General features: G+C 62.5%; 54 protein-coding genes and 1 tRNA gene (1 of these 55 cut by a window edge). 30 read left to right on the forward strand and 25 right to left on the reverse strand.

Going from position 1 to position 56,233, the window contains the following annotated elements:
* Positions 1-314: 314 nt before the first annotated feature.
* Together katG and AACO21_RS08630 are read right to left on the reverse strand one after the other, a co-directional pair.
* Positions 315-2,495, reverse strand: coding sequence for a catalase/peroxidase HPI (gene katG, locus AACO21_RS08625; protein WP_346192114.1), 2,181 nt, complete (start codon positions 2,493-2,495; stop codon positions 315-317).
* Positions 2,496-2,675: 180 nt separating this feature from the next.
* The gene (locus tag AACO21_RS08630; RefSeq protein WP_346192115.1) at positions 2,676-3,323 is read right to left on the reverse strand and encodes a L,D-transpeptidase family protein; all 648 of its coding nucleotides are present in this window, start codon (positions 3,321-3,323) and stop codon (positions 2,676-2,678) included.
* A gap of 160 nt (positions 3,324-3,483) precedes the next feature.
* On the opposite strand from AACO21_RS08630, the gene AACO21_RS08635 reads away from it, so the two are divergent.
* Positions 3,484-3,921 (forward strand): YeeE/YedE family protein, encoded by a 438-nt coding sequence (locus AACO21_RS08635; protein ID WP_346192116.1) that lies wholly within the window; start codon positions 3,484-3,486, stop codon positions 3,919-3,921.
* A gap of 1 nt (position 3,922) precedes the next feature.
* A complete protein-coding gene (locus tag AACO21_RS08640) occupies positions 3,923-4,330 on the forward strand; it encodes a DUF6691 family protein (protein WP_346192117.1) in 408 nt (135 codons plus the stop codon).
* Positions 4,331-4,409: 79 nt separating this feature from the next.
* Here the strand turns inward: AACO21_RS08640 and AACO21_RS08645 are convergent, their stop codons facing one another.
* The 3 genes from AACO21_RS08645 to nirJ all read right to left on the reverse strand — a co-directional run bounded on the left by AACO21_RS08645 (position 4,410) and on the right by nirJ (position 7,694).
* Positions 4,410-4,856 carry a four-helix bundle copper-binding protein gene (locus tag AACO21_RS08645; protein WP_346192118.1) on the reverse strand — a complete coding sequence of 149 codons (447 nt, stop codon included), beginning with the start codon at positions 4,854-4,856 and terminating at the stop codon, positions 4,410-4,412.
* Between the two features lie 112 nt (positions 4,857-4,968).
* Positions 4,969-6,507, reverse strand: coding sequence for a cytochrome D1 domain-containing protein (locus AACO21_RS08650; protein WP_346192295.1), 1,539 nt, complete (start codon positions 6,505-6,507; stop codon positions 4,969-4,971).
* Positions 6,508-6,554: 47 nt separating this feature from the next.
* A complete protein-coding gene (gene nirJ, locus AACO21_RS08655) occupies positions 6,555-7,694 on the reverse strand; it encodes a heme d1 biosynthesis radical SAM protein NirJ (protein ID WP_346192119.1) in 1,140 nt (379 codons plus the stop codon).
* 155 nt (positions 7,695-7,849) lie between these two features.
* Here nirJ and AACO21_RS08660 point away from each other — a divergent pair, with 155 nt between their 5' ends.
* The 6 genes from AACO21_RS08660 to AACO21_RS08685 all read left to right on the forward strand — a co-directional run bounded on the left by AACO21_RS08660 (position 7,850) and on the right by AACO21_RS08685 (position 18,786).
* Complete coding sequence (locus tag AACO21_RS08660) at positions 7,850-8,959, forward strand: response regulator (protein WP_346192120.1); 1,110 nt, start codon at positions 7,850-7,852, stop codon at positions 8,957-8,959.
* Between the two features lie 93 nt (positions 8,960-9,052).
* A complete protein-coding gene (locus tag AACO21_RS08665; RefSeq protein WP_346192121.1) occupies positions 9,053-11,344 on the forward strand; it encodes an ABC transporter ATP-binding protein in 2,292 nt (763 codons plus the stop codon).
* 20 nt (positions 11,345-11,364) lie between these two features.
* The gene (locus AACO21_RS08670) at positions 11,365-11,835 is read left to right on the forward strand and encodes a DUF1854 domain-containing protein (protein ID WP_346192122.1); all 471 of its coding nucleotides are present in this window, start codon (positions 11,365-11,367) and stop codon (positions 11,833-11,835) included.
* A 124-nt stretch (positions 11,836-11,959) separates the two neighbouring features.
* Positions 11,960-14,170, forward strand: a complete 2,211-nt coding sequence (cphA, locus tag AACO21_RS08675) for a cyanophycin synthetase (RefSeq protein WP_346192123.1) — start codon at positions 11,960-11,962, stop codon at positions 14,168-14,170.
* Between the two features lie 16 nt (positions 14,171-14,186).
* Positions 14,187-16,772, forward strand: a complete 2,586-nt coding sequence (gene cphA / locus AACO21_RS08680) for a cyanophycin synthetase (protein ID WP_346192124.1) — start codon at positions 14,187-14,189, stop codon at positions 16,770-16,772.
* A 133-nt stretch (positions 16,773-16,905) separates the two neighbouring features.
* On the forward strand, positions 16,906-18,786 hold the full coding sequence (locus AACO21_RS08685) for a methyl-accepting chemotaxis protein (RefSeq protein ID WP_346192125.1): 1,881 nt from the start codon (positions 16,906-16,908) through the stop codon (positions 18,784-18,786).
* A 58-nt stretch (positions 18,787-18,844) separates the two neighbouring features.
* Here AACO21_RS08685 and AACO21_RS08690 read toward each other — a convergent pair whose 3' ends face one another.
* The 8 genes from AACO21_RS08690 to AACO21_RS08725 all read right to left on the reverse strand — a co-directional run bounded on the left by AACO21_RS08690 (position 18,845) and on the right by AACO21_RS08725 (position 25,255).
* Positions 18,845-19,357: an Lrp/AsnC family transcriptional regulator gene (locus AACO21_RS08690; protein ID WP_346192126.1), complete on the reverse strand. Its 513-nt coding sequence runs from the start codon at positions 19,355-19,357 to the stop codon at positions 18,845-18,847.
* Positions 19,354-19,833 (reverse strand): AsnC family transcriptional regulator, encoded by a 480-nt coding sequence (locus AACO21_RS08695; protein ID WP_346192127.1) that lies wholly within the window; start codon positions 19,831-19,833, stop codon positions 19,354-19,356. Before AACO21_RS08695 ends, AACO21_RS08690 begins: the two co-directional genes overlap by 4 nt.
* Positions 19,826-20,794: an Lrp/AsnC family transcriptional regulator gene (locus tag AACO21_RS08700; protein ID WP_346192128.1), complete on the reverse strand. Its 969-nt coding sequence runs from the start codon at positions 20,792-20,794 to the stop codon at positions 19,826-19,828. Before AACO21_RS08700 ends, AACO21_RS08695 begins: the two co-directional genes overlap by 8 nt.
* 4 nt (positions 20,795-20,798) lie before the next feature.
* Positions 20,799-21,971 carry a cytochrome D1 domain-containing protein gene (locus AACO21_RS08705; RefSeq protein ID WP_346192129.1) on the reverse strand — a complete coding sequence of 391 codons (1,173 nt, stop codon included), beginning with the start codon at positions 21,969-21,971 and terminating at the stop codon, positions 20,799-20,801.
* Positions 21,968-22,270, reverse strand: coding sequence for a cytochrome c (locus tag AACO21_RS08710; protein ID WP_346192296.1), 303 nt, complete (start codon positions 22,268-22,270; stop codon positions 21,968-21,970). Before AACO21_RS08710 ends, AACO21_RS08705 begins: the two co-directional genes overlap by 4 nt.
* A gap of 1 nt (position 22,271) precedes the next feature.
* Positions 22,272-22,565: a plastocyanin/azurin family copper-binding protein gene (locus tag AACO21_RS08715; RefSeq protein ID WP_346192130.1), complete on the reverse strand. Its 294-nt coding sequence runs from the start codon at positions 22,563-22,565 to the stop codon at positions 22,272-22,274.
* Positions 22,566-22,619: 54 nt separating this feature from the next.
* A complete protein-coding gene (locus tag AACO21_RS08720) occupies positions 22,620-23,453 on the reverse strand; it encodes an ethylbenzene dehydrogenase-related protein (RefSeq protein ID WP_346192131.1) in 834 nt (277 codons plus the stop codon).
* A gap of 116 nt (positions 23,454-23,569) precedes the next feature.
* Complete coding sequence (locus AACO21_RS08725) at positions 23,570-25,255, reverse strand: cytochrome D1 domain-containing protein (RefSeq protein WP_346192132.1); 1,686 nt, start codon at positions 25,253-25,255, stop codon at positions 23,570-23,572.
* 255 nt (positions 25,256-25,510) lie between these two features.
* Here AACO21_RS08725 and cobA point away from each other — a divergent pair, with 255 nt between their 5' ends.
* From cobA to secF, 8 genes are all read left to right on the forward strand, one after another.
* Entirely contained in the window at positions 25,511-26,278 is a 768-nt protein-coding gene (gene cobA, locus AACO21_RS08730; protein ID WP_346192133.1) for a uroporphyrinogen-III C-methyltransferase, read from the forward strand.
* Positions 26,275-26,679: a Rap1a/Tai family immunity protein gene (locus AACO21_RS08735; RefSeq protein ID WP_346192134.1), complete on the forward strand. Its 405-nt coding sequence runs from the start codon at positions 26,275-26,277 to the stop codon at positions 26,677-26,679. Before cobA ends, AACO21_RS08735 begins: the two co-directional genes overlap by 4 nt.
* A 25-nt stretch (positions 26,680-26,704) precedes the next feature.
* Positions 26,705-26,789 (forward strand) — tRNA-Leu (locus AACO21_RS08740).
* 75 nt (positions 26,790-26,864) lie between these two features.
* Positions 26,865-27,911 carry a tRNA preQ1(34) S-adenosylmethionine ribosyltransferase-isomerase QueA gene (gene queA / locus AACO21_RS08745; protein ID WP_346192135.1) on the forward strand — a complete coding sequence of 349 codons (1,047 nt, stop codon included), beginning with the start codon at positions 26,865-26,867 and terminating at the stop codon, positions 27,909-27,911.
* Positions 27,912-27,918: 7 nt separating this feature from the next.
* Positions 27,919-29,034: a tRNA guanosine(34) transglycosylase Tgt gene (gene tgt, locus AACO21_RS08750; RefSeq protein ID WP_346192297.1), complete on the forward strand. Its 1,116-nt coding sequence runs from the start codon at positions 27,919-27,921 to the stop codon at positions 29,032-29,034.
* A gap of 42 nt (positions 29,035-29,076) precedes the next feature.
* On the forward strand, positions 29,077-29,403 hold the full coding sequence (gene yajC / locus AACO21_RS08755) for a preprotein translocase subunit YajC (protein ID WP_346192136.1): 327 nt from the start codon (positions 29,077-29,079) through the stop codon (positions 29,401-29,403).
* Between the two features lie 49 nt (positions 29,404-29,452).
* Complete coding sequence (gene secD, locus AACO21_RS08760) at positions 29,453-31,336, forward strand: protein translocase subunit SecD (protein ID WP_346192137.1); 1,884 nt, start codon at positions 29,453-29,455, stop codon at positions 31,334-31,336.
* 12 nt (positions 31,337-31,348) lie between these two features.
* Positions 31,349-32,296, forward strand: a complete 948-nt coding sequence (gene secF / locus AACO21_RS08765) for a protein translocase subunit SecF (RefSeq protein ID WP_346192138.1) — start codon at positions 31,349-31,351, stop codon at positions 32,294-32,296.
* Between the two features lie 100 nt (positions 32,297-32,396).
* Here the strand turns inward: secF and AACO21_RS08770 are convergent, their stop codons facing one another.
* The 5 genes from AACO21_RS08770 to purB all read right to left on the reverse strand — a co-directional run bounded on the left by AACO21_RS08770 (position 32,397) and on the right by purB (position 35,897).
* Positions 32,397-33,083: a cytochrome b/b6 domain-containing protein gene (locus AACO21_RS08770; protein WP_346192139.1), complete on the reverse strand. Its 687-nt coding sequence runs from the start codon at positions 33,081-33,083 to the stop codon at positions 32,397-32,399.
* A 77-nt stretch (positions 33,084-33,160) separates the two neighbouring features.
* A complete protein-coding gene (locus tag AACO21_RS08775) occupies positions 33,161-33,628 on the reverse strand; it encodes a cytochrome c (RefSeq protein ID WP_346192140.1) in 468 nt (155 codons plus the stop codon).
* Positions 33,629-33,783: 155 nt separating this feature from the next.
* The gene (locus AACO21_RS08780; RefSeq protein WP_346192141.1) at positions 33,784-34,101 is read right to left on the reverse strand and encodes a DUF2322 family protein; all 318 of its coding nucleotides are present in this window, start codon (positions 34,099-34,101) and stop codon (positions 33,784-33,786) included.
* A 140-nt stretch (positions 34,102-34,241) separates the two neighbouring features.
* The gene (locus AACO21_RS08785; RefSeq protein WP_346192142.1) at positions 34,242-34,517 is read right to left on the reverse strand and encodes a hypothetical protein; all 276 of its coding nucleotides are present in this window, start codon (positions 34,515-34,517) and stop codon (positions 34,242-34,244) included.
* 3 nt (positions 34,518-34,520) lie between these two features.
* Positions 34,521-35,897 (reverse strand): adenylosuccinate lyase, encoded by a 1,377-nt coding sequence (purB, locus tag AACO21_RS08790; RefSeq protein ID WP_346192143.1) that lies wholly within the window; start codon positions 35,895-35,897, stop codon positions 34,521-34,523.
* 88 nt (positions 35,898-35,985) lie between these two features.
* Here purB and AACO21_RS08795 point away from each other — a divergent pair, with 88 nt between their 5' ends.
* A complete protein-coding gene (locus AACO21_RS08795) occupies positions 35,986-36,594 on the forward strand; it encodes a glutathione S-transferase (protein WP_346192298.1) in 609 nt (202 codons plus the stop codon).
* Between the two features lie 79 nt (positions 36,595-36,673).
* Here AACO21_RS08795 and AACO21_RS08800 read toward each other — a convergent pair whose 3' ends face one another.
* From AACO21_RS08800 to AACO21_RS08815, 4 genes are all read right to left on the reverse strand, one after another.
* Positions 36,674-37,048, reverse strand: a complete 375-nt coding sequence (locus AACO21_RS08800; RefSeq protein ID WP_346192144.1) for a flagellar basal body-associated FliL family protein — start codon at positions 37,046-37,048, stop codon at positions 36,674-36,676.
* Positions 37,049-37,141: 93 nt separating this feature from the next.
* A complete protein-coding gene (gene mnmA, locus AACO21_RS08805; RefSeq protein WP_346192145.1) occupies positions 37,142-38,239 on the reverse strand; it encodes a tRNA 2-thiouridine(34) synthase MnmA in 1,098 nt (365 codons plus the stop codon).
* Positions 38,232-38,780, reverse strand: a complete 549-nt coding sequence (locus AACO21_RS08810) for a hypothetical protein (RefSeq protein ID WP_346192146.1) — start codon at positions 38,778-38,780, stop codon at positions 38,232-38,234. The genes mnmA and AACO21_RS08810 overlap by 8 nt, the downstream gene beginning before the upstream one ends.
* Positions 38,777-39,226 (reverse strand): NUDIX hydrolase, encoded by a 450-nt coding sequence (locus tag AACO21_RS08815; RefSeq protein WP_346192147.1) that lies wholly within the window; start codon positions 39,224-39,226, stop codon positions 38,777-38,779. Before AACO21_RS08815 ends, AACO21_RS08810 begins: the two co-directional genes overlap by 4 nt.
* A gap of 91 nt (positions 39,227-39,317) precedes the next feature.
* Between AACO21_RS08815 and AACO21_RS08820 the strand changes: the two genes are divergently transcribed.
* The 7 genes from AACO21_RS08820 (at position 39,318) to AACO21_RS08850 (ending at position 44,723) form a co-directional block, all read left to right on the forward strand.
* Positions 39,318-40,238, forward strand: a complete 921-nt coding sequence (locus tag AACO21_RS08820) for a branched-chain amino acid transaminase (protein ID WP_346192148.1) — start codon at positions 39,318-39,320, stop codon at positions 40,236-40,238.
* Between the two features lie 15 nt (positions 40,239-40,253).
* Positions 40,254-40,442, forward strand: coding sequence for a zinc-finger domain-containing protein (locus AACO21_RS08825; protein WP_346192149.1), 189 nt, complete (start codon positions 40,254-40,256; stop codon positions 40,440-40,442).
* 45 nt (positions 40,443-40,487) lie between these two features.
* Complete coding sequence (waaF, locus tag AACO21_RS08830; RefSeq protein WP_346192150.1) at positions 40,488-41,507, forward strand: lipopolysaccharide heptosyltransferase II; 1,020 nt, start codon at positions 40,488-40,490, stop codon at positions 41,505-41,507.
* A complete protein-coding gene (locus tag AACO21_RS08835) occupies positions 41,498-41,935 on the forward strand; it encodes a nuclear transport factor 2 family protein (RefSeq protein ID WP_346192151.1) in 438 nt (145 codons plus the stop codon). The genes waaF and AACO21_RS08835 overlap by 10 nt, the downstream gene beginning before the upstream one ends.
* Complete coding sequence (locus AACO21_RS08840) at positions 41,935-42,900, forward strand: alpha/beta fold hydrolase (RefSeq protein ID WP_346192152.1); 966 nt, start codon at positions 41,935-41,937, stop codon at positions 42,898-42,900. Before AACO21_RS08835 ends, AACO21_RS08840 begins: the two co-directional genes overlap by 1 nt.
* A 9-nt stretch (positions 42,901-42,909) precedes the next feature.
* On the forward strand, positions 42,910-44,286 hold the full coding sequence (locus AACO21_RS08845) for a phosphomannomutase/phosphoglucomutase (RefSeq protein ID WP_346192153.1): 1,377 nt from the start codon (positions 42,910-42,912) through the stop codon (positions 44,284-44,286).
* 107 nt (positions 44,287-44,393) lie between these two features.
* On the forward strand, positions 44,394-44,723 hold the full coding sequence (locus AACO21_RS08850) for a hypothetical protein (protein WP_346192154.1): 330 nt from the start codon (positions 44,394-44,396) through the stop codon (positions 44,721-44,723).
* 81 nt (positions 44,724-44,804) lie between these two features.
* On the opposite strand, the gene AACO21_RS08855 is transcribed toward AACO21_RS08850, so the two are convergent.
* Positions 44,805-46,604, reverse strand: a complete 1,800-nt coding sequence (locus AACO21_RS08855) for a methyl-accepting chemotaxis protein (RefSeq protein ID WP_346192155.1) — start codon at positions 46,602-46,604, stop codon at positions 44,805-44,807.
* A gap of 316 nt (positions 46,605-46,920) precedes the next feature.
* On the opposite strand from AACO21_RS08855, the gene aceA reads away from it, so the two are divergent.
* From aceA to AACO21_RS08870, 3 genes are all read left to right on the forward strand, one after another.
* On the forward strand, positions 46,921-48,231 hold the full coding sequence (gene aceA, locus AACO21_RS08860) for an isocitrate lyase (protein ID WP_346192156.1): 1,311 nt from the start codon (positions 46,921-46,923) through the stop codon (positions 48,229-48,231).
* Positions 48,232-48,404: 173 nt separating this feature from the next.
* Positions 48,405-48,635 (forward strand): YdcH family protein, encoded by a 231-nt coding sequence (locus AACO21_RS08865; RefSeq protein WP_346192157.1) that lies wholly within the window; start codon positions 48,405-48,407, stop codon positions 48,633-48,635.
* Positions 48,636-48,781: 146 nt separating this feature from the next.
* A complete protein-coding gene (locus AACO21_RS08870) occupies positions 48,782-50,008 on the forward strand; it encodes a GGDEF domain-containing protein (protein WP_346192158.1) in 1,227 nt (408 codons plus the stop codon).
* On the opposite strand, the gene AACO21_RS08875 is transcribed toward AACO21_RS08870, so the two are convergent.
* Together AACO21_RS08875 and AACO21_RS08880 are read right to left on the reverse strand one after the other, a co-directional pair.
* Entirely contained in the window at positions 49,945-50,298 is a 354-nt protein-coding gene (locus tag AACO21_RS08875; RefSeq protein ID WP_346192159.1) for a YbaN family protein, read from the reverse strand. The genes AACO21_RS08870 and AACO21_RS08875 overlap by 64 nt on opposite strands.
* Positions 50,298-51,200, reverse strand: a complete 903-nt coding sequence (locus tag AACO21_RS08880) for a LysR family transcriptional regulator (protein WP_346192160.1) — start codon at positions 51,198-51,200, stop codon at positions 50,298-50,300. The genes AACO21_RS08875 and AACO21_RS08880 overlap by 1 nt, the downstream gene beginning before the upstream one ends.
* A gap of 113 nt (positions 51,201-51,313) precedes the next feature.
* Here AACO21_RS08880 and aceB point away from each other — a divergent pair, with 113 nt between their 5' ends.
* The 3 genes from aceB to AACO21_RS08895 all read left to right on the forward strand — a co-directional run.
* Positions 51,314-52,912, forward strand: a complete 1,599-nt coding sequence (gene aceB / locus AACO21_RS08885) for a malate synthase A (RefSeq protein WP_346192161.1) — start codon at positions 51,314-51,316, stop codon at positions 52,910-52,912.
* A gap of 147 nt (positions 52,913-53,059) precedes the next feature.
* Complete coding sequence (locus AACO21_RS08890; protein ID WP_346192162.1) at positions 53,060-53,998, forward strand: nucleoside recognition domain-containing protein; 939 nt, start codon at positions 53,060-53,062, stop codon at positions 53,996-53,998.
* Between the two features lie 58 nt (positions 53,999-54,056).
* A protein-coding gene (locus tag AACO21_RS08895; RefSeq protein ID WP_346192163.1) for a PAS domain S-box protein crosses the window boundary here: on the forward strand, positions 54,057-56,233 show its 5' portion. The gene runs 184 nt beyond the window's last position; 2,177 of the gene's 2,361 nt are visible here — the first part of the coding sequence; it begins with the start codon at positions 54,057-54,059; its stop codon lies beyond the right edge, outside the window.

Raw genomic sequence — 56,233 nt, forward strand, 5'->3', positions numbered from 1 at the left:
TGTAGTGTGCTGAAAGGCAGCTTGCCGCCACGTTGCTGCCCGACACCGAGCAATGGACCAACGGCCGCAAAGGCCGAGAAGCGGAAGTCGGTTCAGTCGAAATTTCGGACTGAGCGCCAAAATTTCGCTAATCCACGGTGGGCGTTTTCACTTACTTTGGCAACCTACACTCCCCATTCTCTTGGCACGACAAGGAAAAACCCCGCTCAGCGGTAGGCTGGCGGGGGTTTTTACGCATCGTGCGCGGCCTGAAGAAGGCGCCTCGGCTTCATGCGGCGGCCACCCGAGGCGATACCCGGGCAGACCGTCTCAGATCAGCTCAGATCAAAGCGATCTGCCTGCATCACCTTGGTCCAGGCGGCGATGAAGTCCTGCACGAACTTCTCCTGGTTGTCGTCCTGAGCGTACAGCTCGGCATAGGCCCGCAAGACCGAATTGGAGCCGAAGACGAGGTCGGCGCGGGTCGCCGTCCACTTCGTTTCACCGCGCTGCCGATCCACGATGGCGTAGCTGTTACGCCCGGTTGGCTGCCAGGTGTAGGCCATATCCGTGAGCGTGACGAAGAAGTCATTGCTCAGGGTACCGACCCGATCCGTGAAGACACCATGCTGGCTGCCACCGTGGTTGGCACCGAGGACACGCAAGCCCCCCACGAGTACCGTCATTTCGCTGGCGGTCAGCCCGAGGAGTTGGGCACGGTCGAGCATCATTTCCTCCGGCGTGACGGCAAAGTGGGCCTTCTGCCAGTTACGGAAACCATCAGCCACCGGCTCCAGCACGGCAAAGGATTCCACATCGGTCATCGCCTGCGTGGCATCCCCACGGCCCGGCGCGAAGGGCACTTCGACCGCAAAGCCCGCGGCTTTGGCCGCCTGCTCGATGCCGACATTACCGGCGAGCACGATGATGTCAGCGACGCTGGCGCCGGTTTCGGCCGCAATTTTGTCGTAGACCGTCAGCACCTTGGCCAAACGAGCGGGTTCGTTGCCTTCCCAATCCTTCTGCGGTGCGAGGCGGATACGGGCACCGTTGGCGCCGCCCCGCATGTCCGAGCCACGGAAGGTTCGGGCGCTGTCCCAGGCGGTCGCAACCATCTCACCAACGGACAGCCCGGCGGCAGCAATCTTCGCCTTGACGGCCGCCACGTCGTAATCGCTACGCCCAGCCGGGATCGGGTCTTGCCAGAGGAGGTCTTCCTGGGGCACATCCGGGCCGACATAGCGTGCCTTCGGCCCCATGTCGCGGTGGGTCAGCTTGAACCAGGCGCGGGCAAAGGTTTCCGAGAAGTAAGCCTGATCGTCGCGGAAGCGCTCGGCAATCTTGCGGTAGGCCGGATCGAACTTGAGCGCCATGTCGGCGTCGGTCATGATCGGCTTGCAACGGATGCGCGGATCTTCGACATCGACCGGCATGTCCTCTTCCGCGATGTTGATCGGCTCCCACTGGTGCGCGCCGGCCGGTGACTTCTGCAACCACCAGTCGTACTTGAAGAGCAGCTTGAAGTAGCCGTTGTCCCATTGCGTCGGGTTGGTCGTCCAGGCGCCTTCGATGCCGCTGGTCACGGTGTCGCGGCCAATCCCGCGGCTGCTGTGGTTGTTCCAGCCCATGCCCTGCTCTTCGATATCGGCGGCTTCCGGGGCCGGGCCGAGCTTGGCGGCGCTGCCATTGCCATGCGCCTTGCCGACGGTATGACCGCCTGCCGTCAGCGCCACGGTTTCCTCGTCGTTCATGGCCATGCGGGCAAAGGTGACGCGCATGTCCTGCGCCGTCTTGAGCGGATCGGGCTTGCCGTCCACGCCTTCCGGATTGACGTAGATGAGGCCCATCATCACGGCAGCAAGCGGGTTGGCCAGCTCGCGTTCGCCGGAATAACGGCTGCCTTCGGCGCCGGTCGGCGCCAGCCACTGCTTTTCCGAACCCCAGTAGATGTCTTTTTCCGGATGCCAGATGTCTTCGCGACCAAAAGCGAAGCCGAAGGTCTTCAAGCCCATCGACTCGTAGGCCATGTTGCCGGCGAGGATCATCAAGTCGGCCCAGCTGATCTTGTTGCCGTATTTCTTCTTGATCGGCCACAACAGGCGACGTGCCTTGTCGAGGTTGGCGTTGTCCGGCCAGGAATTGAGCGGTGCAAAACGCTGGTTGCCGGTGCCGCCACCGCCCCGGCCATCGGCCACGCGGTAGCTGCCGGCCGAGTGCCAGGCCATGCGGATCATCAGGCCGCCGTAGTGGCCCCAGTCGGCCGGCCACCAGGGCTGGCTGTCGGTCATCAGGGACTTGAGATCGTTTTTGAGGGCATCGACGTCGAGCGTCTTCAAAGCCTCACGGTAATTGAAGCCAGCTCCCATCGGGTTGGTCTTGCTGTCGTGCTGGTGAAGGATGTCCAGATTCAGCGCATTCGGCCACCAGGCCACATTGGACTGGCTGGATGCGGTCGCGCCCCCATGCATGACCGGGCACTGCCCCCCTTGCTTCGACGTATTCATTTCGTTTGCCATTTCATACTCCTCGTTGTGATCGCGGAAAGTCCTGCTGAGATGCAGATTAGTCGGGATCGGAAGCAATGAAAAATTGGCAAATGCAATTCGATTGATACCTAAATGCTATCGATCAAATAATTAGCGATAGCATCACGCGATTACTGCCCCACGCCCTCGCCAGCCGCGCGAGGTGGGCGCTCAGTTGTCCGCAACCGTCTGGCAGAGCACGGGCTGGGCCGACGGGTCGAGCCAGCGCGCAAGACGCAGCATGTCGGAATAGGCCATGGCGGTGCACCCGGCCGTCGGCACGCCGGGCGCGGCCCAGACATGCAGGAAGAGGCAGGACCCTTTGCCCGGCAAAACGGGATCGGTGTTGCACGCCAGCACCGCCCCGAGGTCATAACGCGCATCGGCGCGCAGCATGTCCTCTGCCGAAGACCAGTCCGGGGTCAGCGCGGCGCTATCCACGATCTGGTTGTAGTAACGCGATGCCGGATCGTCGACCGCCTTGAGGCTGGGCCGGACGCGGTGATACGGGAGGCGAAAGCCGAGTTCAGCGGGATTGGGCGCGCGGCCAAACAGGGCCGTGATCGCAAACACGCCGACCGGCGCCCGGCCATCGCCCTCCTGCTTTTCAGCCACGCCGGACGGTGCCGGGCCGTGCACGCCCCGCCCCCAAGCGAGGCCATGACGACCGAGCATGACAGGAAAAGCCGTGCCAACCGACTGCCAGCCATCGCCGCCCCGCGCCAGGCACTGTGCCTGGCCACAGGTGGCTGACCAATCGGTAGCGACCACCTGCAGGCATTGACGGCTGGCGGGAACAAGCTGAGCGAGATCGAACATGGCGGCTCCGGAAACCGGCCGTGGACACCTTGTAAGGCAAATGCTCACGACCATCAGACCTGCATTATCGACTGCGCCTCGAGGCGACGCCAGCCAGGTTGGCTTGCACTGCCGGACCGGACAAAATATAATCATATTCTAATATTTATTTGGTCTGACCATGAGCATTGCCTGGGAACACTTCACCCCATACAGCGCCCTCGGCGGCGGCGCCCTGATCGGGCTTGCTGCCGCCCTGATGGTGCTTCTGGAAGGCCGCATCGCCGGCATCAGCGGTATTCTGGGCGGCCTCTTGCAACGCCCCCTGCCGCCGGATGCCCGCTGGCGCATGGCCTTCATCGCCGGCCTGCTGCTGGCGCCGCTGCTTTACGGCACCGTATTCCACCTGCCCGCGATCCACCTCAGCGCCTCGCCCCTTCTGATCATCGTGGCGGGCCTGCTGGTCGGTTTTGGCAGCCGGCTGGGGTCAGGCTGCACGAGCGGTCACGGCGTTTGCGGTCTTTCCCGGCTCTCGCCGCGCTCGCTCGCCGCCACGCTGGTTTTCATGGTTGGGGGCATGTTGACCGTCGGCCTCCTCCGACACGGCCTGGGGAACTGAGATGGCCTTGCTGATTCCCCTCGGGCTCGGCCTGCTCTTCGGTTTCGGCCTGCTGCTTTCCGGCATGACCGATCCGGGCAAGGTGCAGGGATTCCTCGATATCGCCGGGCATTGGGACCCTTCCCTCGCCCTGGTCATGGGCGGCGCCATCGGCGTGGCGCTGCTGCCATTCCAGCATGCCCGCGCACGTCTGAAAACCTGGCTGGGCATGCCCATGCAATTGCCCACGGCACGCCAGATCGATCGTCGCCTGATCGTCGGCAGCACCCTCTTCGGCATCGGCTGGGGACTGGCCGGCATCTGCCCCGGCCCCGGCCTGGTGTTGCTTGGCCTCGACCTGGGCCACGGCGCGCTCTTTGTCGGCGCCATGCTGGCCGGGATGGGCCTGCAGCAACGCTACGCGCGCTGAAATCCCGGCACCCCGCCCCAGACATGACAACGCCCCGACCAGCGGGGCGTTGTCATGTAAGAGTTTAGCGAGCAACGCCTCAGGCGGCCAGTTTGCGGCACTCCTTGAGACAGGCAGCGCAGGAATCCGCGCAGGCTTTGCATTCCGCATGGTGATCGGCGTGCTTGCGGCAGGCTTTTTCACAATTTTCGCAAATCTGGGCGGCCACCTTGGCCAGCGCCGGGGCGTAGCGGGAGTCCTGCCCGGCCAGTTTCATCAGCGCAGTACAGGAGGCGAGCAGTTCATTCACCGATTGCGCGCACGCCGCCATGCTCGTGTCGCCGTTCCCCAGCAGGTAGATGCAGTGCGCCAGACAGGCTTCACCGGTCTTCAGGCAATCGGCGGAGGCAGCGATCAAGGCGGCATTACGGCTCGGGCCGCTGCCATGATCATGATGATGATCGTGCTGCCCGGCTGCCATGGCACTGGCAGAGAGGGCGCCAGCCACTGCAGCGGCGGCGGTTTTCAGGAGGTCGCGACGTTCCATGGTCTTCCTTTGCAAATGAATTCGCTTCGAATTTGCGCGGGCCGGCTTCCGCCGCCCGGCTTTTCAGGGCTGTCCGACGGTCGACCGTCGGACAGCCGGCAAAACCCGCCAATCAGTGGCTGGTGCCTTCCGATTTGGTGATCTTGTTCCAGATGTTGTACTTGCCGACCGGCTTTTTCATCGGCAGGCGCTTCACTTCCTTCAGCGTCTCGGCATTGTAGATGATCAGCGCGCCGTCCATTTCCCACAGGCTGGCCAGCACATACTTGCCGTCCCGCGTGAATTCAACGTGGGCGAAGGTCTTGCCCGGCTCGGGCTTGAGCTCGGCCACCACCTCAAGCGTCTGCTTGTCGATGACCTGCATGGTGTCCTTGAACTCGCGGCTCATCATCGAGTCCGTCCAGGCGTAACGGCTGAGTTCGTGGCTGCGCATGAAAAAGCCGGGGCCACGCGTCTTGATCTGCTTGATCGTCTTCCAGGTCGCCATGTCGATGATGCTGATCAGACCCTCGTTGAGGTTCGGCGTTGCCATCACGACCCGTTCCTGCCCTGCGGCATCCCGCCATTTCCAGCTGATGCCGGAACCGAGGTGCGGCATGCCAGGCAGTTCGAGGTCGGCAATCTTCTTGCGCGCATCGAGATTGATCACCTGGCCGCTGACCACGCTCTTGGCGTCATTGCGCGAAGCGCCCATGACCTCGTCGTAGTTCTGGGTGAAATAGAAGTCGTCGAGGTAATCCTCGGTCTGGCTGCGTTGCGGGTTGAGGAAACCCGGCACGAAAGCCCCTTCGCGGTACTTGAAGTCGTGGATGATGCCAGCCGGGATTTCCGGGGCTTTCTCGTTGTAGGAGATTTCCCAGATTTCCTTCACATCCTTCAGGGCCGCGACAAAGCTCTGGCGCGGGCTGGCGTCGTAGACCGCCGAAACGCGGGACGAGACCTTGCCGTCCTTGTCCGTCACCGGAATCGATTTCACGAACTTGAGATCAGCGTCGAGGATGACCAGGCTGTGCGGCAGGTAGTTGGCCACGGCCACATACTTGCCGTCACCCGACACCGCCGCGTTGCGCGTGTTGATCCCGGCGCGCACTTCGCTGATCACCTTGAGGTTCCACAAGTCGTACTTGGTCACCCAGCCATCACGCGAAGCAAAATACACATAGCGCCCGTCCGGCGTGAATTTCGGGCCACCGTGCAGGGCATAGCGCGAGGGAAAGCGGTGAATGCGTTCCAATTTGTCGCCATCGAGAATGGAAACGTGATGATCGCCTGACTCCACGACGACAAAGAGATTGAGCGGATCGGCCTTGAACACCGGCTTGTCCGGCAACGGTTTCGACACATGCACGATGCGCGAGGCCGCGATCTCCTGCTCGCCCCAGACTGGCATCGGCTGGATCGGCGTGTAGATGAAATCGACCAGCGCCTTGGCGTCGACCGTCGAGAGCTTGTCACCGAAGGCCGGCATCTGCGTGGCCGGACGGCCTTCGCGGATGACCTTTTCCGCCTCTGCCTTGCGCAGACGCGCCAGGTTGTCCGGAATCAGGGCCGGCCCGATGCCGCCGAGACGCCCCTCGCCATGACAGGCAGCGCAGTGCTCCTTGTAAGCCTGCGGCGCATCCGCCGCCTGGGCCAGCTCGGCCATGGCCATCAGGGTGCAGGCCGCCAGTGCCGCCGGGATCACGACATTCCACTTGATCATGATGCAATCTCTTCGTCAGTCAGATAACAGCCGGGGTCTTCCGCCCACGGATTGCCGGTCAACTGCTGGGCGCGCACCCGGGTATTGCCGTTGCAGATCAGACGATGGGCACAGCCCGCGCAGCGCCCTTCGACGGCACGCGGATACTGCTTCAGGCCCGCCATCAGCCGGTCCGAAACATCCGGCCAGATCTCGGAGAAGGGCCGCTCGCGCACATTGCCCAAGGTGTGATGCCACCACATGGTGTCCGGATGCACATTGCCGAGGTTGTCGATGTTCGCCACATTGACGCCGGAGGCATTGCCGCCCCACTGGCGCAGCTTGGCATCGATGTGCGCCGCTTTTTCCGGGAAGCGCTGGCGCACCCAATGCAGGAAATACGCCCCGTCGGCATCGTTGTTGCCGGTCGTGAATTCCTTGCCGAGGCCGCGCGCACGGTACTCAAGACAGGTCTCGAACAGCAGGTCCATGGCCCAGCGCGTCAGCTTGTGCTGGGCGTCGTCCTTGCGGTTCTTGTTGCCCCGCCCGGCGTAGTTCAGGTGCGAGAAATAAAAGCGGTCAATCCCTTCGTCCTCGACCAGCTTGAGCAGGCCGGGCAGGTCGTGGGCATTGTCCTGGGTCATCGTGTAGCGCACGCCGATCTTGAGATCGAGGTCGCGGCACAGGCGAATGCCGTGCAGCGACTTCTCGAAGGCCCCATCCAGACGACGGAATTTGTCGTGCGTGGCACCGAGCCCGTCGAGCGACACCCCGACATAATCGAAATCGCACGCGGCAATCTGCCCGATGTTGCTTTCATCGATCAAGGTGCCATTGGACGACAGCGCGACGTAAAAGCCCATGGCCTTGGCACGCTTGGCGATATCGAAAATATCGGGGCGCAGGAGCGGTTCTCCGCCGGACAGGATGAGCACAGGCACGCGGAAGGCCTTCAGGTCATCCATGACGGTCGACACTTCAGGGAAGCTCAATTCCCCGGAGAACTGGGTATCCGCCGAAATCGAATAACAATGCTTGCAGGTCAGATTGCAGCGCCGGATCAGGTTCCAGATCACCACCGGACCCGGCGGATTGCGCTTGGGACCCACCGGCGTCGGGGTATCCAGTTCCTGGATGAATTGCGAAATGCGGAACATGTGAAGCCTCAAAAAACGTTCAACGCATTGCACCGCAAGCAGCCCGTCTTCGGCGTTGATTCACATCAACGCTATCCGATCCTCAAGCATTTGCTTGAAATATAAAAAATAACAAAATAAGATTATCCCATACGTCTAACGCAGGCATTGTATTCATGCAGGCATCGCCCACCATCCTGATCGTCGAAGATTCGCTTTCCATCCGCGAAACCCTGAAAGCCATCCTGCTCGATGCCGGATACCGGGTGCACACCGCCGAGAATGGCCTCGCCGGCTTTGAGGCTGCGCGCAGCTGTTCGCCCGACCTCATACTGAGCGATCTGGAAATGCCTGAGGCAAACGGCTTCCAGCTTCTCTCCCGCATCCGCGAGGATGCCGAACTGGCGATGACCCCCTTCATCATGATCACGGCCATCACGGACCGCACCAGCACCCGACGGGCCATGGAGCTGGGTGCCGATGACTACCTGACCAAGCCCTTTACCCCGGAAGAAGTGTTGTCCACGGTCAAAAGCCGCCTTGCCAAGCAGCAAAGCTGGCGAGAGGCCACGCACGCGCTGCAGCACGCCACCAACCAGCGCATCATGGGCATCCTGCCGCACGAGTTGCGCACCCCGCTCAAGGGCATCATCGGCTTTGCCGAACTGATGTCGATGATGGCGGGCAAAGGCCTGACACCCGCCCAGACAAAAGAGTTCTCCGAAATCATCCTGCGCTCGGGCAAGACCCTGCTCAGCCACACCACCCGCCTGCTCACCTTGATGGAATACCAGCACGCGGAACATCAAAATCCAGCCGATGCGTCCAGCAGCCTGTGCCCGATGTGGGTCGACCAGGAACTCCAGAGTCAGCTGGCCGAACAATTGCCAACCAGCACGGTGAATGCAGAAGCCCGCATCGAAAGCGCAGACCTGCATTGCCGCGAGGACCTCTTTCGCGCCATGTTGCGCGAACTGGTCAGCAATGCCATCAAGTTTGCTGCCCCCGGCTCGACCATCCGGATACACGGGCAGAAAACCGCAGACCGACGTTATCAGCTCGATATCGAGAACCCGGGACGCGCCTTCCCCAGTGAACGCCTGCAGCAGATCGGTGCTTTTGTTCAGTTCGATCGCGGCACCCATGAGCAGCAGGGCTTGGGGATCGGCTTGGCCATCATCGGCCACGCCTGCCGGATGAGCCGGTCCCGCCTGAACGTGTTCAACCTGCCGGAAGGCAGCGTGCGCTTCCGCCTGAGCATCCCGCTCCGCCCCCATCAGGCTTGAACGCTCGGCACCCGGTCAGCGTAAACCGGTTTCATGCGTTAGTTCCGGGACGCCAGGCAAGCGATAGGCTTGCGGTATACTCTTTCGATGACCATGAATGCCCCCCAAGCGACTGCCGGCGCCGTGCCGGCCCTCCCCGAGCGCTGGCATGACGACGTGCATGCACAGCTGCAGCAGGGTGAACCGGTTCAGGCCTGCCTCGAACTCGATCTGGATGACCGCCTGCAATTTGCCAGCGGCCTGCTTGTCGTCACTGACCGCCGCCTGCTCGGCCGGGCACCCGGTGCCAGCCAGTGGCAAAGCTGGGATCTGCGCGATGGCCTGAGCCTCACGCATCACGATCACGCCGGGGTCGGCGCGCTGGAATTGCAGGACAGCAGCGGCCGTCTGGCCATCTGGCGCTACACGCTGGCTCACAATCTGGCCGCCCTGCGCCTGATCACCGAATTTGACCTGCATCGCGACAGCCGGGTATCCGGCCGCCCCGTGGTGCGCGCGGAAGACGATGCCTGCCCCAAGTGCAAGGCACCCATTCCGCCGGGCGAGGACGAATGCCCGATCTGCAACCGCGAAGCCACGGTGGCGCCGTCCACCTGGACGCTGTTCCGCCTCTGGCGTTTTGCCCGCCCTTACCGCTGGCAGCTCTTTCTGGGATTTGTGCTCACGCTGGCGTCGACCGCCGCCCAGCTGGTGCCGCCCTACCTGACCATGCCGCTGATGGACGAGGTGCTGATTCCCTTCCAGAACGGCAAGCCGATCGATTGGGGCCTGGTCTCGATGTATCTCGGCGGACTGCTCGGCGCTGCGCTCGTGGCCTGGGGACTGGGCTGGATTCGTACGTACATCCTCTCCCTCGTGTCCGAACGCATCGGGCGCGACCTGCGCACCCAGACCTACGACCATCTGCTCGGCCTGTCGCTGGAATATTTTGGCGGCAAGCGGACCGGCGACCTGATGGCCCGCATCGGCAATGAAACCGACCGGATCAACATCTTCCTGTCGCTCGACCTGCTCAATTTCGCCACCGACGTGCTGATGATCACGATGACCGCCGTCATCCTGTTCTCGATCAACCCCTGGCTGGCGCTGGTCACGCTCCTGCCCTTGCCGATCATCGGCTGGCTGATCCACTTCGTCCGTGAAAAGCTGCGCACTGGCTTCGAGAAGATCGACCGCGTCTGGGCCGAAGTGACCAACGTGCTCGCCGACACCATCCCGGGTATCCGCGTGGTCAAGGCCTTTGCCCAAGAAAAGCGCGAGGGCGACCGCTTCCGCGCCGCCAACGAGCACAACCTGGCGATGAACGACAAGCTGAACAAAACCTGGTCCGTGTTCACCCCCACCGTCACCCTGCTCACCGAAGTCGGCCTGCTCGTCGTCTGGATTTTCGGCATCTGGCAGATCGCCCGGGGTGATTCCACGGTCGGCGTACTCACCGCCTTCCTCGCCTATATCGGCCGCTTCTACACCCGTCTCGACTCGATGAGCCGCATCGTCTCGGCCACCCAGCGCGCCGCCTCCAGCACCAAGCGCATCTTCGACATCCTCGACCATGTGTCGAGCGTGCCGGAGCCGACCAACCCGGTGCATCTGGAAAAGGTCACCGGCCAGATCGAACTCAAGAAAGCCAGCTTCCGCTACGGCACCCGCGCCGTCACCAAGGATGTCGACCTTGTCATCCAGCCGGGCGAGATGATCGGCCTGGTGGGGCACTCCGGCTCGGGCAAATCGACGCTGGTGAACCTGATCTGCCGCTTTTACGATGTCACCGAAGGCCAGGTGCTGATCGATGGCGTTGATGTCCGCTCGGTGCCGGTTTCGGAATTCCGCAGCCACATCGGCCTCGTGCTGCAGGAGCCCTTCCTGTTCTTCGGCACCATTGCCGAGAACATTGCCTACGGCAAGCCGCACGCCACGCGCCAGGAAATCATCGCGGCGGCCCGTGCCGCCCACGCCCATGAGTTCATCCTGCGTCTGCCGCACGGCTACGACTCGCTGGTTGGCGAACGCGGCCAGGGTCTCTCCGGCGGCGAACGTCAGCGCATCTCCATTGCCCGCGCCCTGCTCATTGATCCGCGCATCCTGATCCTGGACGAAGCCACCTCGGCGGTCGACACCGAAACCGAGAAGGAAATCCAGAAGGCGCTCGACAACCTGGTCAAGGGCCGCACCACCATCGCCATCGCGCACCGCCTGTCCACCCTGCGCAAGGCAGACCGCCTGGTCGTCATGGACCGCGGGCGCATTGTCGAGATCGGTAACCACGATCAGCTGATGGCCGAAGAAGGCCACTACCACAAGCTCTACATGGCCCAGGCGCGCAACGTCGATACCGAAGATCCGGCACCGGCCTCGCCCAACCTGCCCAAGACCGTGGCCGTCTGAGCCCAAGACCGAGAGATAGCATGTCGAACGTTTCTTTCCAACTTGAACGCGATCCCTACGGTCGACTCGTCCTGACGAGCGAAAACGGCGAGCGCCACGAAGGCGTCACCCCGGTGCGCGCTTTCCCGATTGCCGCGCCGGACGAAGGCATTTCGCTGGTCAGCTTCGAAGGCCATGAAGTCGGCTGGGCCGACCGCATCGCCGACCTGCCGGTGCCCATCCGTACCTTGATCGAGGACGAACTCGCGAGCCGCGAATTCGTGCCGGAAATCCGCCGCATCGCCAGCGTATCGAGCTTTGCCTGCCCGAGCACCTGGCAGGTCGACACCGACCGCGGCAGTTGCGAGCTGGTGCTCAAGGGCGAGGAGGATATCCGCCGCCTGTCGCGCACCCAGTTGCTGATTGCCGACACCCATGGCATCCAGTTTCTGGTCCGCGACCTGAACACACTCGACCGCCAGAGCAAAAAGCTGCTCGACCGTTTCCTGTAACGCGGCGTACCCGAATGTGACATTTTTTCGCCCCGGGTCATCCATGCCCGGGCGAAAGCGTTAATAATTACCAGCTGCCCATACAACTATTTCTCACAGTCGAACGGAGCCGGGCGACACTAGCATGAAGAAAAAAGACATCATCATTCGGGACCTCATCAGCCTGCGTGGCCCGAGCATCTGGACCTACCCGCCCTCGATCGAAGCCTGGATCGACATCGGCGAATTCGAAGACTACCCGTCGAACACCCTGCCCGGCTTTGTCGAGCGCCTGAAAGCCTGGCTGCCGAACATGGTCGAGCATCGCTGCAACTACGGCGAACACGGCGGCTTCTTCCGCCGCCTCGACGAAGGCACCTGGATCGGTCATGTGCTCGAACACGTGGCCCTCGAACTGATGACCCTCGGCGGCCTGCCGGACGGCTTTGGCCGCACCCGCGAAACCACCGAGCGCGGCGTCTACAAGCTTGCAATCAGCAACTTCCAGGACGACTGCACCAAGCTCGCGCTGGAACTGGGCATCGAGCTGATCCTCGCCGCCGTCAATGACACGCCGTTCGACATGGCTGCCGCTACGGAAAAAATGCGGCGCAAGGTCGATCGCAAATACCTCGGCCCCTCCACCGCCGCCATCGCCAATGCCGCCGAAGCCCGTGGCATTCCGTACATCCGCCTGCTCGACGACGGCAACCTCGTCCAGCTCGGTTACGGTGCCGCAATGCGCCGCATCTGGACGGCCGAGACCGACAGCACCAGCGCCATCGCCGAAACCATCTCGCGCGACAAGGACCTGACCAAGGAACTCATTTCCTCGGTCGGCGTGCCGGTTCCGGAAGGTCGCGAAGTCGAGGATGCCGACGATGCCGTCGAGGCCGCCGAAGACATCGGCTACCCGGTCGTCGTCAAGCCGACCGACGGCAACCACGGGCGCGGCGTCTTCATCGACCTCGTCACCCCGGAAGCCGTGCGCAAGGCCTACGACATTGCGGTCGAAGAAGGCTCCGGCGTCCTCGTCGAACGCTCCATCCCGGGCATCGAACACCGCCTGCTGGTCGTGGGCGGCAAGCTCGTCGCCGCCAACCGCAGCGACTTCATCATCGTCACCGGCGACGGCACGCAGACCGTGCAGCAGCTGATCGACACGCAGATCAACATCGATCCGCGCCGTGGCCACACCGAGCTGCATCCGCTCTCGATCATCAAGATCGACACCGCCGCCAAGATCGAACTCGAACGCCAGGGCCTGGCGGGCGACAAGGTCCCGGAAAAGGGCCGCGAGGTGCTGATCCAGCGCAACGCCAATCACGCCTTCGACTGTACCGACGAAGTGCATCCGGACACCGCCGAGGTCGTTGCTCTCGCCGCCCGCGTGGTCGGCCTGGACATCGCCGGCATCGACCTCGTCTGCCAGGACATCTCGAAGCCGCTGGCCGATCAAGGGGGCGCCATTGTTGAAGTGAATGCCGGCCCGAGCCTGCTCATGCACATCAAGCCGGGCATCGGCAAGCCGCGTCCGGTCGGCCAGGCCATCGTCAACAACCTCTTCGCCCCCGGCCTGACCGGTCGCGTGCCGCTCGTCGGCATCACCGGCACCCAGGGCAAGACGCACGTCGCCAAGCTCGTTGCCCACCTGCTCTACATCGCCGGCAAGCACACCGGTCTGGCCTGCAGCGACGGCCTCTTTCTCGGCCGCCGCCAGGTCCAGAAGACCGATGCCGCCCACTGGGACGGTGGTCGCCGCCTGCTGCTCAACCGTGCTGTCGAAGCAGCGGTCATTGAAAACGGCGCCGAAGTCATTCTCGGCCAGGGCCTGGCCTACGACCGCTGTTCGGTCGGCATCGTGACCAACGTCAAGCCGGAAGCCGAAGACCTCTCGCGCTGGGATGTCCAGCCGACCGGCGGCGAGTACTACACGACCCCGCGTTCGATCTACCGCACCCAGGTCGATGTCGTGCTGCCCAGCGGCCATGCGGTCCTGAATGCCGAAGACGAACTGGTCGCCGACTTTGCCGAGCTCTGCGATGGAAAAGTCATCTTTTTTGCGGTCGACCGCAACCATCCGGTCTTTGCCGCCCACGTCGCCAAGGGCGAACAGGGCGTCACCGTCATCGACGGGCGCATCGTTCTGGCCACCGGCACCGAGGAGATCCGCCTCTGCCGCGTCACCGATGTGCCGCTGATCGGCAAGGCCAAGCGGCCGGAAGACATCGCCAGCACCCTGGCCGCCACGGCCGCAGGCTGGGCCCTGGGTCTGTCCAAGGATGTCATCAAGACCGCCCTGAAGACGTACGGCATCGAGCTGCCTGATCCGGCCTCGCTGCTCATGAAGAAATAACAAGGACTAAGACGTCATGGACGTTTCCCGCATTCGTGCCTTGCGCGGCCCCAACCTGTGGAGCCGCCACACCGCCATTCAGGCTATCGTCACCTGCGAGGGCGCAGAAACCGCCATCGCCAAGCTGCCCGGCTTCGAAGCCCGCCTGCGCGAGCGCTTTCCGGAACTCGGCGACCTGATCCCCTCCGATCACCTCGACACGGTTTCCGTCGCCCACGCCCTGGAATTCGCCGCACTGGGCCTGCAAGCCCAGGCCGGCTGCCCGGTCACCTTCAGCCGCACCACGCAAACCGTGGAAGAAGGGGTCTATCAGGTCGTCGTCGAGTACACCGAGGAAGACGTCGGCCGCCTGGCCTTCAAGCGCGCCGAGGAACTCTGCCTGGCCGCCCTGAACGACACCGCCTTCGATCTGGACGGTACGCTGAAGGAACTGCGCGACCTGGACGAAGACATCCGCCTCGGCCCCTCGACCGGTTCCATCGTCTCGGCCGCCGTGGCGCGTGGCATCCCCTTCCGCCGCCTGACGCAGGGCAGCCTCGTCCAGTTGGGCTGGGGCTCGAAGCAAAAGCGCATTCAGGCTGCCGAAACCAGCTTCACCAGCGCGATTGCCGAATCCATCGCGCAGGACAAGGAACTGACCAAAAAACTGCTGCACGCCGCCGGCGTTGCCGTGCCGCTGGGCCGTCCGGTCGATGACGAGGACGATGCCTGGGCTGCGGCTCAGGAAATTGGCCTGCCGGTCGTCGTCAAGCCGCAGGACGGTAATCAGGGCAAGGGCATTTCGGTCAATCTGACCACCGAAGAACAGGTGCGCAAGGCCTATCAGGTTGCCGTCAGCTTCTTCGACGACATCATGGTCGAGAAGTACCTGCCGGGCCACGACTGGCGCCTGCTCGTCATCGGCGACAAGCTGATCGCCGCCGCCCGCCGCGACCCGCCGCTGGTGGTCGGTGACGGCACGCATACCGTGCGCGAACTGGTCGATATCGTGAATAGCGACCCGCGTCGCTCCGACGGTCACGCCACCTCGCTGACCAAGATCCGCTTCGACGACATCGCTGTGGCCCGCCTGGCCGAACAGGGCTACCAGCCGGATACGGTGCCGCCGCGCGGCGCCCGCGTCGTCCTGCGCAACAACGCCAACCTGTCGACCGGCGGCACCGCCACCGATGTCACCGACGACGTGCATCCGGAACTCGCCGCCGCCGCCATCACCGCCGCCCAGACGGTCGGCCTCGACATCGCCGGCATCGACGTGGTCTGCGACACCATCCTGAAACCGCTCGAAGACCAGGGCGGCGGCATTGTTGAAGTCAATGCCGCCCCCGGCCTGCGCATGCACCTTGACCCGTCTTACGGCAAGGCGCGCGCGGTGGGCGAAGCGATCATCGACATGATGTTCAAGCCGGGCCCGGACGGCAAACCAGACAATGCCCGCATTCCGGTTGTCGCGATCACCGGCACCAATGGCAAAACCACGACCAGCCGCCTGATCGGCCGCATCTTCGAAGCCAACAAGCAGCGCGTCGGCATGACCAGCACCGATGGCATCTATGTGCAGAACAAGCGCATCGATACCGGTGACTGCTCCGGCCCGCGCTCTGCCCGCAACGTCCTGGCGCACCCGGATGTCGATGCCGCCGTGCTCGAAACCGCCCGTGGCGGCGTCTTGCGCGAAGGCCTCGGTTTCGATGTCTGCGACGTGGCCGTGGTCACCAACATCGGTGTCGGCGATCACCTCGGCCTGAACTACATCACGACGGTCGACGAACTGGGCGTGGTTAAACGCGTCATCATCGAAAACGTGAAATCGGACGGCCACGCCGTCCTCAACGCCGGCGACCCGATCGTGGCCCGCATGGCGCCGCATTGTTCCAGCGAAATCATCTTCTTCGCCCGCGACAAGAAAAACGCTGTGCTCGCCACGCACAAGGCCCAGGGCAAGCGTGTCGTCTATGCCGACCGCGATGCCATGGTCTTCCAGCAAGGCGGCAAGAAGCACCGCATCCCGTTTGCCAACGTGCCGCTGACCCGCAACGGCACCGTCGGTTTCCAGGTTGAAAACGCGATGGCTGCGGCTGCGGCCGGCTGGGCGCTGGGCATCGACTGGGTGCTCATCGAGCAGGCCCTGGCCGGTTTTACCAGCGATGCCACGACGGCACCGGGCCGTTTCAATGTTTTCGATTACAAGGGGGCGACCCTGATTGCCGACTATGGCCACAACCCGGATGCCATCCAGGCCCTGGTCGATGCCATCGAAGGCATGCCGGCGGTGCGCCGCTCGGTGGTGATCAGCGCGGCCGGAGACCGTCGCGATGACGATATCCGCCAGCAAACGGAAATCCTCGGCAAGGCCTTCGACGATGTCATCCTGTATCAGGATGCCTGCCAGCGCGGCCGCGAGGATGGCGAAGTCATCGCCCTGCTGCGCGACGGCCTGACCAATGCCACGCGCACCAAGCAGATCGATGCCATCAACGGCGAGTTCGTGGCCATCGACACCGCCCTCGCCCGCCTGCAACCGGGCGATCTCTGCCTGATCCTGATCGACCAGGTGGACGAAGCGCTGGCCCATATCGCCCAGCGTATCCGCGAAGCCTGAGCCCTGCCCCGGCCCAGGCCGGGCCAGCCGGAATCCCCGGGGGACAAGATTCTTCGAATTTTGTCCCCAACGGGAAACCTTATTTGCTTAGAATCACTCTGACACACGCCCATCCCGTTTCAGGAGTGCATTCATGTTCAGCAAACTCTTCGGTGGCGCGCCCTCGGCCCCCACCGACAGTGCATCGTCGATCTCGGAAGTTCAGGCGCTACGCGGCCTGGTCGCTGCGATTCAGAAATCGCAGGCGGTCATCGAGTTTTCGCTCGATGGTACGGTCCTGACCGCCAACGACAACTTCCTCAACGCACTCGGTTATCGCCTGGATGAGATTCAGGGGAAACACCATCGTTTGTTCGTTTCACCGGCAGAGGCGCAAAGTCCCGCCTATCAGGCCTTCTGGAACAAACTGGCCAGCGGCGAGTTCGACGCCGGCCGGTATCTGCGCATTGCCAAGGGTGGCCGTGAAATCTGGATCCAGGCCAGTTACAACCCGGTTCTGGATGCCCACGGTCGACCGTACAAGGTCATCAAATTTGCCACCGAGATTACCGCCGAAGTCATGCGTGAAGCGGATTTCAGCGGCCAGATCGACGCCATCAACAAAGCTCAGGCCGTCATCCAGTTTTCTCTGGATGGGCGCATTCTGGAAGCCAACGACAACTTTTGCCAGGCACTCGGCTACACCGCAGATGAAATCCGCGGCCAGCATCACAGCCTGTTCGTCGAGCCAGACTACAAAAACTCCGTCGAATACCGCCTGTTCTGGGAAAAACTGGGTCGGGGCGAGTTCGATGCCGGCCAGTACAAGCGTATTGCCAAGGGCGGCCGTGAACTCTGGATTCAGGCGACGTACAACCCGATCATGGACGCCAGCGGTCGACCGTTCAAAGTCGTCAAATTTGCCACCGACATCACAGCCCAGGTCCGCGCCAGCCAGGCCTTGCAGCAGGCCGTGAGCGAAACGCAGATGGTGGTCGGTGCCGCTCAGGAAGGCGATCTCACCGCCCGCATCGGCGTCGGTGACAAGCAGGGAGAAATTCTCGAGCTATGCAGCGGCCTGAACAGCCTGCTCGACAGCATGGGCAGCGTGATCGCGCAAATCCGTGAAAGCGCCGATGCGGTCAACGTTGCCGCCCGCGAAATTTCGCAGGGCAATTCGGACCTCTCTGCCCGCACCGAAGAACAGGCTTCCAGCGTTGAAGAAACCGCTTCGACCATGGAAGAACTCACCGCCACGGTGAAGAAAAACAGCGAAAACGCCACCCACGCCAATGATCTGGCCGCGGATGCCCAGGTGGTCGCCGAGCGTGGCGGCCAGGTGGTCAACGATGTGGTGGCCACGATGTCCGCCATCCAGCAGTCCTCCAACCGGATTTCGGACATCATCAGCGTCATCGACGGCATTGCTTTCCAGACCAATATCCTGGCGCTCAATGCGGCTGTGGAGGCGGCACGAGCGGGTGAGCAGGGGCGCGGCTTCGCCGTGGTCGCCACCGAGGTCCGCAATCTGGCCCAGCGCAGCGCCAGCGCCGCCAAGGAAATCAAGACGCTGATTTCCGATTCGACCGACAAGGTCCGCAACGGGACCCAGCAGGTCGATCAGGCCGGACGCACCATGGCCGAAGTGGTCGACTCGATCAAACGCGTGGCGGGCATTGTCAGCGATATTTCCAGCGCCAGTCGAGAACAGGCAACCGGCATCGAGCAGGTGAATCAGGCCGTCTCCCAGATGGACCAGGTCACCCAGCAAAATGCGGCCCTGGTCGAAGAAGCCGCCGCGGCGGCTGAAAGCCTGGATGAACAGGCGCATAACCTGGTCACGCTGGTCTCGCGCTTCACCGTCTCGGGCGAACGCCCGCTCCAACCAGCCGCACGCCTGAGCGCGCCGCGCCGCCCGGCCCCGGCCCTGAGCCAGCCCGCACGCAGTCTCCCGCGGAGCAGCCCGCCCCGGGCCAAGTCCGCTCCCCGTACCCTGCCGGCAAACAGCCAGCACGAAGAATGGGAAGAGTTCTAAGCCTGCACCCATCTGGCAGGCAGCATGAAAAACGGGGGCCGAGGCCCCCGTGTTCACATCAGCTCAAGCGTAAGCCGCTTTTTTTCAGGATGCGGGTCGAATAGAGAATCTCTCCGGCCCGACAGGCCTCGCCCAGCACGGCACGGATCTCGGCCGCCTTGCTCGCACACTCCTCGCGCGAACTACCATGCACCATGGCAAAGAGGTTGTACGGCCAGGCCGGAAGGGCACGCGGGCGCCGGTAACAATGGGTCACGAAAGGCAAGGCACCGATCAGGGGCCCCAACTGATCCACCTGCTCATCCGGCACATCCCAAACCGTCATGCCGTTCGCCGTCCAGCCAATCGCATAGTGGTTGGGAACGGCACCAATCCGGCGGATGATGCCGGCTGCCTGCAACTGCGTCAGGCGTGCCATCACCTCATCGGCTGACATCGCCAGTTCGGCCGCCAGCGCGGCATAGGGTTCCGGTACCAGCGGCAGCCCCGCTTGCGTGGCCACGATCAGCGCCCGGTCGAGCGGGTCCAGCAAGACCGGCGAGGCCATATCGGCGCGGAGATCGGTGCTCATACCCGTGCCTCCAGCTTCATTTCCACAAAGTACTCCCGCTCTTTCGGGAAGGCATGAACCGGCAAGCCCGTGGCCGTTTCGATCTGGGCAATCGCCTCGGCAATGCCTGCCGGCGTCTCGGTGGCCAGGACGAACCACATATTGAGCGCGTGCTCGCGCCGATAATTGTGCGCCACGGCCGGCAAGGCATTGACCTGCGCCGCGACGGTTTCATACGCGGTCTCCGGTACGGCCAGTGCGGCCAATACAAACGCGCCGCCCATGCGTTCGATCTGATACATCGGGCCAAAACGGGTCAGCACCTTATCGTCCAGCAAGCGCTGCAGACGCGCGATCAGCTCGGCTTCGCTGATGCCCAGACCTTCGGCTGCCGCCTGATACGGTCGCGCGCAGATCGGGAAATCGCCCTGCAATTCGGCCAGTATCCGACGGTCGACCGCATCCAGGCAGACATTTTCAGCGGGCCGCTCACGCATAGCGGGCACCTGTCTGCTTGAAACGGGTGCGCGAGAACAGGACATCATGCGCGCAGTCTTCGAGGTTCAGTGTCTGGCGCAATTCGGCAATGCGCGTCGTCACCTCAGTGCGGTCCTGACCATGGATCATGCAAAAGAGGTTATAGGGCCAATGCGGCAAGACCCGCGGGCGCCGGTAACACAAGGTCACCCCTTCGGCTTCGGCCAGGGCTCGCCCCAGTTCGCCCACCCGCGCCTCGGGAATATCCTGCACGAGCATGGCATTGGCCGTATAGCCCAGTTCATGATGCCGGACCACGACCCCGAAACGCTTGATCGCGCCGGCTTCCAGCCAGGCGCCGATCTGCCGGAGCACATCGGACTCGGAGAGTCCGATACGCTCGGCAATTACCTGGAAGGGACGGATGAACAAGGGCAAGCCTTCCTGCAGCACGCCAATCAGGCGCCGGTCGCACTCCCCCAGCGGGACCGGCTCGGCTAGCGGGCGCGCCGTCGCGCGCACCGTCTTGGCATCGCCGCTCAAGGAAAAACCCAGGTCGATATGAAACTCTTCGAGCAGTGGCAAAACGAGAATGGGATAACCGGCCGCCGACTCGATGGCACCCAGGGTAGCCTGCAAGCGGGCCTCACTGCCCGCCGTGACGACAAACCACAGGTTGTAGGCATGCTCCCGCTCGTAGTTGTGATTGACCTCGGGAAAGCGGTTGACCGCTGCTGCCACGCTGGCAAGCTGCGCCGCAGGCACGGCCATGGCTGCCAGGGTCGAGGCGCCGATCCGCTTGGGCGCAAAAACGGCCCCGACGCGGGAAATCTTGCCTGCCTGACGCAGTGTCTCCAACTGACGGATCACCACCCGCTCCGCGACGCCCAGGCGGGCAGCCAATTCGGCAAAGGGGGCCGGGCAGAGCGGAAAGTCTCGCTGAAACTCGTTCAGCAGGCGAAATTCAAGCGCGGTGTCCATGATCTCAGAAGCCAATCCGCGCCGCACGCGTCGAGAAGAAGATGCCGGACGGGCTCTCTGCCGGGATTTCCCCCCGCACGGTGAAACGCTGGGTATCGATGATCACCACCTTGTTGTCATCCCGCGCCGACAGCCAGACACTTTCGCCACGCGGCGCAAACTCCATGTGCAGAATGCCGCGTCCAGGCTGCATTTCCTGCACCACCTTGCCGGCCAGGGTGTCGATCACATCGAGCTTGGCATTGTCCGGGAAAGCGAAATTTACCCAGATCTGGCGTCCATCCGGGCGTGCCATCACAAACACCGGCTGACCGCGCACGGGAATCCGCACCACTTCCTGCCAGGTCCGGGTATCGACGACCAGCACCTCATGCCGGCCGATCGCCGGCAGATAGGCTTTGCCCTGCGCCACGGACCAGCCGCGCAAATGGGGCATCTTGAAGACCGGCAGCTTTTCCTGGCCGCGGCCATAATTTTCCAGAATCTTGCGGGCGCCTTTTTCCGGCTGCCAGAGATCGAGCATCGCCACGCCATCCTCGCCGAACAAACCCGCCAGGAAATAACGGCCATCCGGTGTCACCAGGCCATCGTAAGGTTGCTTGCCGGCCGGATAGCGCTCGGTCTTGGGCTGACGCGGATCGGAAAAATCGGTCACCCAGATTTCACCGCCCTCAAACAAGGCATAGGCAAACCGGTTGCCCGCCGTATCGGCCAGCCCGACCACCTTGGAGAATTTGCCCGGCGCGTATTCCGCCGGCACTTCGGAGAGCAGTTCCAGGGTTTCGGCATCGAAGGCCTTGATGCCGCCCGGCGTGTAGTTCTGGGCAACCACAATCCGGCCGTCCTGCGAAATCGAACCGCCAATCGCATTCCCGGCCTGCATGACGCGCTTGACGATGCGCTCGGCCAGCAAATCCACCTTGGTCAGCCCACCATCCCGGCCAAAGATGTAGGCGTAGCGCCCATCCCGGGAATACACGGCCGAGGCATGGGACAGATCGCCCAGCCCCTCGATCCGGGCATAGGGTGCCTGTGTGGTGGTATTGACCAGCGTCAGCTTGCCGCTGGCCCGCTCAATGACCAGCCCGAGATCCCCCGTACCTTTCAGGGGGGGGGCGGCACAGGCAGAGAGCAATGCGGCCAGCAGGCCCAGGCAGAGGATACGAAATGGCTTCATTTTGGAAACTCGTGCATCAGCTTATCGACAATCCAGGCAGCCTCGGCCTCCGTCAGAAACTGGCGGAACGGCGGCATCGGGGTGCCCGGACGCCCGTAATAAATCGTCGCCGCCAGGCCTTCCGGCGGCTTGTCCTTCAAATCGGCCGGCAGGAGTGCCGGCCCCAGCCCGCCTTGCAGGGTCATGCCGTGACAGGACCCGCAGTCCTGCCGCACCAGATGCACCAGTTCCTTCTGGCGCGCGGGCGGCGGCTCGTTGGCCAAGGCGACGGTCGACACCGCCAGCAAGGCAAAAATCAGTTCAGTCTTCAACAACAATCTGCCCTTTCATCTCGGGATGCGGGCCGCAGTGATAGTCGTGCCGCCCCGGCTGTTCAAAACGCATGGACCACGTTTCATCCGGGAAAAAACGGTCCGACTCCAGGCCTCCCAGCCCGGGAAAGCGAACGGAATGGCTGGTCCGCTTCTCGGCATTGAGCCAGCGCACCGTGTCGCCTGTTTTGATACGTAGGCTACTCGGCTCAAAACGATACTCGACCACCTTCACCGTATGGGTGTCAGCCCAGGCCGGCACAGCGAAAAAGAGCGCCAGCATGGCTGGCGCTCCCTGTCTTGCCCAGCGGATCAGGCAATCCCGTTCAGACATCGCTTACTGCTTGGCCGCCTTCACGTCGCCGTCCGCACCCAGACCAATGGTGTGACCAAAGGAGACGTGGTGGAAACGACCGGAAGCATGGTCGGCATGGATGGCGATACCGAAAGGCACGGCCTTGCCCGGAGCCATGGCAACGCCACCGGCCAGCTTGCGGGTGAAGGTCACGGTCCAGGTGTCGCCATTCTTGGCACCCTCTGCCGTCACCCCGGCCTTGCCGCCGGTCATATTGCGCTTGTCGGTGACGACACCATCAGCGGTTTTGCCGCTGCTCGACCATTGCATCAGGTCATAGCTGCCGCTGGTCGTGTATTTGGTCTTGTCCTTGCCATTGGGCATGCCCTTGGCGTCCTGGTGACAGGTCTGCCAGCAGCCCACCTGATCGCCCATGGCAACCTTGGCATCCGGGAACATCACGGTGGCCTTGACCTCGTTGTCCTTGTCGCCATGATCAGCGCCCCCAGCCGGGGCCTTGAAAGTCAGGCGTACGTAAAGGTTGGTTGCATCGAAGGCAGCCTGCATGCTGACCGGATAGTTAGCAACCTTGGGGCCACCCTTCGGCTCCATTTCCTTGCTGACCAGACGCTTGGTGTCGAGGCTCAGCTTGCCGTCTTCAACGTGACAGCCGGCACAGGCCTCACCCTTCTTCAGGCCGCTCGCACCGCTGTGCTCGCCCTTGCCGCTCACCCACTCGATCGGAGCAACACCCGGATGGAAAACGTGAATGTCCTTCTTGGGGACTTTCGACCAGTCCGGTGCAGCCAAGGCGGACTGACTCAACAGGGCGCACAAGGCACCGGCAACTGCGAAAGAGATAGTGTGTTTTTTCATTGTGGTCGTCTCCACGAAAACAAAACCTTGCGTATGGCATCCCGTGTGGACGCCTGTAATAGTACGGGGGCTTGCGCCCCCGTTTTTATGCTTCAGATCAAGCAATCAGCAACAGATCAGTAGATGTCGTGCTGGGTGTTGTAAACGTTGAACTTGCCGGTCGGCGTGATCATCTTCGGATCGGTGATGACCTTCTTGACCTTCAGCGTTGCATCGTCATAAACCACGATGGCGGACTGATCGGTCTTGCCACCCCACAGCGAGATCCAGACTTCCTTGCCGTCAGCCGAGTATTCCGGATGCACGGCGCGCTTGACCGCCTTGGTCACCGGCAGACCGGAGTCCTTGGCCACGTTCAGCACAGCCTTCGGCTTGGAGAAGTCGCCCTTGATGTCATACACGGCCACGGAGTTGGCAATGTCGGTATCCGGGTTCATCGGCGCATCCGCCCACAGGTGGGTGGACTTCGGATGGGTCTTCACGAACAGGTTACCGGCACCGATGTGCTTGATTTCCTGAACGACCTTCCAGTTGTATTCCTTGAACTTGGCGTTCTTCTTGTCATCGGACGGCGTCGAGATCAGGGTGATCACGTCAGCGCCCAGGTGACCGGTGGTCCACACTGGACCGAACTTGCCATGCACGAAGTTGGCGCCGCGACCCGGATGCGGGATCTTGGCGGTATCGACCAGCGCAGCCAGCTTGCCGGTCTTGGTATCCACCGCAGCAATCTTGTTGGAGGCGTTGGCCGCCACCAGGAAGTAACGCTTGGTCGCATCCCAGCCGCCGTCATGCAGGAACTTGGCAGAAGCGATGGTGGTGGTCTTCAGGTTTTCGATATCGGAATAATCGACCAGCAGAATCTGACCGGTTTCCTTGATGTTCACCACCCATTCCGGCTTGATGAAGGAGGCGACGATCGAGGCCACACGCGGCTCCGGATGGTATTCGCCATCGACGGTCATGCCGCGGGTCGAGACCACCTTGCGCGGCTTCAGCGTATCGCCATCCATGATCACGTACTGGGGCGGCCAGTAGGAACCGGCAATCGCGTACTTGTCTTCGAAGCCCTTGAACTTGGAGGTATCCACCGAACGGGCATCGAAACCAACCTTCACTTCAGCAACCACTTCCGGCTTTTCCATCCACAGATCGATCAGGGACAGACGGCCATCGCGACCAATCACGTAAACGTAACGGCCGGAGGCAGACAGACGCGAAATGTGTACCGCGTAACCGGTCTTGACGATGGAGCGGATTTCCTTGGTATCGCCGTCGATCAGCGCCACTTCACCCGTATCACGCAGGGTGACGGACATGATGTTCTTCAGATTGAACTTGTTCATCTGCTTGGTCGGACGCTTGTCGACCGGAACCATCAGCTTCCAGGAGTCCATGGTGTCTTTCAGGCTGTACTCCGGCGGCACATCCGGGGTGTTCTGGATGTACTTGGAAATCAGCGTGATTTCTTCCTTGGTCAGGATGTCGTCGAAGTTGACCATGCCACCGTCGGTACCGTAGCCAATGATCTTTTCCAGACGCTGCTGACCGAGCTTGAGCATGCCGCCCTCGGTCACGTTGCCGTCCTTGTCCTTCTTCGACCAGTGCGGCTCCAGGTTCTTGCCGGTCGCGCCCTTGCGGAGCACGCCGTGACAGCCGGCACACCGTTCGAAGTAGATCTTCTTGGCAGTTTCCTTTTCAGCTGCCGTCATTTCGGGTGCCTTGGCATCCTGAGCGAAGGCAGAACCCATGGCCGCAGTCATGGCAGTCACAGCCAGCATACCCACTACAGATTTCTTCATCTTACCTCTCCTAAACACGAAAAACGCGTCAATCCCCCAAACGCGATGGGTGCAAGGTTGAACCTGAGCCCCCCCGCCATCCTTGATACCCATCAAGCTTTTCGTGCATAAGAAATCTTTAATATCAATAACTTATAGTTACTACGGACTAATTCAAACTACTACTTTGGTACTAAACCCGCATTTTGCTGATGCCCCCTATTGGCAGGCTGCCACTTCCAGCATTAGGATGGCCGCCCAAAGGCAGGACATACCATGACGACCCAAGACACACTCCCGGCCGGCAAAGTCTGGCTGGTCGGCGCCGGCCCCGGCGACCCGGAATTGCTCACTTTGAAGGCGGCGCGCCTGATCGCCCGCGCCGATGCGCTGGTCTACGACCATCTGGTCGGCGACGGCATCATGGATCTGGCGCGCCCCGATGCCCGTCGTATTTACGCCGGCAAGGAAGCCTCCAAGCACACCATGCCCCAGGGCGACATCAACCAGCTCTTGGTCGATCTGGCCCGCGAAGGCTTGTCCGTGGTTCGCCTCAAAGGCGGCGACCCCTTCATCTTCGGACGCGGCGGCGAGGAACTGGAGACGCTGGTCGGCTCCGGCATTCCCTTTGAGGTGGTGCCCGGTGTCACTGCCGCTGCCGGCTGCGGCGCCTACTCTGGCTTCCCGTTGACGCACCGCGACCATGCGCAATCGGTCACCTTCGTGACCGGCCACCTGAAAGACGGCACCGTGAATCTGGACTGGCCCGCACTGGCCCGCCCCAAGCACACGGTGGTCTTCTACATGGGCATTGGTGCTGCCGAAGAAATCTGTCGGCAGATGATCAACCACGGCCTGCCGTCAATGACGCCCGCCGCAGTCGTCCGCAACGGCACGCAAAAAGACCAGCAAACCGTACTCGGCACCCTGGGCACCCTGCCCCACCGCATTGCCGAATCCGGGATCAAGCCTCCCGCTCTGATCGTGGTCGGCAGCGTGGTCGGCCTGCACGAAAAACTGAGCTGGTTCGAAGGCAAGGCATGAACCTGCGTTCCCTGATCCTGGCGGCCGGCTTGCTGCTGGCCGGTTCGGCCCAGGCCTACACCATCCCGGAGTTGCGTACGGACTGCCAGGCCGCCGAACCCATCGTCAATGGCGAGCGCGTGACCGATCCCGGCGAATCGCTCAAAGGTGCCCGCTGCATTGCTTACCTGGCCGGCTTTGCAGACAGCTACGCCGTCAGCGACTACCTCGCCAGCAAGGTCGGCATCAGCCTCAACGCCTACTGCCTGCCCAAGGATAACGATCTGACGCGGCGCATGGTCCGTGCCGTTCTGGCACAACTGGATTATCTGCCCACCAACCCCGGTGGCACCACGGCCACCCTGGTGGCAGGCGCGCTTGCACGCACTTTTCCGTGTAATTCGCTTGAATCCGGCAAGTGATTCAGGGATAATCCCGCCTCTACCTGCCCCGGTGGCGGAATCGGTAGACGCAGCGGATTCAAAATCCGCCGCCGAAAGGCGTGCCAGTTCGAGTCTGGCCCGGGGCACCATTCGAGCAAAGCGGCTTTCCTTACGGAAGGCCGTTTTTGTTTTATCCGCCTGACCTTTCCGCCGAACTACAGCCCATGTCGCTGACCGTCGACGATTTCGACTTTCCCCTCCCGCCCGAACTGATTGCCCAGCATCCTGCGCCTGAACGGACGGGCAGCCGTCTGCTGCACGTGCAACAGGCGCAATTGACCGACCTGCGCTTTGCCCAGATCGACAGCTTGCTGAAATCGGGTGATCTGCTCGTTTTCAACGACACCAAGGTCATCAAGGCCCGCTTTTTTGGCCGCAAGGCGTCGGGTGGCCAGGTTGAAGTACTGCTCGAGCGGATTGCCGACGATCGCCATGCGATTGCCCAGATTCGTGCCAGCAAATCGCCCAAGCCGGGCATGGTCCTGCATCTGGCGGACGACGCCTTTGCCCTGACGGTCACGGGCCGCGCCGGCGCCAATGGCGAATTCTTCGCCCTGGAGAGCGTTGACCGTCGGAGCCTGTGGGAACTGGCCGAGGCCTACGGCCAACTACCGCTGCCGCCCTATATCGAACATCCGCCCGAAGGCGCCGACGAAACGCGCTACCAGACGGTGTATGCCCGCACCCCCGGCGCCGTGGCCGCACCGACCGCCGGCCTGCACTTTGACGACGCGCTGCTCGACCACCTGCGCAGCCGCGGCGTCGGCACCGCCTTCCTGACGCTGCATGTCGGCGCCGGCACCTACCAGCCGGTGCGGGTGGACAAGATCGAAGAACACAAGATGCACAGCGAGCGCTTCGAGATTCCCGCCGCCACGGCCGAGGCCATTGCGGCCACGCGGGCTGCCGGCGGCCGCGTCATTGCCGTCGGCACGACCAGCCTGCGCGCCCTTGAGTCCGCCGGGAATCCGGACGGCAGCGTACGCGTCGGCGGCGCTGAAACCGATATTTTCATCACGCCCGGCTACCGTTTCCAGGTGGTCGACCGCATGATCACCAATTTCCACCTGCCGAAATCGACGCTGATGATGCTCGTCTCGGCCTTTGCCGGCTACGACACGATCCGCGCCGCTTACGCTCACGCCATCACAGCGCGCTACCGTTTCTTCAGCTACGGCGATGCGATGCTGCTGGAAAAGAAACAGGACTAAGCCCATGTTGCAATTCGAACTCCTGAAAACCGATGGCGCGGCCCGCCGCGGCACGCTGACGCTGAACCACGGCGTCGTCCAGACGCCGGTCTTCATGCCGGTCGGCACCTACGGCACGGTCAAGGCCATGACGCCGCAGGCGCTGAACGACATCGGCGCACAAATCTGCCTCGGCAACACCTTCCACCTCTGGCTGCGCCCGGGTCTCGATGTTGTCACGGCACACAAGGGGCTGCATGACTTCATGGGCTGGCAGAAGCCGATCCTGACCGATTCCGGCGGCTTCCAGGTGTTCTCGCTCGGCGCCCTGCGCAAGATCACCGAGGAAGGCGTCAAGTTCAGCTCGCCCATCGATGGCGCCAAGCTCTTTCTGTCGCCCGAAATCTCGATGCAGATCCAGCACGTGCTGAACTCCGACATCGCGATGATTTTCGACGAATGCACGCCCTACCCGGCGACGCGCGACGAAGCGGCCAAGTCGATGCGCCTGTCGATGCGCTGGGCGCGCCGCTCGCGTGACGAATTCGACCGCCTGGAAAACCCGAACGCGCTGTTCGGCATCGTTCAGGGGGGCATGTACGAAGATCTGCGCGACGAGTCGCTGGCTGGCCTCGACGAGATCGGCTTCCACGGCATGGCGATCGGCGGCCTCTCGGTCGGCGAACCCAAGGAAGACATGCAGCGCATCCTGGCCCACACCGCCCCGCGCCTGCCGACGCACAAGCCGCGCTACCTGATGGGCGTCGGCACCCCGGAAGATCTGGTGCACTCGGTCAAAGCCGGCATCGACATGTTCGACTGCGTGATGCCGACCCGCAATGCGCGCAACGGCCATCTGTTCACCCGTTTTGGCGACATCAAGATCAAGAACGCGAAGCACAAGACCGATACCGGCCCGCTCGACGCCTCCTGCACCTGCTACACCTGCCAGAACTTCAGCCGCGCCTACCTGCACCACCTCTTCCGCGCCGGCGAGATCCTCGGCAGCATGCTGAATACCATTCACAACCTGCATTTCTACCAGACCATCATGGCGGAAATGCGCAGCGCCATCGAGACCGGCACGCTGGAAAGCTGGTCACAACAGTTCGCCCGTGACCGGGCCAGCGAAGAACGCTGCTAGAATCCAAGGTTTCGTTTCACCTAGTTCTCTGGAGTCATAACAATGATTAGTCTTGCCCACGCCCAGACCGCTGGCGCCGCTGCCGACCCGACCGGTGGCTTCATGCAGCTCCTGCCGATGATCCTGATGTTCGTCGTGCTGTGGTTCCTGATGATCCGCCCACAGATGAAGAAGGCCAAGGAACACAAGGCCCTGCTCGAAGCCCTTGCCAAAGGCGATGAAGTCGTGACCCAGGGCGGCCTGGTCGGCAAGGTCACCAAGGTTGGCGACAGCTATGTGACCGTGGAAATCGCAGCCAACACCGAAGTCGTGGTTCAGAAACCGGCCATCGGCCTGGTCCTGCCGAAAGGCACGCTGAAGTCGCTGTAATTCACTCCAGAAGGCGGCCGCTGGCCGCCTTTTTCGCTTCAAAGCCACCATGAATCGCTACCCTCTCTGGAAGTACGTCACCGTCGCCATCGCGCTGGTGCTCGGCTTCATCTACACCCTGCCGAATTTCTTCGGCGAATCGCCCGCTGTCCAGGTGTCCAGCGCCAAGGCCACACTCAAGGTCGATCAGAAGACCGAGGCCCGCGTCGAGGAAGTCCTGCAAGCCGCCGGCATCGCCCACAACGGCATTCAGCTCGACTTCAACGGCGTCAAGACCCGCTTCAAGGACACCGATACCCAGCTCAAAGCCAAGGATCTGCTGGAAAAGGCCTTCAACCCGGATGTCAGCGACCCGCAATACGTGGTCGCCCTGAACCTGTTGTCCGCCTCCCCGGCCTGGCTGACCTCCCTGCATGCATTGCCGATGTATCTGGGCCTCGACCTGCGCGGCGGCGTGCATTTCCTGCTCCAGGTCGACATGAAGGGCGCCGTCACCAAGCGTCTGGACTCCACCTCGGCCGACCTGCGTACCCAGCTGCGTGACAAGAACCTGCGCCATGCCGGCCTCTCCCGTGAGGGCGAGCGTCTGGTCATCAAGTTCCGCGACACCGAGACGCGTGACAAGGCCCGCAACCTGCTGGCCGACACCCAGCCCGACCTCTCCGTCAGCGAGCAGGGCGACGCCAGCGAACCGCGCCTGGTCGCCACGCTGAAGCCGGAAGCGCAGAAGAAGATCGGCGAGTTCGCCATCAAGCAGAACATCACCACCCTGCACAACCGGATCAACGAACTCGGCGTGGCAGAGCCGGTGATCCAGCAGCAAGGCGCCGACCGCATCGTCGTCCAGCTGCCGGGCGTTCAGGACACGGCCAAGGCCAAGGACATCCTGGGCCGTACCGCGACCCTGGAAATCCGCATGGTCGATGACAGCCCGGGCGGCCTCGAAGCCGCCCTCAACGGCAGCGCCCCGTTCGGTACCGAAATCTACAAGGAACGCGGCGGCCAGCCGCTGCTCGTCAAGAAGCAGGTCGTCCTCACCGGCGACCGCCTGACCGACGCCCAGCCGGGCTTCGACAGCCAGACGCAGGAACCGGCCGTTCACCTCACGCTGGATTCCGCCGGTGCCCGCATCTTCAAGGACGTGACCCGCGAGAGCGTGGGCAAGCGCATGGCTATCCTGCTCATCGAAAAGGGCAAGGGCGAAGTGGTGACCGCACCGGTCATCCGCACCGAAATCGGTGGCGGCCGTGTCCAGATTTCGGGCCGCATGACGACCAGCGAAGCCAATGACACCGCCCTGCTGCTGCGTGCCGGTTCGCTGGCCGCGCCGATGGACATCATCGAAGAACGCACCATCGGCCCGTCCCTCGGTGCCGAAAACATCAAGAAGGGTTTCCATTCGACGATGTGGGGCTTTGCCGCCATTGCCGTGTTCATGATCATCTACTACCAGATGTTCGGTGTGGTCTCGGTGCTGGCCCTGGCGTCCAACCTGCTCTTCCTGGTTGCCATCCTGTCGCTGCTGCAAGCCACGCTGACCCTGCCGGGGATCGCGGCCATCGCACTAACGCTCGGCATGGCGATCGACGCCAACGTGCTGATCAACGAACGCATCCGTGAAGAACTGCGCGTCGGCATGCCGCCACAGGCAGCAATCTCGGAAGGTTACGAGCGCGCCTTCGCGACCATTCTCGACTCCAACATCACCACCCTGATCGCCGGCCTGGCCCTGCTCATCTTCGGCTCCGGCCCGGTGCGCGGCTTCGCCGTCGTGCATTGCCTGGGCATCCTGACCTCGATCTTCTCGTCGGTCGTCGTCTCGCGTGCGCTGGTCAATGTGATCTACGGTCGCCGCAAGAAACTGACCTCGGTCGCCATCGGCCAGATCTGGAAGCCGGGCAACGACGCGGCGACGGTCAACGCCGGGAAATAAGGGGAAATCGACATGGAATTCTTCCGCATCAAAAAAGACATCCCCTTCATGCGCCATGCGCTGAAGTTCAACATCATTTCTCTCGTCACCTTCCTGCTGGCTGTGTTTTTCCTCGCCACCAAGGGCCTGCACCTGTCGGTCGAATTCACCGGCGGCACCCTGGTCGAGGTCAAGTACGAGCAGGCAGCCGACCTCGAGAAAATTCGCGGCGCGCTGGGCAAAACCGGCTTCTCGGATTACCAGGTACAGAACTTCGGTTCCTCGCAGGACGTGATGATCCGTCTGCCGCTGAAAGGCGACCAGAACACGGCCCAGCTCGGCGAATCCGTGATGCAGGCCCTGGCGGCCGACGCTCCGGGGGCAGCCCTGTCGCGCGTCGAGTTCGTCGGCCCGCAGGTCGGCAAGGAACTCGCCGAAAACGGTGCCATGGCCCTGCTGTTGGTCATTCTGGGCATCGTCATTTACTTGGCCTTCCGCTTCGAATGGCGTTTCTCGGTCTCGGCCGTCATCGCCAACCTGCACGACGTGATCATCATCCTGGGCTTCTTCGCCGCCTTCCAGTGGGAATTCTCGCTGTCGGTGCTGGCGGCTGTCCTCGCCGTGCTCGGTTACTCGGTGAACGAATCGGTTGTGGTCTTCGACCGCGTCCGCGAGACCTTCAAGGGCGTACGCGGCCTCAGCACCCCGCAGGTGCTGGACCACGCCATCACCAGCACGATCAGCCGGACCATCATCACCCACGGCTGCACGCAGCTCATGGTGCTCTCCATGCTGATCTTCGGCGGTGAAACGCTCTATTACTTCTCGCTGGCCCTGACCATCGGTATCTGCTTCGGCATCTACTCCTCGGTCCTGGTCGCCAGCCCGCTGGTCATGTGGCTGGGCGTGTCGCGCGAGCAGTTCATTCCGAAACAGAAGAAAGCCGTCGAAGGCGCAACGGAAGACGGCGCCTGCGTCTGATCCGGCGACGGTCGACACAAAAAAACCACCGGTTTTCGACCGGTGGTTTTTTTACGTCTGTTGCTGGCACCTTTGCACGCCAGCGCAAGGCCCGATGCGCTTACCAGGCAGGCGCCGCGCTGGCCGGCGGCGCGGGCGGCGGTGCAGGCAACCAATCGCCGCTCGCCCCCCAGACCAACAACACAGCGACGGCCACGGCCAGCAGGAAGGCAGCCAAGCCGCCGCCGCGCGCCGATTCGGCCTCGCCTTCCGCCCAGCCCGTCACCATCGGCTTGACCAGATTGTGCTTCTTCACGTGGCCATAGAAGGCAATGGCCGCCACATGCAGCCCGACCAGTACGAAAAGCAGGTTGGCCCCCAGCCGATGCAGACCGGCCAGCCGATCGCTCAAATCTTTATCGATCAGCGCGTAGAGCGGACCGGTAAAGGCGATGTCGTCATTGGCAAAGAGACCGGTCAGCAGCTGGGCGGTCAACAGGCCCAGCAGGCCCAAAACGGACAGCGCGCCGAGCGGATTGTGCCCTGCCCCCTGCCAGGCACCGCTCAAGTACGCCTTGATGCGGGCCGGACTCGGCATGAACTGGGCGAAACGGGCATAGGTCGAACCGCAGAGGCCCCAGACCAGGCGGAATCCGATCAGGCCGACAATCACGATGCCGATCCGGGCATGCCAGTCGATCAGGTTACCGCCGATCTGCCCGGTCACCACGGCCGCCACGACGCAGAGCACGAGCAGCCAATGGAAGAGCCGGGTCGGCAAATCCCAGAGTTTGTAACGTTTTTCCATCCCACATCCTTTCCCGCCCGCGACGGCGGCATGAAAAAAGGCGCCCGCAGGCGCCCCTTGAGCCGACCAGCGGCAGATTACTTGTCGTCCTTGCGGAACTTGTCGTGGCAGCCCTTGCAGGTCTCGCCCACCTTGCCGAACTGCGCCTTCAGCGCGGCAGCGTCACCGGCAGCAGCCACCTTGGCCAGTTCGTTGGCTTCCTTGTTGAAGGCTATGGCGACCTTGCCGACGCCTTCCTTGTCGGTGAAGAGTTCCGGCTTGACGCGGGTTTCCTTGTAGCCGACGCCCTTGTCGCTGCCCGGCACGTAGAGTGCGCCCATGCCGGAATTGGCGATGGCGGCGATGGCATTGGCGGCTGCGGCAGCCTGGTCCTTGTTGTAGGAAGCCGGGTTATCGACCAGCATGCCCTTCAGCTTGCCCATGTTCCAGGACATGAAGCTGTAACCGGCCTGGCGGTATTTGATGGCATCTTCGGGCTTCATCTGGGCGGAAGCGGTGCCGGCGATGGCAAAGCCCAGGGCGGCGATCAGCAGCTTGGTTTTCATGGTGTTTTCTCCGTGGCGAGGTATTGTCGTTGGGCGCAACCGGGGCACCCGCTTATTCCACGTAGATTATAGCCAGCTAATATGGTGAAAAAACTTCACATCGGTGAAGCTTTTTCACCAGCCCGTTGACCATTGATCAACGGTAGATCAAAGACTCAGACGGCAAAGACGTGCTTGACGCGCAGCGCCGGGGCGCCCGCTTCGATCTGCAGCAGGCGCGCGATATTCGGGTGCTTGCCCGGATTGGCGCGTTCGTCTTCGGTGTGCTCGGCGAAGATTTCCAGGCCTTTTTTGGCGGCTTCGACATTGATCGAGCCGTAGGTCTGGGCGAGATGATTGTAGACAGCGAGCGAACCCTGGCTCCCGGCCTTGTTTTCGATCGTCGCCGCGACGTTGCCTTCGGCATCGAGCAGGTTGATGGCGGCCAGATGAGAAATACCCGGCAGTTTCTTCAGATTGTCAGCAAAGGACATGATGGACCTCCAAGGAAAAAAAGCGGGGCGAACTCGTGTCGCCCCGTCGGCATGCGGTGGTGTCGGCGCGGCGCTCAATCCCGCCCGGGCCGGAAAATCCGGCTTTTCGGACGGTGGACCGTCGGCGCGTCGCCGGCGCCTTACTTCCAGTCGCGTTTGGCTTTCACCAAACCAATGATCAGACCGGTCGTGAACGTCCCCAGGGGCACGGTCAGGACAATCGCCTTGATCCCCCGCTCCAGGTCGTAGAAGGCCAGCAGCAGGGTAATCAGGGCAAGGCCGATGGCGAGACCGATGGTCCCGCCCTTCAGGCCACCGTTGATCACGTCACGGTCGGTCGTTTTGCGGTTGCCGGCGCAGTGCGGGCAGTAGAGGGCGTCTTCGGGCGCGTCCTGGCCGCACTTGGCGCATTGCATGGGTCAGATCCGCTTGGCCAGCTCGGCAGCCTTGCCGGTGTAATCCCACGGCGTCAGCTTGAGCAGGGCTTCCTTGGCCTCGGCCGGGATGTCCAGCGTCTGCACGAAAGCCTGCATGCCCTCGCGGGAAACGCGGGTACCACGGGTCAGCTCCTTGAGCTTCTCGTACGGATTGGCGATGCCGTAGCGGCGCATCACGGTCTGGATCGGCTCGGCCAGCAGTTCCCAGTTGGCGTCGAGGTCGGCCTTCATCAGGTCGGCATTGATTTCCAGCTTGCCCAGGCCCTTGAGCAGCGAATCGTAACCGAGCAGGGTGTAGCCCAGGCCGACGCCCATGTTGCGGAGCACGGTGGAGTCGGTCAGGTCGCGCTGCCAGCGGGAAATCGGCAGCTTCTCGGCGAGGTGCTTGAGCACGGCATTGGCCAGGCCGAGGTTGCCTTCGGAGTTTTCGAAGTCGATCGGGTTGACCTTGTGCGGCATCGTGGACGAGCCAACTTCACCGGCCTTGACCTTCTGCTTGAAGAAACCGAGCGAGATGTAGCCCCAGACATCGCGATCGAGGTCGATCAGGATGCTGTTAGCGCGGGCGAAGGCGTCGAACAGTTCGGCCAGCGCGTCGTGCGGCTCGATCTGGATGGTGTAGGGGTTGAAGGTCAGGCCGAGCGATTCGACGAAGCGTTTGGCGAAGCCTTCCCAGTCGTAACCCGGATAGGCGGACAGGTGGGCGTTGTAGTTGCCGACCGCGCCGTTGATCTTGCCGAGCAGTTCAACGCCGGCGATGCGGGCACGGGCGCGCTGCAGGCGGTAGGCCACGTTGGCGAATTCCTTGCCCATGGTGGACGGCGTGGCCGGCTGGCCGTGCGTGCGGCTCATCATCGGCACGTCGGCGTGGGCGTGGGCCAGCTCGACCAGCTTGGCGATGACCTTGTCCAGCGTCGGGAGCATGCCCTGTTCGCGGGCATCCTTGCACATCAGGCCGTGCGACAGGTTGTTGATGTCTTCGGAAGTGCAGGCGAAGTGGATGAACTCGCTGACCTTGGTGACTTCGGCATTGGCCTTGGTCTTGTCCTTGATCCAGTATTCCAGTGCCTTGACGTCGTGGTTGGTGGTGGCCTCGATGGCCTTCACTTCAGCCGCCTGCGCCGGGCCGAAGGTATTGACCAGGGCATCCAGCTCGGCGACGGTCGACGGCGAAAAAGCCGGGATTTCGGTGAAATGCGGCTCGGCAGCGAGGGCCTTCAGCCATTCGATCTCGACCTTCAGGCGGGCACGGATCAGGCCATATTCGGAAAAATGCTCGCGCAGGGCGTCCACCTTGCCGGCATAGCGGCCGTCGAGCGGGGAAAGGGCAGTCAAGGGATTGAAAGTCATCGGAAACATCCTTATCGTCAAGCCCATGATTTTACCCGTGCCGCCGATGGCAGGCCATACGCTATAATCGTGTTTCCCTAAACAGAGAATAATCTTGATGAAGCTGATCGGCTCATACACCAGTCCGTTCGTCCGCAAGGTCCGCATTGTGCTGGCCGAAAAGAAGATGGAGTGCGAATTCGACATCGACTCTCCGTGGACGGCTGACAGCGCGGTACCGAACCACAATCCGCTCGGCAAGATTCCCGTTCTGCTGCTGGATGACGGCACGCCGCTCTTCGATTCCCGCGTGATCGTCGAGTACATCGACAACGTCACCCCGAACAACAAGCTCTTTCCCGCCCCGAACCGCGAGCGCATCGAGGTCAAGCGCTGGGAAGCCCTGGCCGACGGCCTGCTCGACGCCGCCGTCGCCGCCCTGCTGGAAGGCAAGCGCCCGGACGGCGAAAAGAGCGCCGGCTGGATCGAGCGCCAACTCGGCAAGGTCGATCGCAGCCTCGCGTTCATGGCGGATGAGCTGGGCGAGAAAAATTTCTGCATGGGCACCCATTTCTCGATGGCCGACATTGCGGTCGGCACTGCCCTGGGTTACCTGAACTTCCGCTTCCCGGCCATCGACTGGCAGGAACGTCACGCCAACCTGGCCAAACTCTACGACAAGCTGATGCAGCGCCCGTCGTTTGCCGAGACCGTGCCGCACGACTGAGCGACGGTCGACCTCGCCAGACAGCAAAAAAGCGCCCGAGGGGCGCTTTTTTCATGGGCCAGTGACGCCCGACGGCGGCTTACTGAATGATGAAACTCGTGAAGAGCACATCCTTCACCCCGGTTTTCGGCGTTTCGTGGATCAGGTGATTGGCAATTTCCTGAATGTGCGCCTGCAACTCCAGCTTGCCTTTCAAGGTTCGCAAATGTTCATCGGTCTGCGTACTGAGCATGAGGATGATTTCATGCTGCAGACGCGGGCGATAGACCTCCAGTTCATGCGCCGCATCCGGCGTTGCCGTATCGAGCACAATCTCGAACTGCAGGTAACTCTTCGGCCCCAGATTGGTCGTGAATTTGAGCGGCGCCGCCCCACCCCCACCGCCATGACCATCGCTCGCCCACACCGGGGACGCCGCCAGCATGCACGCCAGCAGCCAAGCCCTTACTCGCATCGATCTTCCCTTCAAATTGAATTCACCGAGATCATAGCCGAGCACGCGCATCGGCGCGATGACAGGCTCATGACCTCGGTCGACACACCCCGTTCAGCGAATGATGCCACCGCCCAAACAGACACGGCTTTCATAGACCACCACCGACTGCCCCGGGGTCAGCGCCCATTGCGGCTCGGCAAAGCGGAGCTCGCAGGTTTCGCCATCGACACGCTCGATCTGGCAAGGCTGATCCGCCGTCCGATAACGCGGCTTGGCGGTGTACACCCAGTGCGCATGGGGCGCTTCGCCGGCCACCCAGCTCAATTGCTCGGCCAGCAAGTCGTCGCGCAGCAGGGCCGGATGATCGTGCCCCTGCACCACATACAGGACGTTCCGGGCCATATCCTTGCCGGCGACGAACCAGGCATCGTGATCACCGCCCCCCGGCTTGCCTTTTTCCTTGATGCCGCCAATGTGCAAGCCCTTGCGCTGGCCGATGGTGTGGTACATCAGGCCGTCGTGCTCGCCCATCACCACATCGTCGTCCAGGCGACGGATTTCGCCCTTCTTGGGCGGCAGGTAACGCGACAGGAATTCCTTGAAGGGGCGCTCGCCGATGAAACAGATGCCGGTCGAGTCCTTCTTGGCGGCCACGTGCAGCCCTTCCGCCTCGGCAATCTTGCGCACCTCGCGCTTGTAGATATCCGACAGGGGGAACAGGGTTTTCGAGAGCTGGGCCTGATTCAGGCGATACAGGAAATAGCTCTGATCCTTGGTGCCATCTTCCGCCTTCAGCAACTGGAACTTGCCGTCAAACTCGCGCACCCCGGCATAGTGGCCGGTCGCGATCTTGTCGGCGCCCATGCGCAGCGCGTGATCCAGGAAAGCCTTGAACTTGATTTCGGAGTTGCAGAGGATGTCCGGATTCGGCGTGCGCCCGGCCTGATATTCCTTGAGGAACTCCGCAAACACCCGCTCGCGGTACTCTGCCGCAAAATTGACCACCTCGACATCGATGCCGATGCGGTCTGCCACGCTCATCACGTCGATCAGATCCTGACGCGTCGAACAATATTCCTCGGTATCGTCATCTTCCCAGTTCTTCATGAACAGACCGATCACGTTCCAGCCTTGCTGCTTCAACAACAAGGCGGCCACCGACGAATCCACCCCGCCGGACAAGCCGACTACCACCGTTCCTTTAGACATCGGGCCCAGCCCCTTTCTTCCATGCATCCAGCGGCAAAATCACCGCCGGCTCGCCATTATTCACAAACCAGCTATCGACCACAAAATGGTCCTCGCCCCCGTTTTCTGTCACCACCGCCGACCAATGGGCCGGGAAAACCAGTGCGAAATAACGCACTGCCGGCTTCTCCACCCGATGCCAGCGCACATAGCCACGCGCCGCAAGCAATTCAAGCAGCCGCGTCGTCGAGGTCGAATGATCAATGCAATCCATGCGTCCCGGCACGCCCTCATCGGCGTAATTTCCCGCCCGGTCATTGCGGATATCGGACTGTTCCCCCGCCCAGCGGTACAAGCGCCCGATCGCCTCGGCGAGCATTTTGCGCTCGCTTTCAGCGTCGACCGCCGCCCCAAGCAAACGCCGGATTTCACCCAATTGCCCCTCGGAATACACGACATCCGCTTCCGTCAGGCAGCCATAGCCATGGCAAATGCTCAGACGCTCATCGGCCATCAGCGGCAGGCTGAGGCCCAAGAGAAGGAGAAGCCAACCGAGTTTCATGCCGGATAATGCACCAGCAGATCGAGCGGATAGCGCTTGCCGGCCGCGAGATCCTCGATGCAGCGCAGGATCAGCGGGCTGCGATGACGCGCCTGCGTCGCTTTGACTTCGTCCAGCGTCAGCCAGCGCGCAGCAACAATCCCCTCGTCCAGCTTTCGATCCGGGTCATGACCGAGCAGTTCCCCGGCAAAGGCAAAACGCAGGTAGGTGATGTCCTTGCTGGGGTGCTTCCAGTTATAAATCCCGACCAGATGGGTGGGACGGAAGGTATACCCGGTTTCTTCCAGGGCTTCGCGCGCCACGGCATCGCCCAGGGCCTCCCCTTCCTCGAGGTGTCCGGCCGGCTGGTTGAAGGCCAAACCGGCTTCGGTTTCTTCCTCGACCAGCAGGAATTTTCCATCGCGTTCGACGACGGCAGCCACCGTCACATTCGGCTTCCAGATCATGGGGGTATTTCCCAAGGCAAAACCGTTATTTTACCCGCTGATTTCGGCTAGAATTGAGGGCTTTGATAGGCGCAACACGGAGATTACAACCATGTCCATGTCGGATCGCGACGGTTTCATTTGGCAAGACGGCAAACTCGTGCCCTGGCGCGAAGCCACCACCCACGTCCTCACCCACTCCCTGCACTACGGCATGGGGGTTTTTGAAGGCGTCCGCGCATACAAGACCGACAAAGGCACGGCCATTTTCCGCCTCAAGGAGCACACCGAGCGCCTGTTCCGCTCCGCCCACATCTTCCAGATGCAGATGCCGTACTCCGTTGAAGCGCTGAACGAAGCGCAGAAGGAAGTCATCCGCGCCAACAACCTGGAATCCGGCTACCTGCGCCCGCTCGCCTTCTACGGCTCGGAAAAGATGGGCGTTTCGCCCAAGGGTGCCAAGGTGCACGTGATCATCGCCGCCTGGCCCTGGGGCGCCTACCTCGGCGAGGAAGGCATGCAGCGCGGCATCCGCATCAAGACCTCGTCCTACACCCGTCACCACGTGAACATCACCATGGTGCGCGCCAAGGCGTCCGGCAATTACATGAACTCCATCCTCGCCAACAACGAGGCCACCGCCGACGGTTACGATGAAGCCCTGCTGCTCGATCCGGAAGGCTACGTCTGCGAAGGCGCCGGTGAGAACCTGTTCATCGTCAAGAACGGCAAGCTCTACACGCCGGATCTGACGGCCTGCCTCGAAGGCATCACGCGCGCCACGGTCATGCAACTGGCCGCCGAGCAAGGCATCGAAGTCATTGAAAAGCGCATCACCCGCGACGAAGTCTATTGCGCCGACGAAGCCTTCTTCACGGGCACCGCCGCCGAAGTGACCCCGATCCGCGAGCTCGACAATCGCCAGATCGGCCCCGGCCACCGCGGCCCGATCACCAAGGCCCTGCAGGAAAAGTATTTCGACGTCGTGTACGGCCGTTCCGCCGAGCATGCCGATTGGCTCGCTTACATCTGATACAGGGAGATTCCGATGTCCGATACCCAGACCATTGAAGTCACCGCAGACGACCTGCCGCTGCACTGCCCGACGCCGAATTCGCCGCTCTGGAGCCAGCATCCGCGCGTTTATCTCGACGTCCTGAAGACCGGCGAAGTCACCTGCCCGTACTGCAGCACCCGTTACGTTTTCAAGGGCGAAGCCCCCAAGGGCCATCACTAAGCCCGAACCAGCACAGGACGGCGGGCCCAGGCCCGCCGTTTTCACATGAAGAAAGCGCTGATTGTCGCCCCCGCCTGGATCGGCGACACCATCATGGCGCAGCCGCTGTTTGCCCGGCTGCATGCCCAATCCCCCGGACTCGTGCTCGATGCCCTGGCGCCGCGCTGGGTCGCGCCTGTTCTGGGCCGGATGGGAGAAATCCAGGCCATCCATGACAATCCGTTCGGACATGGCCAGCTCGACCTCAAAGGCCGCTGGCGTCAGGCGCGCGAGCTCGCTGCGCAGCACTATGATGCGGTCTACGTCCTGCCCAATTCGCTCAAGTCGGCCCTGGTTCCCTGGCTGGCCGGCATTCCGCGCCGCGTCGGCTTTACCGGCGAATCGCGCTACGGCCTGATCAATGTCCGCCATACGCTGGACAAAATTGCCCTGCCGCTGATGGTCGAGCGCTTTGCCCAACTGGCCGAACTGCCCGGCGCCCCCTTGACGCGCCCTGTTGCTCATCCTGTCCTGCGGTCGACCGCTGCGGAACAGCAAATAACGCTGGCGGCACTCGACATGACCCGCCCGCAACGCCTGGTGGCCTTCTGCCCCGGCGCCGAATACGGTCCGGCCAAGCGCTGGCCGGCCACGCATTTTGCCGAACTGGCCAAACGTTTTGCGGCAGATGGCTACGCCATCTGGCTCTTCGGCTCCCCCAAGGACCATGCCGTGGCCGAGGAAATCGGCCAACTCGCCCCTGGCCTCACACGCAACCTGTGCGGCACCACGACACTCGATCAGGCGGTCGACCTGCTGGCCCTGGCGGATCTTGTCGTCTGCAACGACTCGGGCCTGATGCACGTGGCCGCCGCGCTGGATCGTCCCATCGTGGCACTCTACGGCTCCTCCTCGCCCGGCTTCACGCCGCCGCTCTCGAACCAGGCCGACATTCTCAGTCTCGAACTCGACTGCAGCCCCTGTTTCAAGCGCACCTGCCCGCTCGGCCACCTCAACTGCCTGAACCAGCTGCTGCCGGATCAGGTCTATGCTGCCTGCTGCCAACGCCTCTCGACATGCCCCTGACCCCCTCCGCCAATTTTGCTTCGCCCGACGACGTCGAACATGCCTTCTACGAAATTCTCGCCACCGGTGACGCCGAACAGCTCACCAAACTCTGGGCGGAAGATGAAGAAAGCCTCTGCGTCCACCCGACCGGCGCCCGCCTGACCGGGCTGGGACCGATCCGTGATAGCTGGCGCAGCATTTTCGGCAACGCCAAGCTGCGCGTGCGGGCCGAACCCATTGCCCACTGGCAGGGCAGCGTCCTGGCCATCCACCATTTGATGGAAACGCTGTTCGTCGATGACGACCCGACGCCGCATGGCCCGCTGCACGTGACCCATGTCTATGCACTCGGCCCGCATGGCTGGCGCCTGGTCGCCCGCCATGCCTCAGCGGCCGACGACAGCCATCAGGCCATGGCCGAAGGCGCGTCGCACACCCTGCACTGATGTCCGGCGCCAAGCCTTACCGCGCCCCGGACTGGCTACCGGGCGGCCACGCACAGACACTCTGGCCGCTGCTCATCAAGCCGCGCCCCATTTCCTTGCGACGCGAGCGCTGGGACACGCCGGACGGCGACTTCATCGATGTCGACTTGCTCGACGGCCCGCCGGAAGCCCCGTTGCTCGTGCTCTTTCACGGGCTGGAAGGCAGCGCCCACAGCCATTACGCCATCAGCACCGCCCGCCGCTGCCAAAGCCTGGGCTGGCGCTTTGCGTTGCCCCATTTTCGCGGCTGCTCGGGCGAACTCAACCGGCGTCCGCGCGCCTACCATTCGGGCGACAGCCAGGAAATCGACTGGATTCTGCGCCGTCTGCACAGCCAGCAAGGCGGGCAGCGCCTGCACGCCGCCGGCGTCTCGCTGGGCGGCAATGCCCTGCTCAAATGGGCCGGCGAACAAGGTGATGCCGCCCGCGAAATCGTCACCGGCGTCGCCGCCCTGTGTGCCCCGCTTGACCTGGCCGCCTGCGGCCACGCCCTGGCGCGCGGTTTCAACACCATTTACACCCGCCACTTCCTGAGTACCCTGAAACGCATATCCGCCGCCCGGCTGCAGCGTTTCCCGGGCCTGTTCGACGCCGCCCGCATGCGGACCGCCCGCAATCTCTGGCAATTCGACGATGCCGTCACCGCCCCCGTCCACGGTTTCAAAGGCGCGGACGACTACTGGGCCCGCGCCTCGGCCAAACCCTGGCTGAAACACATTGCGGTGCCGGCGCTGGCGGTCAACCCGAAAAACGACCCGTTTTTGCCGGCGCCCCATCTGCCCCAACGCCACGAGGTCAGCCCGAGCGTACGCCTCGAACACCCGGACGCCGGCGGCCATGTCGGCTTCGTCACCGGACCTTTCCCGGGACGGCTGGACTGGCTCCCGGAACGGCTAGTACACTTCTTTCTTTACGAAACGTCATAAGCGAACATCATGCGCACCCTGCCCGCTGAAATCTTCAAGGCCTACGATATCCGAGGCATCGTCGACACCGCCCTCACCCCCGAGGTGGTTCGCCTGATCGGCCAGGGACTCGGCTCCCTCGCCATCGAACAAGGTCAGACAGCCATCGCGGTCGGGCGTGACGGCCGCCTCTCCGGCCCCGCGCTGGCCGGCGCCCTGATCGACGGGATTGTGGCGGCTGGCTGCGACGCCATCGATATCGGTTGCGTACCGACCCCGGTCACCTACCTTGCCGCCTACGAACTGGGCTGCCATTCCTGCGTCTCGGTCACCGGCAGCCACAATCCGCCGGACTACAACGGCCTGAAAATGGTCATCGGCGGCACAACCCTCGCCCAGGAGGCCATCCAGTCGCTCAAGCGCCGCATCGAAGCCGGGGATCTGAAAACCGGCCAGGGCCAGCGCCGCCAGGCCGATGTCGGTGAAGCCTATGTCAGCAAGATCGTCGGTGACGTCAAACTGGCGCGCCCCCTGAAGATCGTCATGGATTGCGGCAACGGCGTCGCCGGCGCCATCGCCCCGGCGCTCTTCGAGCGCCTCGGTTGCGAGATCGTGCCGCTCTACTGCGAGGTCGACGGCCATTTCCCGAACCACCATCCGGACCCCTCCAAACCCGAAAACCTCGCCGATGTGATCCGCGCCCTGCGCGATACCGATGCCGAACTGGGCATCGCCTTCGACGGCGACGGCGACCGCCTCGGCGTCGTGACCAAGGATGGCGAAATCATCTATCCGGACCGCCAGCTCATGCTGTTTGCTGCCGACGTGCTGTCGCGCGTGCCGGGCGGCCAGATCATTTACGACGTCAAATGCACCCGTCTCCTGGCCCCCTGGATTCGCCAGCACGGCGGCGAACCGCTGATGTGGAACACCGGCCACGCACTGGTCAAGGCCAAGCTGAAGGAAACCGGCGCCCCGCTCGCCGGTGAAATGTCCGGCCACACCTTCTTCAAGGAACGCTGGTATGGCTTTGATGACGGCCTCTATACCGGCGCCCGCCTGCTCGAAATCCTGAGCCGCAGCGCCGATGCCAATGCGCCGCTGAAATCGCTGCCGAATTCGCCGTCGACCCCCGAGCTCAATATCAAGATGGCCGAAGGCGAGCCCTTCACCCTGATCGATACGCTGAAGGCCGAGGGGAAGTTCGAAGGGGCCACGGAAAAGATCACCATCGACGGTGTCCGTGTCGAATATCCGGACGGCTTCGGCCTCGCCCGCCCGTCGAACACCACCCCGGTCGTCGTGCTGCGTTTCGAAGCCGACAACGAAGCCGCGCTGGCACGCATTCAGGCCGCCTTCCGGCAGGCCCTGAACGCAGCCTGGCCAGGCATTCAGCTGCCCTTCTGACGGCACAGCGCGGCATGTTTGGCGACATGCCGTTACCAAAGCGCCACATCCAGACACCCCGATCTCGTTAAGATCGGGGTTTCCGTTCGTTCCAGCAGAGCCACACCATGCCCATCCTGATCACCCATCAACGCCCCGCCGGCAGCACCGGGCTGTTCGGCAAACTCCTCTCCGGGATCGTTGCCGCATTGACCCTGATTGTTGCCCTGGCCTTCTCGGTCGTCGGGCTGGCCGTGGCCGGGGTGCTCGCCGTGGTGGTCGGCGGCTATCTGTGGTGGAAATTGCGCGCCGTCCGGCGCGCCATGGCCGAGGCGAGCGCGACGGTCAACGCCGCGCAACAGGCCAAAACCGCCAGCACTGAGAACGTCGACCGCAGCCCGCAAGAGGGTCGCGTCATCGAAGGCGAATGCATCCGGGAAGAACGCCCCAGCCGCTGACGGGGCTCATCCCCGAGCTGCATCGCGCCATCAAACGGCCAGCAGCATCGGGCCGGCAGCGTCGGGGAAAGCCAGCTGCTTTCAGTGCTGGTCGAGCAGGACCGAACTCTCGCAGCCGACGCGCAGACCGCCCCAGTGGCGGCCATTGACCATGATCGGCATATTGATTTCGGAGAGAATTTCCCCGGTATCGCGGGCATAGGTCTGCAACAACAGCGGTTGCAGGTTTTTCGCCGCACGCTGGCCGGTCTGGTCGTCCCAGATACGACGGGTCCGGTTACCCACGAGGTCGGTCTGATAGTCGCCGGTCAACGGCTTCGAATATTTCAGGTTATGGATGGCGGCATAGCCCTTCACATCCAGCATCAGGGCATAGACCCCGCCTTTCAGGCGTGACAAGGCCCGCTCGGCAATCGGCTGAATATCGCGCTCAAATGCAGCGGCATAGCTGACATCGTACTTCTGCGGATTGGTATTCGGGATCGGACGGTAATTCTGATCCCAGATATTGACCCCCTGCTTTTCCAGCTGGGCCAGCATGTTCTGGGTTTCTTCCAGATACAGGCGAGCCTGAGCGACGATGTCATCGAAGGTACCGCGCCCGATCTTGAAGCGGGAGACCAGTTCCTGCACGCTTTCCGTTGCCTGGCTCAGCGTCAGGGCCGACCGCTCCGAGGACTGCATGCTGCCCGCCACTTCGTTGGACAAGCCATGGACCTGGGTTACCGCATCGTGCACCTGCCCGTTGGTGGCAGTCAGCTCCTCCATGGCCGAGGCAATCTGGGTCAGCTGATCCCCGGTCTGCTCGAAATCACCCACCATGCGGTTGAACTCTTCCGAGGAACGCTCCACGACCTCGCGCGTCTGCTCGATGTCGGCATTGATGGTCTGGTTTTCCGTCTGCGTGTCGCGCACCAGCTGAATCATGCCGCCGATGTTGTCGTTGATTTCCTGGGTCGCCACATTGACGCGCTCGGCGAGTTTGCGCACCTCATCCGCCACCACGGCAAACCCGCGCCCCATCTCGCCAGCCCGCGCCGCTTCGATTGCCGCATTGAGCGCCAACAGGTTGGTCTGGTCGGCAATATCCTTGATCAGGCCGGCGATCTGGCGAATGCTGTCGGAACGCTCGGCGAGATGGCCGACGGTTTCATTGAAGCGGGACAGCTTGACCGAGACAGCCTGCACCTTGCTCACGATGTCGTGCATTTCGTGGAGCGAGGCCCGTGCGGTTTCCAGATTGGCATCGGTTGAATTGGCAATCTGATCGGCCGAGCGCGACACTTCCTGAATCGCCTGCGTGGCCTCGTTGCTGGCGCCAAACACGGCATCGGCAATCTCGCCCTGCTGACGGGCGCGCAGCGCGGTCGATGCGACCGTCTTTTTCACCACCACCGCCTCACGCGCAATATTCACACTCATCTTGCGCACTTCGCCGATGATTTCCCGCATCTTGTCGGCAAAGCGGTTGTAAGACACGGCCAGGGTACGCAACTCGTCGTGCGTCATGGTCGGCAGGTTGCGCGAAAAATCGCCCTCGCCGCGCGCGATCTCGTCGAAAATCGTCGTGATGACCCGAACCGGGCGCAAGATCAGGAAACGGAGATAGAGCACCTGCAACACGTTCCAGCACAAGGCCACCGCGGTCAGCACCAGCATCAGGGTCAAGCCGGCGTCCAGGCTGGACGAAATTTTCGCCAGCAATTCAGGCGCCACCTGCGCGCGCGACAACTCCGCCGCAATCGCGTCTTTCTGGCGGATGTAAATGGCCAGATAGACCACATCAATCAGGAAGAGCAGCAGAAAACTCATCAACTTCTTGGTCAATGAGTTCCAGAACGTGCGCTCGTTCCAATCGTAGAGTTGTCTCAGCAGGTTCATTGTTAATTTCTTGTGAATTTGTTACAGAAAACGAATTCAACCCGGACACAATCGTGTCGTCAACCTGTATTCGCGCCCGACCTTGCCGGGGAATTCCCGATATTCATGCTGCACCGCATTTCACGAGAGCGAACATCATTTCGCAATGTGAAACAAAACGGTTATCACATTGAAAAATAAATAAAAAATATTGTCTTATGTCTTATATAAGACTATTGCTGTCCTGCAAAAAAATCTCTATACTGTCCTTCATCGTCAAACACAACTCCGTGTTGGACGCACCGATTAAACCCAACCAACCTCCTGAGGAATTCACATGAGCACTCGCGAACAGCAAATCGCCGCCCTGGAAAAAGACTGGGCTGAAAACCCCCGCTGGAAAGGCGTCAAGCGCGGTTACTCCGCCGCTGACGTGGTTCGTCTGCGCGGCTCCCTGCAGCCGGAATACACCCTGGCCCAGCGCGGCGCCAAGGTCCTCTGGGACAAGGTTAACGGCGGCGCCAAGAAGGGCTATGTGAACGCTTTCGGCGCCATCACCGCCGGTCAAGCCATGCAGCAGGCCAAGGCTGGCCTGGAAGCCGTGTATCTGTCCGGCTGGCAAGTTGCTGCCGACGGCAACACCTCCGAAACCATGTACCCGGACCAGTCGCTGTACGCCTACGACTCCGTGCCGACCATGGTTCGCCGCATCAACAACACCTTCAAGCGCGCTGACGAAATTCAGTGGTCCCGTGGCATCAACCCGGGCGACGAAGGCTTCATCGACTACTTCCTGCCGATCGTTGCTGACGCTGAAGCCGGTTTCGGTGGCGTGCTGAACGCCTTCGAACTGATGAAGAACATGATCGCCGCCGGTGCTGCCGGTGTTCACTTCGAAGACCAGCTGGCTGCTGCCAAGAAGTGCGGCCACATGGGTGGCAAGGTGCTCGTCCCGACCCGCGAAGCCATCGAAAAGCTGATCTCCGCTCGTTTCGCCGCTGACGTCATGGGCGTCCCGACCCTGATCCTGGCTCGTACCGATGCCGAAGCCGCCAACCTGATCACCTCCGACTACGACGAGAACGACAAGCCGTTCCTCACCGGCGAGCGCACCCAGGAAGGCTTCTACCGCGTCAAGAACGGTCTGGAACAGTCCATCTCCCGCGGCGTTGCTTACGCACCGTACGCTGACCTGGTCTGGTGCGAAACCGGCGTGCCGGATATCGGCTTCGCCCGTGAATTCGCCCAAGCCGTGCTGGCCGCCTGCCCGGGCAAGCTGCTGTCCTACAACTGCTCGCCGTCCTTCAACTGGAAGAAGAACCTGAACGACTCCCAGATCGCTTCCTTCCAGGAAGAACTGTCGGCACTGGGCTACAAGTATCAGTTCATCACCCTGGCTGGTATCCACGTCAACTGGTACAACACCTTCAAGTTCGCCCACGCTTACGCTCGCGGCGAAGGCATGAAGCACTACGTCGAAATGGTTCAGGAACCGGAATTCGCTGCTCGCGAACAGGGTTACACCTTCGTGTCGCACCAGCAGGAAGTCGGTACCGGTTACTTCGACGAAGTCACCACCGTCATTCAGGGCGGCTCCTCCTCCGTCAAGGCCCTCACCGGCTCCACCGAAGAAGAGCAGTTCCACTAATCGATTTCCACGATTTAGGCATCCCCGCCGCCCCCGGGCGGCGTTGCAACCGGCCCCCACAAGGGGCCGGTTTTTTTATACCCACAGAACAAATGCGGATTCCATTACCCCCTCACTCCGAGACGGGCGTAGAATGAACTCAACAGATTCAGTAACCGAAAAGGAGTAGCACCATGTTTCCCGAATACCGCGATCTGATCACCCAGTTGAAGACCTCGGACCGCCACTTCCTGAACCTCTTTGACAAGCACAACGAGTTGGACCAGAAGATCAAGAACATGGAAGCCCATATCGAACCGGGCACCCCGATCGAAATCGAAAACCTGAAGAAGGAAAAGCTGGCGCTCAAGGATGAGTTGTACACCCACCTGCGCAAGGCTGAAGGCGCCCGCACCGAAGCCTGAGCCCCCACCGCACAGGTATCAAAGGAGCCAGTCCAAAACGACTGGCTCTTTTATTTCAGGGATTCCTTATCTCGCCTTTTACTGAGGCAGATCAAAATCCTCCTGAATCACCCTCTCCAGAATCCGGTTTTTTGCGTTAGCCGAGCATGAAACGATTCTGGCAAAGTTTTGGTGAGCACATCCTGGCGCCGACCGAACTGAACGGTCGCCAGCTGATTGAAATGCTGACGCCCGCAGGGCGTTCCATCCATCTCAGACGCCACGCCGCCAGCGTGATCATTGCCCGCGTGCGCCTGATTGCTGCCCTCTTCGCCATTCTGGTCCCGCTGTTCGGCATGGTGGATCTGCTGGTCTTTCCCATCGAACTGGCCGTCAAGCTGATTGCGCTGCGTTTTGCTGCTGCCGGCATCTTTGTCGCACTCGCCTGGCCGCACGATGTCTCGGCAGCCCATCCCTATCGTCACGGCATTGCGCTGCTCGTCTGCCTCCTGCTTGTCCCCCCGCTTTTCCACTTTTTCTCAAGCGGCTGGCTGCAGGCACACACGCACACTCCCATGCAGCAGTTCATCGCCTTGCTGTACGGCTATCTGCCCATGATCGTGCTGGGCGGGCTGGCGATTTTCCCGCTCACCGCCATCGAGAGCCTGCTGCTCTCGCTGCCAGTCATCCTGACCAGCCTGTTCACGCTCCTCTTCCACGGCCAGACCCTGGGCCTGGTCGAGCATGGCGGGGCGCTCTGGTTCATGATCATGATGCTCGGCGTGGCCATGTTCTCCGGCATGAGTCAGTGCCACTACATGGCGACCCTGGTCAACAAGGCCATGCACGATCCGCTGACGGGTGCCTACACCCGCCAATCCGGCGAAGAAGCCCTGAGTCTGCTCATGCGCCTCAGCGCGCTCTCAGGCAACCCGCTCACGCTGGCCTTTATCGACCTGGATCGCTTCAAGGCCATCAACGACACTTACGGCCACGAAGCCGGTGATTTTTGCCTGAAAACCCTGGCCGAACGGCTGCAAACCACGCTGCGCAGAAGCGACCTCCTGATTCGCTGGGGCGGTGAGGAATTCGTTGCCGTGCTGCCGGACACGCCCATCGAGCGCGCGCCCATCCTCTTTGAGCGTCTGCGCCAGCAAGGCTTTGGCACGCGCCCGGACGGTTCTCCCCTGACCGCCTCCATCGGCGTCGCCCACAGCCACGAACCCGGCGGCAACGCCTGGGAAATGCTGATTCACCGTGCTGACGAACGGATGTACCAGGCCAAATCCGGCGGTCGTGACCGCATCGTCTGGCCAAACCCGGCGAGCGCTCAGACTGAAGGCCTGGACCACATCCAGCCGAGCACCCCGGCTGCAAACGCAGCAGGGGCATAGCACCACGGGCTGGGCAGCATGAACGCACTGCCCAGCACACTGATCCCGAGCATGACGGTGGCGGCCAGCTTGGCCACCCGAGGAATGGCCCGGTGATCGCGCCAGGCCAGAATGGCCGGTCCCGCCTGCGGATGCACCAGCAGTCTGGCTTCCCATTCGGGGTGCGAACGGGCAAAAAACCAGGCAGCAAGAATCAGGAAGGGCGTGGTCGGCAGCAAGGGCAGAAATGCGCCGATCACACCGAGCAGCACCGAGAGCGCACCCAGCGCCCGATAAACCGGTCTTTTCATCAACGCAGCTCCCAATAGGCCGGATTGCTGTAGTTATCCCTTAACTGATCGATAAAGAGCCTCACCCGCAGCGGCAAGTGACGCCGCTGCGGAAAAACGGCGTAGATGCCCATGGGCGGCGCCTGCCAGGCATCGAGCACGGAAGTCAGCCGCCCCTCCTTCAGGTCGCGCCCCACCTCCCACAGCGAACGCCAGGCCAGGCCGCGCCCGGCCAGCGCCCATTCGTGCAGAACGGCACCATCATTGCATTCGAAACTGCCGCTCACTTTCCAGGTTTCCACCTCGCCCGTCTCCGGCTGCCTGAACACCCAGCCGCGCTGCTGCCCCAGCGACAGGCAGTTATGTCGCGCCAGGTCATCCGGCGTCCGCGGGACGCCATGCGTGACCAGATACGCCGGGCTGGCCACGACCATGCGCCGCATTTCGCCAAGACGCACGCTGACCAGGCTGGAGTCCGTCATGTCGCCGATCCGGACAGCACAATCGATGTTTTCGTTGATCAGATCGACCAGGCGGTCGCTCAGATTGAGATTGACCCGCACCTCCGGATTGGCCCGCATGAACTCGCCGACCAGCGGCGCCACATGCTGGCGGCCAAAGCCGGCCGGGGCCGACACCTTGAGATAGCCGCTGGCCTGCACGCCCCCGAGCGACACGGCGGCCTCCGCATTGGCCAGATCGTTGAGGAGTTTTTGCGAATCCTCCAGAAAGGCCTGTCCCTCGAAGGTCAGCGTCAGCTTGCGCGTGGTACGGACCAGCAGGCGCGCACCGAGCCGGGCTTCAAGGGCATCGATGCGCCGCCCGATGATGGCGGGCGTCACCCCTTCCAGGCGCGCTGCAGCCGACAAACTGCCTCGGGTTGCGACACTGACGAAGGCTTCAATCTGTTTCAGGCGGTCCATTTGATACTTTTAGTACAAGATGAAATGATTCTAGCCGACTTTCAAGTCTTATATAAGACTCATAGAATGACGTCCATCGCAGTCTTTAATCCATCTTCAATCAGGAGATCCGCATGGCCCTCAATCTGCCCGCCGGTATGCAAATTACCGCCCCCGTGAAGCCCGAATGGGAATCCATTCTGACGACCGAAGCCCTCGAGTTCGTCGCCAAGCTGCACCGCGCTTTCGAAGCACGCCGCCAGGAACTGCTGAAGGCCCGCGTTGCGCGCCAGGCCCGCATCGACGCCGGCGAAATGCCGGACTTCCTGCCGGAAACCGCCCACATCCGCAACGGCGACTGGAAGGTTGCCCCGGTGCCGGCCGCCCTGCAGTGCCGCCGCGTCGAAATCACCGGCCCGGTCGAAGCCAAGATGATCATCAACGCCTTCAACTCGGGCGCTGACTCCTACATGACCGACTTCGAGGATTCCAACTCCCCGAACTGGGACAACCAGATCCAGGGCCAAGTGAACCTGTACAAGGCCATCCGCCGCGAACTGTCGTTCAAGAACGAGAACGGCAAGGAATACAAGCTGAACGACAAGATCGCCACCCTGCAGATCCGTCCGCGCGGCTGGCACCTCGACGAAAAGCACGTGCTGGTCGACGGTCAACGCGTTTCCGGCGGCATTTTTGACTTCGGTCTGGTCTTCTTCCACAACGCCAAGGAACAGATCGCCCGCGGCGCCGGCCCCTTCTACTACCTGCCGAAGATGGAATCCCATCTGGAAGCCCGCCTGTGGAACGACATCTTCGTGATGGCCCAGGACCACGTCGGCCTGCCGCAGGGCACCATCAAGGCCACCGTGCTGGTCGAAACCATTCTCGCCACCTTCGAGATGGAAGAAATCCTGTACGAACTGCGCAACCACTCCGCCGGCCTCAACGCCGGTCGCTGGGACTACATCTTCTCCTGCATCAAGAAGTTCAAGAAGAACAAGGACTTCTGCCTGGCCCAGCGCAGCGCCATCACCATGGAAGTGCCCTTCATGCGCGGCTACGCCCTGGCCCTCGTCCAGGCCTGCCACAAGCGCGGCGCCCCGGCCATGGGCGGCATGTCGGCCCTGATCCCGATCAAGAACGACCCGGTTGCCAACGAAAAGGCCCTGGCCGGTATCCGCCATGACAAGACCCGCGACGCCAACGACGGCTTCGACGGCGGCTGGGTGGCGCACCCGGGCCTGGTGCCGATCGCCATGGAAGAGTTCGTCAAGGTGCTGGGCGACAAGCCGAACCAGTTCGAGAAGCAAGTCGCCGGCAACTTCGGCCCGGCCCAGTGGCTCGACTTCCAGCCGACCACCCCGATCACCGAAGCCGGCCTGCGCAACAACATCAACGTCGGTATCCACTACCTCGGTGCCTGGCTGGCCGGTAACGGCTGCGTGCCCATCCACAACCTGATGGAAGATGCGGCCACCGCCGAAATCTCCCGCTCCCAGGTGTGGCAGTGGGTGGTCTCGCCGAAGGGCATCCTCGACGACGGCCGCAAGGTCACCGTTGAGATGGTCCGTCCGATGATTGCCGAAGAACTGGCCAAGGTGAAGGCCACCGTCACCGCCCAGGGCGAAGACACCGCCACCTACGACCAGGCCGCCGACATCTTCGACCGCATGTCGCTGACCCCGGACTACCCCGAGTTCCTGACGCTGCCGCTCTACGAAGCGATGGCTTAATTACAAGCGTTCAAAAACGCAGAGGAAACGAAAGCGCCGGGGCAACCCGGCGCTTTTTTCTTGCCGCTTCAGGACATGCGGGTAAAACCGGATTGCCAGCCCGCCCCCTTCCTTGCACACTGCCCCTCCCTCCGCCCGAGCACGCCCATGGAAATCCTCATCGACATCGTTCTCAAAGCTGGCCGTTCGGCTGTCGAGCTCTCGCTCTTCGTCCTCCTGCCCGTGATGGTCGTCATGCTTTCGCTGATGCGCCTGCTGGAGGCGAAAGGCGTGCTGGACAAGGTCGTGCATGTGCTGGCGCCGGTGTTGCGCCCCTTCGGTCTGACCGGCCTGGGTGTCTTTGCCGCGCTGCAGATCAACTTCGTCAGCTTTGCCGCGCCGATGGCGACCCTGAGCATGATGGAGCAACGCGGTGCCTCGGATCGCCATCTGGCCGCCACGCTGGCCATGGTGTTCGCCATGTCGCAGGCCAACGCCGCGCTGCCGATGATGAGCATGGGCCTCAATTTCAGCCTCGTCCTCGCCTGGTCGGTGATCGGCGGCCTGTGCGCGGCGGCGGCCACCTGGTATGGCTTCGGCCGCCAGTTGTCGGCCATGGAAGGCACGGTAGACGAAACCCTGCATCATCCGGTGGCCGAGACGGCCAAAGGCCTTCTCGACGTGATCAACCGGGCCGGTGCCGAAGCCTTCAAGCTGGCGGTCGGCGCCATCCCGATGCTGGTGCTTTCGCTGGTTGCCGTCACGGCATTGAAGAAATTTGGCCTGATTGACGCGTTGACCGTCGGACTCACGCCCTTCCTGGCTGCCCTGGGTATCGATCCGGTCCTGATCCTGCCGGCCCTGACCAAATACCTGGCCGGCGGCACGGCGATGATGGGCGTGATGGACGACATGCGGCGGGCCAGCCTGGTCAGCCTGGAACTGCTCAACCAGAGCGCGGGCTTCCTGATTTCGCCCTTCGACCTGCCCGGCGTGGCCATCCTGATCTCGGCCGGACCGCGTCTGGCCCGGGTCTGGAAGGTCGCTGCACTGGGTGCCTGCCTGGGCATCGCCGTGCGCACGGCCGGACACATTCTGTGCGCGTAAAAGGCCATTAGGGTAAGCACCAATGGCCCTTCACGCCGCCCGGACAAAGAATTAAGGGATGTTTCTCCGCCCACCGCCCAATCTGCCGCGCACCCCCTGGCTGTGGCTCGCGCCCTATGTCGCCATCGGGATCTTTGCCGTGGCCATGCTCGTCATTACCGCCCTCCTGCAATGGCGGGAGCAGGACACGGCTCACTCCGCCCTCGAAGGCGACATGCACTGGGCCGAACGCACCATCGAGAACCGGCTGCATGGCCACCTCGATTTTCTGTCCGAGCTGGCGCGCGATCAGGAATTCCTGCAACTGACCTATGAAGCATTTCAGGTCCGCGCCGCCCGCTATGTGCAGGAACACCCGGAAATCGGCGCCATCGTCTGGGTCGACACCGAAGGCCGGGTGGAATGGGTGGCGCCCAACGAATCCAGCCTGACGTTCGTCGGCGAACAACTGCCGGGAATGCGCCAGGGCGCCCTGCAGGAGGCCTTGCGGACCCGCTTATCCGTGTTTTCGCCCGACTACCCGGATGTCAAACAACAACGCGCCCAGGACATCATCTGGCCGGTGCAGCGCAGTTCCAGCGACCTGGGCGCCTTCATCGCCATGCAGTCGCTCGAGCAACTGATCCGCAACACCCTGCCGGCCACCTTTACCGCCCGTTACAGCCTGACCCTGCTCGATGAATACGACCGGGAGATGTACACCAATTCGTCGGTGACCCCGACCGACCGCCAGATTTCCGGCACCATCCGGATCGATCTGCCAAATAACCGGCTCGGCCTGAATATCGTCGCCTACCGGGGCGGCGGGGCCTGGCTGCCGTTCCTGCCGGCCATCCTGATCATCACCCTGACCGTGATCGTTGCCGGCACGCTGCTGCAGCTGCGCCGCCACGCCCGCAGCCGCGCCGAAACCGAAGACAAGCTGCGTGCCGCCTACGCCTTCCGCCAGGCCATGTCGCAGTCGCTGATCACCGGCCTGCGCGCCATCGACCTGCAAGGCCGGATCACCTTCGTCAATTCTGCCTTTTGCCGCATGACCGGCTTTGATGAAGGCGAGCTGGTCGGTCTGGCGCCCCCCTATCCCTACTGGCCCCCCGAAGAGTTCGACAAGCTCCAGGAAAATATCGACCAAGCCTTGGCTGGTCGCGCCCCGGCCAGCGGTTTCGAGATGCGCATCATGCGCAAGAATGGCGAGCGCTTCGATGTGCGCCTCTATTTCTCGCCCCTGATCGATGCCGATGGCCGCCAGATCGGCTGGATGGCCTCGATGAACGACATCACCGAGCCCAAGCGGGCCCGCGTCGAACTCGAACGCGCCCATGAGCGCTTCACCACCGTGCTCGACGGTCTGGATACCGCCGTGCACGTTGCGGATGTCCGTAACGGTGAAATCCTGTTCGCCAATCGCGCCTTCCAGAACATTTTCGGTTACGACACCGTCGGCCGCGACTCCGAAATGGTCACCGCGGCCTGCCGCCCCCATCCGGAAGCTCTGTCGCACGACCCGGCTCAGCTGACACCCGATGCATTGCCCTGCGAGGTTTTCGACGGGGAGATCCAGCACGCCCTCTCCGGCCACTGGTATCACGTTCACGAGCGCGCCATCCGCTGGGTGGACGGCCGGACGGTGCGCGTCCAGATGGCGGCCGACATCACCGACCGCAAGCACATCGACGAAGTCAATCTGCAACAGCAGAAGCGCCTCGAACAGACCTCCCGCCTGATCACCATGGGGGAAATGGCCTCCTCGCTGGCGCATGAGCTGAACCAGCCGCTCTCGGCCATCGCCAACTACTGCGCCGGCTGCATCAAGCGCATGCAGGCCGGCAATTACCGCTTCGAAGACCTGCTCTCCGCGATGAACAAGGCGGCCGAACAGGCCGAACGCGCCGGCAAGATCATCCGCCGCATGCGTGACATGGTGAAAAAAGGCGACCCCAAGCGGGTCCCCGTGCATCTGAGCGAACTCATCGAAGAAACCCGTGCGTTTGCCGACATCGAGGCCCAGCGGACGAATACGCAGATTCTGGTGGAAGTGCCTGAAAACTTGCCTCGAATCGTCGTTGACCGCATCATGATCGAACAGGTGCTGTTGAACCTGGTGAAAAACGGCATCGAGGCCATGCATGGCATGCCGGTCGAACGACGGCAACTCGTGATTCGGGCACACCCGATTGACGAGCGCATGGTCGAAGTCGCCGTCGCAGATCGCGGACACGGCCTGGCCGAAGACGA

The organism is Dechloromonas sp. ZS-1 (genome assembly GCF_039649255.1).
In the GTDB taxonomy this organism is placed as follows: Bacteria; Pseudomonadota; Gammaproteobacteria; order Burkholderiales; family Rhodocyclaceae; genus Azonexus.

Bases quoted from the DNA above. Each gene is read 5' to 3' on its own strand.
- katG (WP_346192114.1), bottom strand. From the start codon at position 2,495: ATGGCAAACGAAATGAATACGTCGAAGCAAGGGGGGCAGTGCCCGGTC.
- AACO21_RS08630 (WP_346192115.1), bottom strand. From the start codon at position 3,323: ATGTTCGATCTCGCTCAGCTTGTTCCCGCCAGCCGTCAATGCCTGCAG.
- AACO21_RS08635 (WP_346192116.1), top strand. From the start codon at position 3,484: ATGAGCATTGCCTGGGAACACTTCACCCCATACAGCGCCCTCGGCGGC.
- AACO21_RS08640 (WP_346192117.1), top strand. From the start codon at position 3,923: ATGGCCTTGCTGATTCCCCTCGGGCTCGGCCTGCTCTTCGGTTTCGGC.
- AACO21_RS08645 (WP_346192118.1), bottom strand. From the start codon at position 4,856: ATGGAACGTCGCGACCTCCTGAAAACCGCCGCCGCTGCAGTGGCTGGC.
- AACO21_RS08650 (WP_346192295.1), bottom strand. From the start codon at position 6,507: ATGGCCATGGCCGAGCTGGCCCAGGCGGCGGATGCGCCGCAGGCTTAC.
- nirJ (WP_346192119.1), bottom strand. From the start codon at position 7,694: ATGTTCCGCATTTCGCAATTCATCCAGGAACTGGATACCCCGACGCCG.
- AACO21_RS08660 (WP_346192120.1), top strand. From the start codon at position 7,850: ATGCAGGCATCGCCCACCATCCTGATCGTCGAAGATTCGCTTTCCATC.
- AACO21_RS08665 (WP_346192121.1), top strand. From the start codon at position 9,053: ATGAATGCCCCCCAAGCGACTGCCGGCGCCGTGCCGGCCCTCCCCGAG.
- AACO21_RS08670 (WP_346192122.1), top strand. From the start codon at position 11,365: ATGTCGAACGTTTCTTTCCAACTTGAACGCGATCCCTACGGTCGACTC.
- cphA (WP_346192123.1), top strand. From the start codon at position 11,960: ATGAAGAAAAAAGACATCATCATTCGGGACCTCATCAGCCTGCGTGGC.
- cphA (WP_346192124.1), top strand. From the start codon at position 14,187: ATGGACGTTTCCCGCATTCGTGCCTTGCGCGGCCCCAACCTGTGGAGC.
- AACO21_RS08685 (WP_346192125.1), top strand. From the start codon at position 16,906: ATGTTCAGCAAACTCTTCGGTGGCGCGCCCTCGGCCCCCACCGACAGT.
- AACO21_RS08690 (WP_346192126.1), bottom strand. From the start codon at position 19,357: ATGAGCACCGATCTCCGCGCCGATATGGCCTCGCCGGTCTTGCTGGAC.
- AACO21_RS08695 (WP_346192127.1), bottom strand. From the start codon at position 19,833: ATGCGTGAGCGGCCCGCTGAAAATGTCTGCCTGGATGCGGTCGACCGT.
- AACO21_RS08700 (WP_346192128.1), bottom strand. From the start codon at position 20,794: ATGGACACCGCGCTTGAATTTCGCCTGCTGAACGAGTTTCAGCGAGAC.
- AACO21_RS08705 (WP_346192129.1), bottom strand. From the start codon at position 21,971: ATGAAGCCATTTCGTATCCTCTGCCTGGGCCTGCTGGCCGCATTGCTC.
- AACO21_RS08715 (WP_346192130.1), bottom strand. From the start codon at position 22,565: ATGCTGGCGCTCTTTTTCGCTGTGCCGGCCTGGGCTGACACCCATACG.
- AACO21_RS08720 (WP_346192131.1), bottom strand. From the start codon at position 23,453: ATGAAAAAACACACTATCTCTTTCGCAGTTGCCGGTGCCTTGTGCGCC.
- AACO21_RS08725 (WP_346192132.1), bottom strand. From the start codon at position 25,255: ATGAAGAAATCTGTAGTGGGTATGCTGGCTGTGACTGCCATGACTGCG.
- cobA (WP_346192133.1), top strand. From the start codon at position 25,511: ATGACGACCCAAGACACACTCCCGGCCGGCAAAGTCTGGCTGGTCGGC.
- AACO21_RS08735 (WP_346192134.1), top strand. From the start codon at position 26,275: ATGAACCTGCGTTCCCTGATCCTGGCGGCCGGCTTGCTGCTGGCCGGT.
- queA (WP_346192135.1), top strand. From the start codon at position 26,865: ATGTCGCTGACCGTCGACGATTTCGACTTTCCCCTCCCGCCCGAACTG.
- yajC (WP_346192136.1), top strand. From the start codon at position 29,077: ATGATTAGTCTTGCCCACGCCCAGACCGCTGGCGCCGCTGCCGACCCG.
- secD (WP_346192137.1), top strand. From the start codon at position 29,453: ATGAATCGCTACCCTCTCTGGAAGTACGTCACCGTCGCCATCGCGCTG.
- secF (WP_346192138.1), top strand. From the start codon at position 31,349: ATGGAATTCTTCCGCATCAAAAAAGACATCCCCTTCATGCGCCATGCG.
- AACO21_RS08770 (WP_346192139.1), bottom strand. From the start codon at position 33,083: ATGGAAAAACGTTACAAACTCTGGGATTTGCCGACCCGGCTCTTCCAT.
- AACO21_RS08775 (WP_346192140.1), bottom strand. From the start codon at position 33,628: ATGAAAACCAAGCTGCTGATCGCCGCCCTGGGCTTTGCCATCGCCGGC.
- AACO21_RS08780 (WP_346192141.1), bottom strand. From the start codon at position 34,101: ATGTCCTTTGCTGACAATCTGAAGAAACTGCCGGGTATTTCTCATCTG.
- AACO21_RS08785 (WP_346192142.1), bottom strand. From the start codon at position 34,517: ATGCAATGCGCCAAGTGCGGCCAGGACGCGCCCGAAGACGCCCTCTAC.
- purB (WP_346192143.1), bottom strand. From the start codon at position 35,897: ATGTTTCCGATGACTTTCAATCCCTTGACTGCCCTTTCCCCGCTCGAC.
- AACO21_RS08795 (WP_346192298.1), top strand. From the start codon at position 35,986: ATGAAGCTGATCGGCTCATACACCAGTCCGTTCGTCCGCAAGGTCCGC.
- AACO21_RS08800 (WP_346192144.1), bottom strand. From the start codon at position 37,048: ATGCGAGTAAGGGCTTGGCTGCTGGCGTGCATGCTGGCGGCGTCCCCG.
- mnmA (WP_346192145.1), bottom strand. From the start codon at position 38,239: ATGTCTAAAGGAACGGTGGTAGTCGGCTTGTCCGGCGGGGTGGATTCG.
- AACO21_RS08810 (WP_346192146.1), bottom strand. From the start codon at position 38,780: ATGAAACTCGGTTGGCTTCTCCTTCTCTTGGGCCTCAGCCTGCCGCTG.
- AACO21_RS08815 (WP_346192147.1), bottom strand. From the start codon at position 39,226: ATGATCTGGAAGCCGAATGTGACGGTGGCTGCCGTCGTCGAACGCGAT.
- AACO21_RS08820 (WP_346192148.1), top strand. From the start codon at position 39,318: ATGTCCATGTCGGATCGCGACGGTTTCATTTGGCAAGACGGCAAACTC.
- AACO21_RS08825 (WP_346192149.1), top strand. From the start codon at position 40,254: ATGTCCGATACCCAGACCATTGAAGTCACCGCAGACGACCTGCCGCTG.
- waaF (WP_346192150.1), top strand. From the start codon at position 40,488: ATGAAGAAAGCGCTGATTGTCGCCCCCGCCTGGATCGGCGACACCATC.
- AACO21_RS08835 (WP_346192151.1), top strand. From the start codon at position 41,498: ATGCCCCTGACCCCCTCCGCCAATTTTGCTTCGCCCGACGACGTCGAA.
- AACO21_RS08840 (WP_346192152.1), top strand. From the start codon at position 41,935: ATGTCCGGCGCCAAGCCTTACCGCGCCCCGGACTGGCTACCGGGCGGC.
- AACO21_RS08845 (WP_346192153.1), top strand. From the start codon at position 42,910: ATGCGCACCCTGCCCGCTGAAATCTTCAAGGCCTACGATATCCGAGGC.
- AACO21_RS08850 (WP_346192154.1), top strand. From the start codon at position 44,394: ATGCCCATCCTGATCACCCATCAACGCCCCGCCGGCAGCACCGGGCTG.
- AACO21_RS08855 (WP_346192155.1), bottom strand. From the start codon at position 46,604: ATGAACCTGCTGAGACAACTCTACGATTGGAACGAGCGCACGTTCTGG.
- aceA (WP_346192156.1), top strand. From the start codon at position 46,921: ATGAGCACTCGCGAACAGCAAATCGCCGCCCTGGAAAAAGACTGGGCT.
- AACO21_RS08865 (WP_346192157.1), top strand. From the start codon at position 48,405: ATGTTTCCCGAATACCGCGATCTGATCACCCAGTTGAAGACCTCGGAC.
- AACO21_RS08870 (WP_346192158.1), top strand. From the start codon at position 48,782: ATGAAACGATTCTGGCAAAGTTTTGGTGAGCACATCCTGGCGCCGACC.
- AACO21_RS08875 (WP_346192159.1), bottom strand. From the start codon at position 50,298: ATGAAAAGACCGGTTTATCGGGCGCTGGGTGCGCTCTCGGTGCTGCTC.
- AACO21_RS08880 (WP_346192160.1), bottom strand. From the start codon at position 51,200: ATGGACCGCCTGAAACAGATTGAAGCCTTCGTCAGTGTCGCAACCCGA.
- aceB (WP_346192161.1), top strand. From the start codon at position 51,314: ATGGCCCTCAATCTGCCCGCCGGTATGCAAATTACCGCCCCCGTGAAG.
- AACO21_RS08890 (WP_346192162.1), top strand. From the start codon at position 53,060: ATGGAAATCCTCATCGACATCGTTCTCAAAGCTGGCCGTTCGGCTGTC.